Consider the following 42,521-nt stretch of genomic DNA (forward strand, 5'->3'; position numbering starts at 1 on the left):
GTTCCCGGCAACGGGAACCGCGCCTCTTGTCATTCCCTCCCCCGATCCGGTCGGGCGAGCAGGTCGCCACCGAGGCCCCGGTCCACCCGGGTTCCGAAATCGCGACCGAGTCCGTCGAGGACCCCGCGTAGCCATTCGGTGTCGGCGGCCGAGGCACGGCGCAGCCGCATACGCCGAGATTGCATGGGGACGATCCGGAGCTCGCTCAGCTCGTGCGTCCTGGCATCGAGGGTGACCAGGTACAGCGGTCTGAGGTCGTCGCGGAACCGTTCGTATCCGCCGATCCCCTCGTAGTCGTTGATCAGGTCGCCGCACCCGTACAGGATCGGCCTACCTCGGTAGATCTCGACGGGGCGCGGGTGGTGCGACGAATGTCCGTGGACGATGTCGACGCCGCCGTCGACCAGCCGGTGCGCGAACCGGGCCTGCGCTCCTGGCACCCCGAAACCCCAGTTCGATCCCCAATGGACGGAAGCCACCAGGAGGTCGCCCTCCCGGCGCGCCCGCAGCATCCGGTTGAGCACCGCGTCGGCGCTGCTGTTCGACAGGTCCGCGAGCAACGCCAGACCCGGGCGGCCGCTCGTCGCAGCGTCCCGGGGTGAGACGCCGGCGGACTCGGCGCCCATCGACCAGATCAGCGCGCGGCCCGCTGCGGCGTGAACCGCCGCCGGGGCCCACGCCTGCCGGGCCGTCCGGCCCGCGCCCGCGGGCCGGACACCCGCGCGCCGAAGCGTGCGCAGTGTTTCCTCGAGACCGCGGATGCCGAAGTCCAGGATGTGGTTGTTCGCCAGGACGCAGATATCGATGTCGGCGGCGGTGAGCACGCCGACATTCGACGGGTGCATCCGATAGTTGATCCCCTTGGGCGCATAGTCATCGGATGTGGTGACGGCGGTCTCCAGGTTGATCACCCGAAGGTCCGGCCGGGACTCCTCGAGGACCTTCAGCGTCTCCCCCCATGGCCAGTGCCAGTCGACAGGAGCGGCGATCGTGCCGTTCACGCGCTCGGCCAGCGAGACGTACTCGCGCGCGTCGCGCGCGCAACGCTCCCGCAGCGCCGGTGACCCTGGGTGGGGCAGGATCTGGTCCACTCCCCTGCCGGTCATCACGTCCCCGGCGAGGAACAGCGTGATCGTCTCGGCCATTCGTCGTCACCCTGGTCCACGGTAGTCACCCCTGACCACCGCGGAGGGCGGCTACCGGTCGACCACGGTCATGTCGAAGTGGTACATGGTCGCGCGGTAGACGTGGCTGCCGAACTCCACCACCCGGCCCTCGTCGTCGAAGGCGGTGCGGTTCATCGTCAACAACGGCGCCCTGATCTTCTCGCCGAGCAGGACGGCCTCGCCCCGGTCGGCGGCCTTGGCCCCGATCCGTTGTCGCGCGAGGCGGATGTGCACCCCCCTGGTGCGCAGCGACTGGTACAGCCCGTGCGTCTCCAGTTCCTCGGGGCCTGGTGCGAGGGCCGCGGGCAGATGGTTGGTCATCAGCGCGAGCGGCTCGCCGTTGCTCAGCCGCAGCCGGCGGATGGTCGTGACCTCCTCCTGGCCGAGCAGGTTCAGCTCCCGCGCGACGTCCTCGGTCGGCGCGCCGACCCGGTACTCGAGCAGCGTGGTGGTCGGGTTCTGGCCTGCCTTGGCGAGGTCGTCGAAGAGGCTGGTCAGCTCGATGGGCCGGTGTACCGGGCCCTGCACCACCTGGGTTCCGACGCCGCGCTTGCGCACCAGCAGTCCCTTGTCGACCAGTTCCGCGATGGCGCGCCTGGCGGTGGGCCGGGACAGGTTCAGCCGCTTCGCGAGATCGAGCTCGTTCTCGAACCGGTCCCCCGGCCCCAGGTCACCGCCGAGAATGGCGCCCTCGATCGCCTGTGCCAGCTGGAAGTACAGCGGCACCGGACTCGACCGGTCGAGTTCAACGGCAAGCGGTGCAGCCACTCTCGGCTCCGATCATCGACGGCGACCGCGCCCGTGCGGCCACCGAAAGGCAGGCTGAGGCGAAGATTAACACCAGTCGACCTAAAGTTAGAATGTTAGGACAAATGGTTGACATTTCCCCGCGGAGTGGCGCAGAGTTTGCATCAGAGATCAGTCTCCATCAACGTCGGGAGTCCCTCTTGGCAAACACGGGAAATCGACTGTTCGACGTGCTCGCCATCGGGCGATGCGGCGTCGATCTCTACCCGATGCAGACCGGTGTCGGCCTCGAGGACGCTCAGCTCTTCGGCAAGTTCCTGGGTGGCAGCGCGGCAAACGTGGCCGTCGCGGCGGCCCGGCTCGGCCTCCGCAGCGCCCTGATCTCCGGCGTCGGCAGCGATCCGTTCGGCGCGTTCGTGCGCGCGGAACTCGCCCGCCTCGGCGTCGACAACCGGTACGTCCGCACGGATCAGGAGTACCCGACACCGATCACGTTCTGCGAGATCTTCCCTCCCGACCGGTTCCCGCTCTACTTCTACCGCCGCCCCACCGCACCGGACCTGCAGTTGCGCGCGGACGAGATCGACACCGCGGCCGTCCGGTCCGCCGCGCTGTACTGGTCCACCCTGACCGGTCTGTCCGAACAGCCAAGCCGCGATGCTCATTTCGCCGCGTGGCGGGCGCGCGGCCGCGCTCGGCACACGGTGCTCGACCTCGACTACCGGGCGATGTTCTGGGACTCCCCCGCGGCCGCCACCGCCGTGGCGCAGCAGGCTCTGCAACATGTCAGCGTGGCGGTGGGAAATCTCGAGGAGTGCGAGATCGCGGTCGGCGAGCGCGATCCACACCTGGCGGCCGACGCGTTGCTCGACCTCGGCGTCGAACTCGCGGTCGTCAAGCGCGGGCCTGCAGGCGTGCTCGCCAGAACGCGGGACGAGACGGTGACAGTCCCGCCCGTCACGGTCGAGGTGGTCAACGGGCTCGGCGCGGGTGACGGCTTCGGCGGCAGCCTCTGCCGCGGCCTGCTCGCAGGCTGGCCGCTGGAGAAGACGATTCGTCATGCCAACGCGGCGGGCGCCATCGTCGCCTCGCGCCTGGAATGCTCCACCGCGATGCCGACCTCGGACGAGGTCGCGACCCTCGCCGAGCAGTCTGCCGTGGGGGCCGTCGATGCCTGACGCGAACCACCTCCCCGCGGGCACCGCAGCCGACGGCCCGTTCGCGCTGGCCATCACGCCGACGTCGGCGGGCTGGAGCGCGTCGAGCCTGTGGATCCTCGAGCTGCCGCCGGGCGGGCGGGTCGACCTCGACTCCGGCGACGACGAGATCATCGTGCTGCCGCTGTCCGGGTCCGCCTCGGTGGGGTGCGAGGGCCGCGAGATCGCCCTTGCCGGTCGGCGATCGGTGTTCGACGGGCCGAGCGATTTCGGCTACGTCGGGCGGGGACGTGCGTACGCCGTGGGCAGCGTGGACGGCGGTCGTTTCGCCCTGTGCGGCGCCCGGGCGGCGACCGAACTCCCGTTCCGCCACGTCGCGGCCGCCGCGGTCCCGATCGAGCTGCGCGGCGCCGGGCACTGCAGTCGTCAGGTCCACAACTTCGCGATGGCCGATACCTTCGCCGCCGATTCGATCCTCGCCTGCGAGGTGATCACCCCGGCGGGCAACTGGTCCTCGTACCCCAGCCACAAGCACGACGAGGAGACCGCAGACGAGTCCGCGCTCGAGGAGATCTACTACTTCGAGTTCGGCGAGACCGGCGGTCGGTCGGTGGATCTCGACCGGCGCGGATTCGGGTTCCACCGGGTGTACGGCACCCCCGAGCGACCGATCGACGTACTGGCCGAGGTACGCACCGGGGACGCCGTGCTGGTGCCGCACGGCTACCACGGGCCGTCCGTGGCCGCGCCCGGCTACGACATGTACTACCTGAACGTGATGTCCGGGACCGGCACCGGGCGGTCCTGGCGGATCGTCGACGATCCCGCCCACGCCTGGATCAGGCGGTCCTGGCTACGCCAGGATGTCGACCCGCGGCTGCCCCTCCCCAGGACCACAGGAGCGTGAGCGTGGCACAGCGACAGGGCGTACCGGACACCGAAGCGACGGTGCGACTCTCCGTCGCACAGGCCGCCGTGCGGTTCCTGGCGAACCAGTTCACCGAGCGCGACGGCGACCGCGCCCGGCTGTTCGCGGGCTTTCTCGGGATCTTCGGTCACGGCAACGTCGCCGGCTTCGGGCAGGCGCTGCTGGAGGCCGAGCTCGAGAACCCGGACCTGATGCCGTACGTGCTCGGGCGCAACGAACAGGCGATGGTGCACACCGCCGCCGCCTACGCCCGGGCGCGCGGCCGGCTGCAGACCTGGGCGGTGACGACGAGCGTCGGACCGGGTGCGACGAACATGATCACCGGCGCCGCGCTCGCCACCATCAACCACCTGCCGGTGCTGCTGCTGCCCGCCGACACCTTTGCCACCCGGGTCGGCGCGCCGGTCCTGCAGGAGCTGGAGCTGCCCGCGAGCGGCGACGTCACGGTGAACGACGCCTTCCGGCCGGTGTCGCGGTACTTCGACCGGGTGTGGCGGCCCGAGCAACTGCCCGCGGCCCTGCTCGGCGCAATGCGGGTCCTCACCGATCCGGTCGAGACCGGCGCGGTGACCGTGGCGATCCCGCAGGACGTGCAGACCCAGGCGCACGACTGGCCCGAATCGCTTTTCGCGGAGCGGGTCTGGCACGTCGGTCGCCCGTTGCCGCAGCCCGCCGCGCTGGCGCGCGCGGTCGAGGTGATCCGTGCGGGACGCCGACCGCTGATCGTCGCCGGTGGCGGCGTCCTCTACTCGGACGCGTCCGAGTCACTGGCCCGGTTCGCCGAGCTCACCGGGGTCCCGGTGGCGGTGACCCAGTCCGGCAAGGGTGCGCTGGCGTCGGAGCACCCGCAGTCCGTCGGTGCGGTCGGCGTCACCGGGACCACCGCCGCGAACGAGCTCGCCGCCGCGGCCGACGTGGTGATCGGGATCGGCACCCGGTACACCGACTTCACCACCGCCTCCCGGTCCGCGTTCGCTGATCCGGGCGTGCGGTTCGTCAACATCAACGTCGCCTCCGCGGACACCGCCAAGCTGTCCGGGGTGAGCGTGATCGCGGACGCAAGGGAGGCGCTCGATGCCCTCACCGCGGAACTGCACGATCACCGGGTGCCGCAGGAATACCGGATGCGGGCAAGCGAATTGGTGACGATCTGGGATGCCGCCGTCGATGCGGCCTGCCGATCCACGGGCGCGGGCCTCACCCAGACCGAGGTGATCGGGCTGGTGAACACGCTCTCGGACCCCATGGACGTGGTCGTGTGCGCGGCGGGCTCGCTCCCGGGTGACCTGCACAAGCTGTGGCGGGTGCGCGACCGCGCCGGCTATCACGTGGAGTACGGCTATTCCTGCATGGGCTACGAGGTGGCGGGCGGTCTCGGCGTCGCGATGGCCAGCCCCGGGCGCGATGTGTTCGTGATGGTCGGCGACGGTTCGTATCTGATGATGGCCACCGAACTGGTGACGGCGGTCCAGGAAGGGATCAAGGTGATCGTCGTACTGGTCGACAACCACGGGTTCGCCTCGATCGGATCGCTCTCGGAATCGGTTGGCTCGCAGCGCTTCGGCACCCGATACCGGTACCGGTCGCCGGACGGCCGACTCGGCGGCGGCCCGCTGCCGGTCGACCTCGCCGCGAACGCCGCCAGTCTCGGCGTCGACGTCATCTCGGCCCGCACCGCGAGCGAGTTCACCGATGCCGTCAAGAGCGCAAAGGCGAGCGCGCACAGCACGGTGCTGTACGTCGAGACAGACCCGCTGGCCTCCGGGCCGGACAGCGGGTCCTGGTGGGATGTACCGGTTTCCGAGGTCTCGACCCTGCCGTCGGCCCGTCAGGCCCGCGAGGGGTACGAATCCCGCAAGCGGGCCCAACGGCACCACCTGCGCCCATCCGAGAGCTGAGATAGCCGCACCGAGCGGTTGGAGAGGAGCCACGATGAGCGTGATCCGCGTCGGATCGGCGCCCGTCTCCTGGGGTGTGTGGTTCGGCACGGACCCGCGACAGGTGCCGTACGGGCGGTTCCTCGACGAGGTGTCCGCGGCCGGCTACCGGTGGATCGAGCTGGGCCCCTTCGGGTATCTGCCCACCGACCCGCAGCGCCTCCGCGACGAGCTGGGCGCCCGCGACCTAGGGCTGTCCGCAGGCACCGTCTTCGAGCGACTGCACCAACCGGGTTCCTGGGATTCGGTGTGGGAGGCGGTCCGCCGGGTGGCCGCGCTGACCGCAGGAGCGGGTGGCCGCCAGGTGGTGGTGATACCCGAGATGTGGCGCGACCCCGCGACCGGGACCGTGCGCGAGGACAGCCGCCTCACCCCGGAGCAGTGGCGCGCCAAGACGTCCGGGGTCGACCGGCTCGGCCGGGCGATGTTCGAGGAGTTCGGGGTGGCGCTGCGCTACCACCCCCATGCCGACAGTCACGTCGGCAGGCAGGACGAGGTGGTCCGGTTTCTCGAGGACACCGATCCGGGGTTCGTGAACCTGTGCCTGGACACCGGACACATCAGCTATTGCGGCGGCGACAACCTCGCCATCATCGGCGACTACCCGGACCGCATCGGCTACCTGCATCTCAAGCAGGTCGATCCGGCCATCGTCGCCAAGGCCGACGAGCAGGACCTGACGTTCGGCGAGGCCGTCATGCTCGGGGTGATGGTCGAACCGCCGCGCGGCGTCCCCGAACTGCCCCCGCTGCTCGCCGCGGTGGAGAAGCTGGGCGTGGACCTGTTCGCGATCGTCGAGCAAGATCTGTATCCGTGCGCGGGCGACGTGCCGCTACCCATCGCCGCACGCACCCAGAAGTACCTGTCGGGATGCGGTGTCCCGGCTCTCCGGTTCGGCTGATCAGGAGGAGCACACCATGTCTGGTACCGAGGACCTGCGGGTGGCCGTGCTGGGCGTCGGCGTCATGGGGGCCGATCACGTGGACCGGATCAACAGGCGGATCAGCGGGGCGCGGGTCACGGTGATCAGCGACGCCTCCGCGGAACGGGCCGCGGAGGTCGGGGCGAACGCACCGGATGCGCAGTTGGTGACCGATCCGATCGAGGCCATCGCCGTCGAGGACGTGGACGCGGTCCTGCTCGCCACGCCGAGTGCCGTGCATGCCGAGCAGGCACTCGCCTGCGTGAACGCGGGCAAGCCGGTGCTGTGCGAGAAGCCGTTGGCCACCGATGCCGAGGGTGCACTCGAGATCGCCAGGCGGGAAGCGGAACTCGGTCGGCGGCTCGTGCAGGTCGGGTTCATGCGCCGGTTCGACCACGAGCACCAGCGGCTCAAGTCCCTGATCGATACGGGCGAGCTCGGCCAGCCCCTCGTGATGCACTGCGTCCATCGGAACCCGGCGGTGCCGCCGCAGTGTGACAGCGCGGCGGTGATCTGGAACTCGGTGGTGCACGAGATCGACGCGACGCGATACCTGTTGGGCGAGGAGATCATGGCGATCACGGTGCTACGGCCGACTCCGAGCTCCCATGCCGCGGAAGGACTTCAGGATCCGCAGCTGGTGATCCTCGAGACCGAGACCGGCCGGATGGTGGACATCGAAGCCTTCGTCACGAGCGGCGTCGGCTACGAGGTGCGGACCGAGGTCGTCGGCGAGCGTGGCAGCGCCATGATCGGCCTCGATGTCGGGCTGGTGCGGCGAACCGACCCCGGCAGGTGGGGCGGCCAGATCACGCCCGGATTCCGAGAGCGGTTCGGGCAGGCCTACGACAGCGAGGTCCAGCATTGGGTGGACGCCGTGCGGGCGGGCGGCGGATCCGGCGACTGCGTCGACGGCCCTGGCTCCTGGGACGGGTATGCCGCCGCCGCGGTGTGCACGGCAGGGATCCGATCGCTGGAGACCTGGGACCGGATCGAGGTGGACATGGTGCCCCGCTCGACCGTCGGCGACCTGTGAGGATCGTCGCGAGATCAGCCGCGAAGCGCGCTGATCTGCAGCCGAACGTAATCGATGACCGGCTCGGGCAGCCGTTCGGCAACGGCGTGTACGAACGGCCTGCGTTCGTCGTCGGGTAGGTCGCGCAGCTGGGCGCCGAGCACCACGGTGCCGATGAACGCTTCCAGTTGCTCGCCGCGCTCGAGGCTCGCCGGATCTTCGACCAGGCGGACGTCGATGTCGGTGAATCCCGCGTCCCGTAAGCGATCGGTCGTTTCGGCGGCACCGGCGAAGTTCCAGATCTCGCTGCCGTCGGCGCCGCTCACTGCTCGCAGAGCAGTGCGGAACGCCGCGAGGTTGCCTGCGCCTCCCGCCTCGGCGACGAACCTCCCACCTGGCCGCAGCACGGCGGCGACATTGCGAAATACCGCGGCGTGGTCCGGCAGCCAGTGCAGGGTGGCCACGCTCAGCGCCGCATCCGCCGGTCGTGGCAGGACCATCGGTTCGCGGACGTCCGCATGAAGGACGTCGATCCTGTCCAGCTGTGATGCCAGCCGGGTGTGCAGCTCGCGCAACATCTGCGCGGAGCCGTCCACGGCGATGACCCGGCCCCCCGGGAGCAATCCGAGCAGCCGTTCGGCGTCCCGCCCCGTCCCACAGCCGAGATCGAGCACGGTCTCGCTGCCACCCAGCTCCAGCCGCGCGATCGCGGCCGCGCCCCACCGCTTGTGCGGCAGCGGCAGCGCGTCGTACGTTCGGGCGTCCCACTCCAGCAACTCCACAACAGCCCCTCCCTGTTGCCTACATCCCAACACAGTCGAGTCCATTATCTAAGACACGATAACCATATGTTGGGATGATCAGGCGGTCTCGCTTCCCGACCCCAGCCGGGGAAAGGGCTCGGTGGAGAACACGACCTCCACCGCCACCTCGAAGTACGCCGCTATCCGCAACGCCAGGTGCAGGCTGGGGCTGTACTCGCCGCGTTCGAGGTAGCCCACGGTCTGATAGTGGACCCCCAGCGCCTCGGCCAGTTCCCGACGCGAGATGCCCCGCTCGGCGCGGAGCATCGCGATGCGGTTGTAGATGACCTCAGAAGGCACGCTGCATCGCCTTGTCCCGCCGCTCCGCCATGCTCGATCCCGATTCGTGCCGCGCCATGCGTCGCAACACTACCGGCGCGATCAACAGGCCTGCGACGGCCCAAACGCCAAGCACCGCCGCGGTCTCGAGGTGCCGCCAGGACTGGCCGATCTCGATTGCGACCGCCTCGTCGGGCAGCAGCGCCGAGCGCATGCCGAGCCCGAGCCAGTACATCGGGAAGGACTGGCCGACGGCCTGCAGCCAGCCGGGCAACGCCGTGATCGGGTAGAAGATGCCCGAGATGGCGATCAATCCCATCAGCGGCATCGTCAGCAGAAAGGCCGTCCGCGTGTCGAGCACGCTGCCCAGGATCGCGCCGAATGGCAGCACGGCCAGCAGCCCAAGTGCCACCACCCACACGAAGGTCGCGACCGCGCCCGGCCCGGACAGCGAGGAGCCCCCGATGATCACCATGCCCACCCCGAGCACGACAACCACCTGCACGATCACCGATCCGGCTGCGGCCACGATCTTGCCGACGATGTAGCCGACCATGCCCTTCGGCACCGCCTTGGCGCGCAACAGCGTGCCGTCCTCACGGTCCAGAACCAGCACGTTGAGCAGCGCGTACATGCCGTTGAACGCGATGATGCTGCCGAGCAGACCCGGCACGGCCAGCTCGGCGACGGACAGCCCGCTGTCGCCGTACATCCGGCCACGCAGCAAGAACAAGACGGCGAGCGAGATTGCGGGCGTGAGGAACTGGCCGATCAGGTCGGGGCCGTTGGTGTACAGCTGCCGCAGTTCGATTCCGCCGCGGGCGAGACCGGCACGGATGGCAGTGGTGTTCATCGGGCGACCTCCGCAAGGGTGTGGACGGACTCGGTCACTTCGCCGGACTCGGCGCGCCGGACCAGGGTCAAATAGGTGTCTTCCAGCGAGGCGCGGCGCACCTCGAGGTCGCCGATGGCCTCGCCGTGCTGCTTGAACAGCTCGTGCACGAACTTGGTCGACTCGGTGGTCGTGTGAACGAAGCGCTGGTCGTCGACGGTCCAGCTCACCTGGGCTTCCCCGGCGATCGATCGGGACAGCTCGTCGGGCGAGCCGTCGGCGATGATCCGGCCGCCCGCCAGGATCAGGATCCGGTCGGCCAGGATCTCGGCTTCGTCGAGGTCGTGCGTGGTCAGCAGCACGGTGGTGTCCTCGAGGTCGGCCAGCCGGTGCACCAGATCGTGGAAGTCGCGGCGCGCCGCCGGGTCGAAGCCCGCGGTCGGCTCGTCCATGAACAGCAGCTCGGGTCTGCCGACGACGCCGATCGCCACGTCCAGCCTGCGCCGTTGACCACCGGACAGCGTGGAGATCTTGGCGTCGGCCTGCTCGGTGAGGCCGACCAGCTCGATGAGTTCGTCGGTGTCCCACGGGCGTTGGACCCGGTCGGTGGAATAGGGGCGGTAGTACGCGCCGAGATGGGCGAGCAGTTCACGCACCCTCCACTTGGCGTGATCGCGCCAGGACTGCAGCACGACGCCGATCCGAGCGCGCCACTGTTCGTCGCCCTGTTCGGGGTCGACACCCAGGACCACGACGCGGCCCGCCGAGCGCCCACGGAAGCCCTCCAGGATCTCGATGGTGGTGGTCTTGCCCGCCCCGTTGGGTCCGAGCATGACGAGCACCTCGCCGCGCCGTGCCTGGAATGTCACGTCACGCAGAACTTCGTTCGTGTCGTACTGCATTCGCAGCGTGTCGACATCGAGAACAACCCCATTGTCCGAAGCCATGAACCCTCCCTGTCATCAACTTTCGATGATTTGTAGCATATCTACTACATTCCAAGGCAGCAATACTCCAACACCACGGTGTCGAATGCGTTTAGGAGGCTTCGTCCCGGAGCGACCGCTCCCTCGCCTCCTTCGCGCGGTCGACGAAGGCGGTGAAGGCCGGGATCTGCGCGGCAGGCACCGTGAACGGCAACACCTGGAACGGCACGCTCACCCCCGTGGTCTTGAGCTGCACCTTCCAGTCCGCTCCCCTGGGGACGACGTGCACCTCCAGCAGCTCCGCGTGCACGAAGAAGATCCCCGGAGCGAATCTGGGTGTCGCGATGGTGACGATGTCGTTGTCGAGCGTCAGCAGAATGTCCCCGTCGATGCGCACCCGGTGCCGGTTCGTGGTCATGACGCTCATTCGAGCACGACCACGGCAGGCAGGGCCGGTCTCGACCCGATTCGGTCACGGGCCGGTGTGGAAACTTGGAGCCCGAGCACCGGGTCGAATACCCTGCATCCTCGATGAACGCGCCCGCACGAGCCCTGACCGCACTGGCCGCCGTCGCCTCGATCGCCCTGGTCGGCGCGCCGGCGATCGCGCAGCCCTTCCCCGCGCCGCCGGACTCGAGCACAACCACAACCACGCCGTTCACCACCCCGAACACCGACAACTGCCCGCAGCGCAATTCCCCGCCGCAGGCCATCGACCTCTCCGAGGTGCCCGCGCCCGGGCAGACCGCGCCCGCCGCGCTGCCCGTCCCCTCCCGTCCGGTCGGCGGTGCTCGCCTCGGCGAGTGCGGCGCCATCGCCCCCGACGGAGCACCCGGCCTGCCCGCCGAGATCTCCGCGACCGGATGGGTGCTCGCCGACCTCGACACGGGCGCCGTGATCGCGGCCAAGGACCCACACGGTCGCTACCGCCCCGCGAGCACCATCAAGGTGCTCCTCGCGATCCTCGCCCTGCGTGAACTCGACCTCGACACCACCGTCACCGCCAACGCCGACGACGCGAACGCCGAGGGCAGCGCGGTCGGCCTCGGCAAGGACGGCCGGTACACCAACCGCCAGCTCATGCAGGGACTGGTGATGGCGTCGGGCAACGATGCCGCGCACGCGCTCGCCGCGCAGCTCGGTGGCGACGAGCGCACCGTCGAGAAGATGAACGAGCTGGCCCGCTCGCTCGGCGCCCTCGACACCCGCACCGCCACCCCGTCCGGCCTGGACGGGCCCGGAATGTCCACCTCCGCCTACGATCTCGCGGTCATCTTCCGTGAGGCCATGCGGGACAAGACCTTCGCCGATTTCATCCATACCGAGTCGGTACCGTTCCCGGGCTTCCCGAAGGACCCCACCGACCCGGAGGACAAGGACCACCCCGGATTCACCCTCGCCAACGACAACAAGCTGCTCTACAACTACGACGGCGCACTCGGTGGCAAGACCGGGTACACCGACGACGCCCGGCAGACCTTCGTCGGTGCCGCCGAGCGCAACGGCCGAACGCTCGTGGTCACCCTGATGGCGGCTGACGTCAAACCGATTCGCCCGTGGGAACAGGCCGCCCGGATCCTCGACTACGGCTTCGCGCTCCCGGCATCGGAATCGGTCGGCACCCTTGCCGACTCGGCCGAGGCGCCGACGGCGGCACCGGTGACCCTGGCCGCACCCCCCGCCGGGCCGACCGGAGGTCCGATCGCCGCGGCGCCGCCCGCGGACTCCGCTCCAGGGGTGTCGAGAACCGCTGTCGCGGTGGTCGGTTCGGCGATCGTCGGCATGCTGCTCGTGGCGGCCGCGCGGCTCCGACGCCGCCGCTGACCGGCAGGCAACCGAACGTCAGTCGCGGTGCCGACGCCTGCGCATCAATCCGCCGAGTCCGACCGCGGCCGCCGCGCCCACCCCGACCAGGGCGAGCGCCTCGGACATCGTCGGCCCCCTCGCCGGCGCCTCCTTCACCTCGATGATCGCCGGATCCGGCGGCGGCACAAACGCCTTCACCTCGTTCTCGTGTGCGGTCGCCGCCCATGCGGTGGAGAAGAGCACCAACCGCGCGGTGAAGTAGATGAACACCAGGAGGCCGATGATCGGGCCGAAGGTGGAGCCCGCCGGCCCGTTGGTGACCGCCCTCAGGTAGATCACGCCCAGCCGCTTGAAGACCTCGAACCCCACTGCCGCGAACAGCGCCGCCTTCGCCGCGCTGCGGAGGGTGATCGGCTCGCGGGGCAACCGGGCGATGACCCAGACGAACAGTGCCCACGTCGCCACCACCGCGAGCAGGCTCGACAGGAGCCGCACCAGGGTCCCCACCCAGCCGATGTCGTCGATGCCGAGCCATTCCAGCACCCGCCCGGTGGTGCTGCCCTCACCGATCATGGACAGACCAACCGAAACGATCAGGGCGAGTACGAGACCCACCAGCTTCGCGAGATCCTTCAGCTTGGTCCGCAGGAACCCCGATGTGGGATGACGCTGGTCCCACATCGCGCTGAGCGCCTCGCGCAGGTTCGCCATCCAACCAAGGCCCGAGTACGCGGCGACGATCAGACCGATGACACCCACCGTGGTGCGCGCGGCGATCGCGGCATCGATCAGCTGGTTGATCTGATCGCCCAGGTTGCCCGGCATCGCCTTGCTGACGGCGTCGTGGATCGACGTGAGCAGCTCGGGATGTCCGACCAGGATGAAACCGGTGGCCGCGAAGGCAACCATCAGCAGCGGGAACAGCGCGAACACGCTGAAATAGGTGATCCCGGCCGCGAAGTAGTCGCCCTTCTGCGCCTGGTACCGCCCGCCCGCACGGATCAGGTGATCAAGCCACGGCCGCGCCGCACGGAGACGCTCGAGAAGCGCTTTGACGTCCGGCACCGCGGATCACCCCTTGTATGGCAGGAACCCCACCTTGTCATAGACCGTCGCCAGAGTCCGCTCGGACACCTCGCGCGCCCGCTGCGCGCCCGCCTCGAGGATGCGGTCCAGCTCGGCCGGGTCGGCCATGTACGCGTCGACCTTCGCGCGCAGCGGAGTCACGAACTCCACGAGCACCTCGGCCGTATCGGACTTCAGATCGCCGTAGCCCTTGCCCTCGTAGCCCTTTTCCAGGTCCTCGACGCTCGTGCCGGACAGCGCGGACTGAATGGTCAGCAGGTTGCTCACGCCCGGCTTGTTCTCCCTGTCGAAGCGGATCTCGCGCTCGTTGTCGGTGACGGCCGACTTGATCTTCTTCGCCGACACCTTCGGGTCGTCGAGCAGGTTGATCAGCCCGGCGGCCGACGCCGCCGACTTGCTCATCTTCGACGTGGGGTCCTGCAGGTCGTAGATCTTGGAGGTGCCCTTGATCATCTGCGCCTCGGGGATCACGAAGGCCTTGCCGAACCGGGTGTTGAACCGCTGCGCCAGGTCACGCGCCATCTCCAGGTGCTGGCGCTGGTCCTCGCCCACCGGGACCCGCTGCGGGCGGTACAGCAGGATGTCGGCGGCCATCAGCACCGGATACGTGAACAGACCCACCGTCGCGGACTCGGTGCCCTGCTTGGCGGACTTGTCCTTGAACTGCGTCATCCGGCTGGCCTCGCCGAAGCCGGTGATGCAGTTCAGCACCCACGCGAGCTGCGCGTGCTCGGGCACCTGGCTCTGCACGAACAGCGTCGACCGCTCCGGGTCGATGCCGACCGCGAGCAGCTGGGCGACCGCGATCTTCGTGCGGCGCCGCAGCTCCTTGGGCTCCTGCGGCACCGTGATCGCGTGCAGGTCGGGGATGAAGTAGAAGGCGTCGAACTCGTCCTGCAGGGGCACCCACTGCTGCAGTGCCCCGAGAAAGTTGCCGAGGTGGAACGAGTCGGCGGTGGGCTGGATGCCCGAGAGCACCCGCTGCCGGGCGGCGGTGCCTGGCGCGGCGGGGGCGGTGTTCACCGGGGCGATGTCCGATGACGGTGCGGACGGCGACGATGCGGAACTCGACATGGCCCCGATCCTTTCATGCCCGGTCGCCCACCTGGAATTCGATCAGGGCTCCACCCACGCGAGCTCCCCGCCCGCCGACGTCCAGCGGCGGGCCAACGCGCTCGCCGACGGTCGATCCGCCTGCAGGATCACCCGCAGCAGACCGTCGGCCCTGTCCCTCGCGCCGTCCTCGAGGGCATCGACGAACCAGCCCAACTCCCCTGGCTCGTCGGCGAGCAGGTCCCCCGCGTCGCGGACCAGCAGCACCAGTCCTGGCGACTCGCCCAACCAGTCGTCGGCATCGCGCAGGCACTCGTCGAACGCGTCCTTGTTGGCACCGAAGTAGTACGGGAACTGCAGGGCCGCGGCGAACTCGTCGAACAGGGCGTCCGTCGTCCGCATCTTCGCGGCGCGCACCACCCGCACCGTGTAGCCACGCTCGGACAGCGCGTAGGCGAGGGTGTCGCCGACCGGCGCGGATCCGGTCAGCATGCCTGCCACGGGACCGGTCCCGCCGGTGATGAATCCGTCCACCGTTGTCATCAGCGCATCCTCACAAACGTCGTGTAGTGATCACCGGTGTACCAGGCCGAGCCGTCACTACCGGTGACGATGCGCTGCGCGTCCCTCGGTTTTCCGCGCTGCTTCGGGTTCACGTCCCACTCGCGATAACTGACGGCGCGGCCCGACGCGTCCGCGGTGGGCAGTTGCCGCTCCCTGTTGCCGAAGCGGTCACCGCCCTTGGTTCCCGGCGCCCCCGCCGAGTCCGGCCAGGTGCCCTCGTCGATCGCCCGCAGGGTCGCGACGGCGGCCGCGGGCACCCCGGGCGGCGCGGACGAGCCGGGTTTGTCCTCGCCGGTTGTCAGCAGCAGTGCCGCCACGATCGCGACGAGCACCAGTACCGCCGCCGCGATCACCCCGCGGGATCTAGTGGACATTGACCCGCTCCCTCAGCCGGACCATCGACGCGGGCGCCCACCAATTGGCCTCGCCCATCAGCTTCACCAGTGCGGGCACCAGCAACATCCGGACCACGGTGGCGTCGATGATCAGCGCGACGATCATCCCGACCCCGATGAACCGCATCACGGACAGGTCGGAGAGGGTGAAGGCGCCGGTCACCAGGATCAACAGGGTCGCGGCCGCGGTCACCACTCGCCCCGTCTTGGCCGCGCCGATGCGCACGGCCTCCTCGGTGGTCGCGCCGTCCCGCCGTGCCTCGACCATCCGCGAGATCAGGAAAACCTCGTAGTCGGTGGAGAGGCCGAAGACCATGGCGATGATCAGCACGACCATCCCCGAGATCAGCGGCCCAGGGGTGACGTTGAGCAGGCCCGTCAGGTGCCCGTCGTAGAAGATCCAGGTGAGAATGCCGAAGGTCGCGCCAAGGCTCAACGCGGCCATCAGCACCGCCTTGATCGGCAGCACGATCGACCCGAACGCGAAGAACATCAGCACCAGCGTCGCGATCACCATCACCGCGATCATCACCGGCAGATAGTGCAGGACCGAGTTCACGCTGTCGACCGACAACGCGGTGATCCCGCCCAGCAGCAGCTCGGTGCCCGCGGGCGCCTCGATCCCGTCGAGCCTGCGAACGGTGTCGACCGCGGCGACCGACCGGTCCGGGTCGTCCAGCACCGCGCGGACCGCGACCATCCCGTCGGCGGTACCCAGGGTGATCGCCTGCTGGACGCCGTCGGTCGCGCCGACCGCCCCGATCACCTCGGTGACCGCCGCGTCACCGGGTGGCGCGCCGTTCTCGCCGCGGATCACGACGGTGGCGCCACTGCTCGCGATCGGGAACTGCGCGGTGAGCTGCTCCACCGTCGTGCGCGTCTCGTTGCCCGGTGGCAGCGCGGTGTGGTCCACATCGCCGAAACGAGTCCCCAACAGCGGCAGCGTCAACAGCAACAGCACGGTCACGATGGTGACGGCGATGACGACCGGCCTGCGCATCACGGCGGTCGCGAGCGCGCCCCAGAAGCGTTGCGCGCGAGCCTCACCCCGCTCGAATGCCCCGCGACGCCAGGTCAGCGCGTCGATCCGCGGGCCAAGGATGGCGAGCAGCGCGGGCAGCGCCGTCAACGAGAGCACCGCGGCCAGCGCGACCGCGGCCATCGCGCCGAACCCGAGCGACTTGAGCATCTGCTGCGGGAAGACCAGGGTGCCCGCGAACGCACACAGCAGCAGCACCGCGGAGAACGCGACGGTGCGGCCCGCGGAGGCCATCGTCCTGGTGACCGCCTCGTCGGTGCCCGCCCCTGCCGCCAGCTCCTCGCGGTAGCGGCTGACGATGAAGAGTCCGTAGTCGATCGCCATGCCGAGCCCGAGCAGCGAGGCGATGTTCACCGAGAACACGCTGACCTCGAGGAACATCGACAGCAAGCGCAGCGCGGCCAGCGCACCGAACATCGAGAGCGCGCCGATCGCGACCGGGATCGCCGCGCCGACCAGCCCGCCGAAGACCAGCACCAGCACCAGCAGGGTGACCGGCAGCGAGACCATCTCCGCGACCACCAGGTCGCGCTTGGACTCCTTGTTGACCTCGTCCGCGATCGCACTGAAACCGGACAGCTCGGTCGACACCCCCGGCACGGACAGCTGCGGTTCGAGTTCCGTGAACGACTCGATCCGCTCGCTCTCGCTGCCCGCCACGAAAACCACTGCCAGCGCCGTGGATCCGTCGCCGCTGCGCAGCAACGACCGGATCGGGCCGGTCGCGCTCCAGTAGTCCTCGATCGGCTCCGCGAGCAGGCCCCGATCGACCTGCGCGAGGCGGGCCGACACCGCGGGGCCGATGTCGTCGACGGTCTTGCCGTCGGGGGCACGGTAGATCGCGATGATGTCCGGGCTGCGGATCCCGAAATGGTCGGCCAGCAGCTCGTCGACGAGCGCCGCCTCGCTGGACGGGTCGATGTCACCGCCCTGGCTGAGCCGGTCCAGCACGCCGGATCCCCACAGGCCCCCGAGGAGCATGGCGCCGACCACGACCGTCAGCACGGCCCAACGGCGCCCCAGCACGAACGATGTCCACCGCGTCACGGTGGAAGACTAGCGGTATCCGACTACGGAATCCGACTAGCGATACTGGACGGTGACCGGCGCGTGGTCCGACCACCGCAGGTCGTAGGACGGGGCCCGCTCCACGACGGCCTGCTTCGCCCGCCCGGCGAGCACGGGCGTCGAGACCTGGTAGTCGATCCGCCAGCCCGAGTCGTTGTCGAACGCCTTGCCGCGGTAGGACCACCAGGTATAGGGCCCCTCCAGGTCCGGGTGCAGCCTGCGCATCACGTCCACCCAGCCGAGCTCGCCGAACACCGAACCCATCCACTCGCGTTCGTTCGGCAGGAAGCCGGAGTTCTTCTTGTTTCCCTTGTGGTTCTTCAGGTCCGACTCGGTGTGCGCGATGTTCCAGTCCCCGCACACCACCACGTGCCGGTCCGCCTCCTCGGCCGCCGCTGCCGTCGCCGCCAGATACGGTCCGAAGGATCCGAGGAACCGTTCCTTCTCCGCCTGCCGCTCGGTCTCCACCTCCCCGGACGGGAGGTACAGGCTGGCCACCGTGAGGTCGTCGAAGTCCGCCTCGATGTACCGCCCGGCCTCGACGAACTCCTCGTCCCCGTGCCCGATCCGCACCGCGTCCGCAGGCCTGCGCGACAGGATCGCCACCCCGTTGCGGCCCTTGGCCGACGGCTGCGCGGAGGCGAGATGCCAGCCTGCCTCGAGCGCGACGGCCAGGGTCGCGGTCAGCTGCTTGTCGTCGGCGCGGGTCTCCTGCAGGCAGATGACATCCGCCTCGGTGGCCTCGATCCACTCCAGCAGGCCCTTCTTGGCTGCGGCGCGGATCCCGTTGACGTTGACGGTGGTGATGATGTGCGGCACGGGTAGGAACCGTAGCCCAACGGGCCGACAGCGCCGCTATCGCAGCGGGGCTGCCAGCACCTCGAGACCGCCCTGCTCGTCCACCCAGTCCTTGAAGGCGGCGAGCCCCTTGTCCCTGTCCACCACCGGCCGGTAGCCGAGGTCGCGCCGCGCGGCGCCGGTGTCGAAGGTCGCGCTGCGCGTCATCAGCGCGATCACGTACCGCGACAGCGGCGGCGACCAGCGCTTCGCGACGTACGGCACCCGCCAGATCGCCTCCGCGACCGCCACAACCGCGGCCAGCACCTGCGGGTTGGGTCGGCGGCTGGGAGGGGCGAACCCGAACATCCGTGACACAACACCGACGAACTCCCACACGTTGGTGGTCTCGGCGTCGGCGACGTAGTACGGCTTGCCCCCGACCTGAGCCGAGCTCGCGGCCCGCACGCACGCGTCGACGATGTTGTCGACGTGGCAGAGCGAGGCGTACACGTCCTTGCCGCCGGAGATGTCCGGCAGGGAGCCCTCGGACGCCTTCGCGAGCAGTCGGACGATCGGACCGGACCGGTCGCCCGCACCCCAGATCGCCCGCGGCCGCAGGGCACAGGTGATCAGGTCGGGGCCGTTCGCCTCCAGCACGAGCCGCTCGGCGGCGGCCTTGGTCTCCGAATACAGGTTGAGGTACCTGCTCGGGTACGGGACCGACTCGTCGACGTCGATCTGATCGCCGCCGTCGTACTCCATCAACGCGCTCGGGCTGGAGATGAACACGAAGCGCGACACCCCGTTGCGGCGGGACGCCTCCAGCAGGTCGGCGGTCGCCTGCACGTTCTCGTTCCAGAACTGCTCGCGGACACCGCGTTCGTCCACCCTGGCGGCGCTGTGGAACACCACATCCACCCCCCGCGTCGCCTCGACCAGGGAGTCACGGTCGGTGAGGTCGCCGTAGACGAGGGTCAACGTCGAGGTGTCGCCGAGATCGGTGAGGTTGCTGCTGCGGCGCACCAGGACGGAGACGTCCATCTCGCCGTCTGCGACCAGTCGGCGGGCGAGCGCGCCACCGAGGAACCCGCTCGCACCGGTCACCAGTGCCCTCACTGGGTCCGCCACCAGGTCGCACCGAGGAGCATCGTCATCGCGGCGATCTTCACATCGGAATGCCCCCGTGCGCGGCCTTCCTTCAGTGCGACAGGGATCTGCGCGGCGTGCGCGCCGACACTGAGCACCACGTCGATCCACCACAGCGCCCGCGCGACGCGGTTGCCGGAGGGCCGGATGATCCCGGCCACCAGGTAGATCCATCCCAATACCGGGATGGCACGCAGCAGCATGACCTTCGTACTCATCGTTCCGCCTTCACCAATTGCGATGCCGCCCAGACCGTCAGTTTCTCGCGCCCGATCTTCGCGTTGTGCCGGATGTCGACCGGGAAGCCGGGATGGAAGAGAAAGTCGTGGATCCGGTCGGTGGTATGGCTCTGCGCTCCGAGCTCGCGCAGTTCCTCCTCGATCCGGGCCCGTTCGCTCTTGCGAACCCCCGGCATCAGCTCGACACAGAGCACCGGTCGGGTGTCGCTCTCACCGCGGACACCGACCAGCGCGGTCCGGAACACCTCGGGGACCGTGTTGAAGATCTGCTCGCACTGGACGGTGAACAGCGGTCCGTCCCCGGTGCGGACCCGCTGACTCTTGCGCCCGCAGAACCAGATCCGGCCACCGTCGTCGATCCAGCCCAGGTCACCCGTCCGGTGCCAGGTCCGGTCGCCGTCCCTGATCTTGCCGAGCGCGTTCGCCGCCTCCGGCCAGGCATAGCTGGTGCTCACGTTCGGCCCGGCCACCACGATCTCGCCGATCCCACCCGCGGCCGTCTCGTCGGACCTGGTGGGGATCGGATCGTCGGTGATGCCGACGACCCTCGCCTCGAGGCCGAGCGCCGGCCGCCCGATGCACGTTCCCGCGCCTGCGTGGGCCCGGGCGACGAACTCGCCGAGCAGCTCGCGCGACTCGATCGCGGACATCGGCAGCGCCTCCGTCGACCCGTACCCGGCGGTCACCTCGGCATCGGCGGGCAGGATCGCGCGAAGTGCCGCGATGGCGTGGTCCGGTACCGGTGCACCGCCGGAGTAGATGGACCGCACGGACGGCAGCCGCACGTCGTGTGACTGTGCGTACCGCACCAGCGGAATCAGCACGGCAGGCGACGCGAACATCGTCCGGATGTCGAACCGGTGGATCGCGTCGACCACGTGCGCGGGATCCGTCGAGCCCACCTCCCCCGGCACGATCGGCGGCAGCACGCAACGGGAGCCGAGCATCAGGTCGAGCACCCCGAAGATCGGCAGCGTGATCAGTGACGTCTCGGGCGGCACCCGCTTGCGGGCGTCGTCGACCTGGTCCAGCATCGCGGCGAGGTTGCCGTGGGTGAGATTGACGGCCTTGGCTGGGCCGGTGCTGCCCGTGGTGAAGGCGATCATCATCACCTCGTCGGCAGGCGCCTCCTGGCTCGGGGCCACCGGCCGGTCCGGCGTCCGGCCCCAGGCCCGAAGGGAATGGCCGCCCCAGAGCTTTCGCCCGACGGTGACCTTGACCCCAACCGTCGCGAACGACGAACGGAACACCAACCGCAGCAGGTGCGCCTTCGAGATGCCGATGAACGCCTGCGGGGAAACGGATTTCAGGCAGGTGAGCATCGGGCGCAGCCCCATGCCCGGGTCGATCACGACGGGCACCGCCGCCACCTTCAGCAAGCCGATCATGGTGGCGTAGAACTCGGGTCCCGGGGTGACCAGCAGCAGGGTTCGCACCCCGCGCCGGATCCCGATCTCCTCGAACCGCTGGGCGAGCAGGTCGGACCAGTCGTCGAGCTCCCGGTAGGTCAGTCGCCCGTACGTCGGGATACCGGCCTCGCCCTTGCCGTCCGGGTAGATGACCGCCTCCAGATCCGGATGCGCCCGCGCGATCACCCGGATCCGTTCCACCGATCCACAGTGCGCCGAGGGACGGGCGGGCACCGCAGTCGTGGTCGTCGCCCTGCTCACGCCGTCGGTGCCAGCCGGTACACGGTGGCGGCCGCGCTGGGACCGGCGCCCGCGGCCACGAACAGCACGGTGTCGTAACCCGCCAGGATCGCCTCGTCCACCTGGTGATACGCCGCCGTCAGCGCGGCAGTATGCGCGTCACCCTCGACCACACCGCTGCCGAGCACCGCCTCCTGCGCGATGCCGAGCTGCGCAGCCAGCGCGGCTGGGAACCCCGCGGTCGGCCGCGAGCTGATCAGTGCGGTCCGCGACAGGTCCAGCCCGCCCTCGTGCGCTCCGATCGCCTTACCCGCCGCGACACCAGCCACCTCGAGCAGACGCTCCTCGAATCCGTCCTCGCGTTCCACGGTGACCAGTGAGCGGCCGTGGACACCCATCTCGGTCATGTTGGCGAACCCCCTCGTCGCCGGGGTGCCCTCCAGCTCCGCGACGTGCACGGGGCCGAATCCCGATGGGGTGTCGGTCTTCTCGAGCAACATCGCCGCGCCCGCCGTGACGAACGGGAAGTCCGCGGCGGGCCTGCGTCGCTGGAGCGAGGGGTGGGTGTCGCCGGAGACGACGAGCACGTACTGCGCACTGTCGGTTTCGAGCAATGCGGTGGCCACCTGCACCGCGTTGAGCACGCCACAGGCCCCGTTCATCAGGTCGAACGAGAACGACCTGTTCGAACCCTCCGGATACTCGAGGCCGATGCCCGCCTCACGCTGGATCAGCGCCGCGATCGCCGGCTCGAACAGATTCGAGTCGCGGTAGACGCCGGTGTTGATGAGCACGTCCACCTGCTCGGGCTCGATGCCGGCACTGCTCATGGCGCCGCGCGCCGCGCGAGCGGAATGCTCGATGGCGCTCGTCGTCGCCGTGGCCACGCTCATCCCGGTGGACTTGATCGAGATACCCATGTTGCTCAGACCTCCAGGGACGTGATCGTGGCGGACACGTAGCCGGTGACGATGCCGGATGCCGCAGGAACCATCAGGATCTTCGATCCCTTCGGGACTGCCTTGTCCTTCAGATGGTCGTGCAGCACGATGAAATGCGAAGTGCTGGAGGTGTTGCCGTATTTCTCCACCACGTTGAGCGCGGGCGGCATCGGAGTGCCGAACTCCTTCTCGCCGAGCGCGTTCATGTACACCACGGCCGAGGCGCCGAACTGGTGATGGATGACGAAGTCGAACTCCTCGTCGGCGAAGGTCTGGCCGCGGGCCGCCAGGAACTCCCGCTGCGCGTTCGTCCACAGCAGGAACCGTGATTCGTTGTGCATCTTGCGGTTGTCGGTGTACAGCGCGATGCCAGACGACTGGTCACTCGGCATACCCATGCACAGGTCGGAGTACTCCGATGCCGTCATCAGCTCGATGTAGTCGATCTTGTCGGCGTCGTCGACGGATCGGTCCATGATCACGGCAGCGCCCGAATCACCTACGGACAGCGAGGCGAACTGCAGGTCGTACTTCTCCGAGATCTCGCGTACCGCGGTCTCCGAGATCGGCGTGATGTGCTCACCGCTCACGACCATCCCGTTGCGGACCGCACCGGAGCGGATCATCCGGTCGAGCACGTAGACGCCACTGAGCATCCCCGCGCAGGCGTTGGACAGATCGAAATGGATGGCGCCCTTGACGCCGAGCTCCTTGCCGAGCATCGACGCGAAGGACGGCTCCAGGTACATGAAGTCCCTGTCCTTGCTCCGCGAGATCGAGGTCGAGATGATCACGTCGAGATCGCCCGCCTCGTAACTCGAGCGGGACAGCGCATCCCGGGCAGCGTTGCAGGCCAGCGTGAACGAATCCTCGTAGTTGTCCGCGCTGGAGTCGTACACCCGGCGGTCCACCACCCCGGTGATCGCCTGCAGATCGAAGCTCGGCGGCGCGGCGAGCTTGGCGAGCAGGTCCTTCGTGCTGAGCACCGCGGACGGGAGGTACGCGCCTATCGATTCGAACCTCGACTGGGTCATCTTGGATCCTCTTGGGGGTCGGTAGATCTGGCTGGTGGTTCGGCGTTCTCTTGGTCGAGCTTCACATCAGTGCGGCGGCCTCGAGATCCGGCAGGGCCCCGCCTGCCGCCGCGGCCACGATCGCCGGGTAGCGAGGAGCAAAGACCCCGAGCGCGGTTGCCCGCTCGAAGTTCGCGTTACCGCGATGACCCGGCAGGTCGCGAATGCTCGCCGCACCGTAGTAGCCGCCTGCGACGACGGCTGCGGGCGCGGACGGTTCCGGTCCGGTCATCACGGCGTGCAGGCTCCGCTCGAACAACTCGTGGCAGGCGCGCAATCCGTTCATCATGACATCCTGGAAGCGATCGTCGGGTGCGATCGCGAACCGCTGGACGTCGACCACGACTCCGGTGTCGATGCCCGAGTCGACCCGGTGCAGCGTCGCCGCATACTCGTCGCAGCCCTGGAGAATCGCGTGCACGATCGCGGCGGCGGGCAGACCGCGGAACTCCGGCAAGGGGCCGTTGTGGATGTTGTAGATCCGCAGGTCCGAGTTCACGAGCGCGGGTCCGAAGATCATCGGGTTGTTGATCGACCACACCACCGAGTCGGTGCAGGTGGCGACGAGCATCGCGGCCTCGGCGTCGATGTCCGTGGTCTCCAGGTGTGCGAGACCCTCGAGCCCAGCAGGCGCGGGATCGCCGGGCCCGGTGCACACCAGGTCAACCGTGAAATCCGAGGCGGACGCGAATCGCGCAGCGCGCCAGAGCAATGCACCGCTTCCCACCAGGATCACCCGAGCTCACCCGCCCGCTTCGCATGGCCGGCGGCGGTACACACCCTGCCGAGGGTGAGCTGGTGCACCAACTCCTCGAGCTCGGCGACGAACGCCGCTTCACCTGCGCGTCCGACCACCGTGCGCGAGACCTGCGAGAACATCTCCACCGACGCCAGCGAGTCCCCGCCTAGGGCGAAGAAATCCGAATCCGCGCGCAGGGTGCTCACGTCGACCATCAGGACCTTCGCCCAGATCGCGGCGATCTCGTCCTCGATCCGCCGGTCGGACCCGGCCGACCCGGGGCCCCTCGCGGTGTCGATCGCCTGCTCCTGGCTCACCGTGTCGGCGACGCTCAGTCCCGCACTGTCGAGCTTCCCGTTGGCGGTCAGGGGAATCTCGTCCACGATGTGGATCTCGGCCGGGATCATGTACGCGGGCACCTTCTGCGCCAGGAAGTCCCGGAGTTGCTGTGCAAACTGGTCGCTCCTCGGGCTCCGCTCCTGCCCATGCTGCGCACCCGTCTCGGCACCTTCAACCACGTACGCGGCCAGGACGTTGTCGCCGCGCTCCGCGCGCCGGACTGCCGCCACCGCGGCCCTGCCGACCAGGGGATGCTGCTCGATGGCGGCCTGGACCTCACCGGGCTCCACGCGATTGCCCCTGATCTTCACCTGACTGTCGACACGACCGGCGAACTCGAGCACACCACCGGGAAGTCGGCGGGCGAGGTCACCGGTCCGGTAGCACCGCTCGCCCGTCGAGAGGGTGACGAAGCGTTCGGCGGTGACGTCCGGCCGGTTCAGGTATCCGCGCGCCACCTGGGGGCCGCCGAAGTACAGCTCACCGATCTCGCCGTCGGGCACCGGCAGGCGATCCGGGCCGAGCAGATGAACCGTGGTGTCCGCGGCAGGCCCGCCGATCGGCACCGGCTGGGGTTCGGCCGACGGCTCGTCGTCGAGCACAAGGGCGGTACACACGATCGACATCTCCGCGGGTCCGTAGCTGTTGAGCAGCCGGCAGTCCGGGCCGAACAGTTCGCGGGCACGCGCGGCCAGCGGCCCGTGCAGCGCTTCGCCTCCGATGCTGACCGCCCGCATCCCCACGGGCCGCAGGTCCAGCCGGACCATCACCTCGAGCAGACTCGGCGTCGCCATCATCGTGTTCACCGTGGAACCGTCGAGCATCTCGGACAAGACCAGGTGATTGATCTCGTCCGGAACCATCACCACCGCACCGCCGCTGAGCAGCGGGAGCAGCAGCGCCGCGCACGCCATGTCCGCCGCCTGCGTGTGATAGTGCGCGTAGCGGGTCTCGGGCCCGAGCCGGTACCAGTCGGTCGCCGAGCGCATCAGGTTCACGATGCCCCGGTGTTCGACCTGGACGCCCTTGGGCCGTCCCGTCGAACCCGAGGTGTAGGTGACGTAGACCAGGTCGTCGGCAGTGGCGAGATCCGGCAACTTGTCGGCGCCGGCATGCGGCAGGTCGTCGACCACCAGGACGTCGGTTTCGCCGAACGCGGCTCGCCCCTTCGACGCGCGCTCGGTCACGCAGTGGCGCACACCGGAATCCGCGAGGATTCCGAGAATCCGCTCGTCCGGGTGCTTGGGGTCGAGCGCGAGAAAAGCGGCGCCCGCCTTGAGGATTCCCAGATGTCCCACCACGGCGTCGAGCGACCGCCGCGCCAGCACTGCGACGACGTCGCCGTGCTGCACGCCCCGACCGCGCAGTTCCGCGGCCACCACGTCGGCACGAGCGTCGAGTTCCGCATAGCTGAGCTGACCGTTCGGGCCGATCGCGGCAGGCGCGTCCGGCGCGCTCTTGACCAGATCGTCGAAGATGCTCGTCACCGTTCGCCCCGGCCGGTCGGCCTGCGCCCCCATCGGCCCCGGCTGCACCTGCGCTCCGAGTGCCGTGGCGATATCGTCCAGCAGTCGCTCGAGTCGGGACGCGATCCCCGCACCGTTGCGGCAGGAGACCACGAGTTCGGTTCGCCCGCGGGCCTCGAGCACCGCGATCGAGAGCGGCACCATGCCCGTGTGGACCGGCAGGCCCCACACGTCCGTGGCGGCGAATCCGGGGAAGCTCAATTCGTCGAGATCGACTGTCCCCGTGTGCGAGACGATCGCCGATACCAGGTTTCCACCGGTACGGGCGCCGATGGACATGCCCGCGCGCAGGATGGACCGCGCCATCCACACCGGCATCTGCTGCAGCCCACCGTTGTTCATCTCACCGAGCTCTCGGGACTCCACCATCCCGCGCAGCAGTTGGGCGTGGATGCGCGACCACCCGTCCCCCGGCGTCGCGTCGAGGAACAGCGGCAGTGCCAGGTTGGCCGTCGACCGCAGGCCTTTGTCGTGCCGACGCAGATCGACGGGGATCATGATCCGGGTCTTGCCCCCGACCGCCGCCGTGATCAGCTCGGCGATCCGGGCGACCACCGCGGGCGAGGTCCCCTCCACGGTGCGCCTGCGCCAGAGGAAGTCCGACTCGCCGGGGGCCGGGCGGGCCCGCCCGAACGGCGAACGCGCGGTGGGGATCAGCGCGGTCGGCTTGCCGTCGATCCCGAGCGACTGGACGAGGCTGTGGTCGGCGATCGCGTCCCGCGCCCCGACCGTCCGTTCACCGCGCAGCAGGCGGAACACCTCGGACGCCCACAGATGCAGACCTTTACCGTCCATCACCCCATGAAAAGCCCTGAACACCAATGTGTTCCGAGCGTCTCCTAGCAGCAGGACCTCACAGGTCGGTCCGTGTTCGGGGTCGAGCGGACGACTCAGCATCGGATGGTCGTCGAGCTGGGCGTCCACCAACGAGTGTTCCGTGGCCACCACCACAGGGGGCGCGATGCCGCTGTCCACCCAGCGCTCGCCACGCCGCACGAGCCGGGCACCGGGGCAGGCTTCGGACGCGCCTGCCACCGCGACCGCGAGGTCCCGCTCGTCGACCGAGCCCGTCCCCTGGATCACCAACTGGATGGCGAAGGGCGGGGCCAGCGTCTGCATCGCCAGATACAGACGCTCGGTGGGTGAGATCGGTCGTTCGAAAAGGGGCACAACGGAAGACAACGTCGCTCCTAGCCAGGGGGGTGCCGGAATAGTAACGGTTCGGCGGTGACTCTGCATGGGGGTTGGCCGAGTCGGCTCCCGACAAACAAAAAGTGGGACCCGCCCCGACCTGGGGCTGGTCCCACTTCCCGCTTTGTGCAGCCTCCGCTATCGGCTGGCCTTCTGCATGTTCTCGTCGAGCGCACCGAGGAATTCCTCGGTGGTGAGGTAGCCCTGGTCGCCGCCGACGAGGGACGCGAGGTCCTTGGTCATCTGACCGCCCTCGACGGTCTTGATGACGACGTCCTCGAGCTGCTGCGCGAACGCGATCACCTCGGGGGTGTTGTCCAGCTTGCCGCGGTGCTCGAGACCCCGGGTCCACGCGAAGATGGACGCGATGGGGTTCGTCGAGGTGGGCTTGCCCTGCTGGTGCTGGCGGAAGTGCCGGGTGACGGTGCCGTGCGCGGCCTCCGCCTCACAGGTCTTTCCGTCCGGCGTCAGCAGCACCGACGTCATCAGGCCGAGCGAGCCGAAGCCCTGGGCGACGGTGTCCGACTGGACGTCGCCGTCGTAGTTCTTGCAGGCCCAGACGTAGCCGCCCTCCCACTTGAGCGCGGAAGCGACCATGTCGTCGATGAGGCGGTGCTCGTAGGTCAGGCCCGCCGCGTCGAACTCGGACTTGAACTCGGTCTCGTAGACGCTCTGGAAGATGTCCTTGAACGCGCCGTCGTAGGCCTTGAGGATGGTGTTCTTCGTGGAGAGGTACACCGGGTAGTTCTGCTGCAGGCCGTAGTTGAGCGAGGCCCGCGCGAAGTCCTCGATGGACTTGGTGAAGTTGTACTGCCCCTGGACGACGCCGCCGCCGTCGGGGAAGTTCACCAGCTCGTGCTCGATCGGCTCGCTGCCGTCCTCGGGCGTGTAGGTGATCATCACCTTGCCGGGACCGGGCACCTTGAAGTCGGTGGCGCGGTACTGGTCGCCGAACGCGTGACGGCCGATGATGATCGGCTTGGTCCAGCCCGGAACCAGTCGCGGAACGTTCGAGATGATGATCGGCGCGCGGAAGATCGTGCCGCCGAGGATGTTGCGGATGGTCCCGTTGGGGGAACGCCACATCTTCTTGAGGCCGAACTCCTCGACGCGAGCCTCGTCCGGCGTGATCGTCGCGCACTTGACGCCGACGCCGTGCTTCTTGATCGCGTTCGCGGCATCGATCGTGACCTGGTCATCGGTCTTGTCGCGGTACTCGATACCGAGGTCGTAGTACTCGAGATTCACATCCAGGTACGGATGGATCAGTTTGTCCTTGATGAACTGCCAGATAATGCGGGTCATCTCATCGCCGTCGAGTTCGACGACGGTGCCTTCAACCTTGATCTTGGACATGTGGTATTCGCGTCCTCCTAGGAAGTTTCCCCTGGTCACACGGCTCGGGCCCCGCTTTGTGAGCGAGACCACGAACGACTCAATCAGTAATCTATACAACACGCACGAACCGGGTCGATCCGCACCAAACAAGACGAGCGTACTGCTAACCGACTCGGGCGCAACCGCTGGCCCGGCATGGGCGAACCTACCGATCGGTAGCTTTGCGCAGCTCAAACGCGGATTCGGGCCGTGACCTCGGCGCCGATTCCGCCGAACTCTGGCCAACCCGGTTCCGACGGAGTGTGATGAGTGGGCGGACGTCATCGAGGGGAGATCGAGATGACCGAACGTGCCGACGCCGGTCCGCGACCGGTCCGCGCCCCGCGCGGCAACACCCTGTCCTGCCGGGGGTGGCAGCAGGAGGGCGCCCTCCGGATGCTGATGAACAACCTGGACCCGGAAGTCGCCGAGCGCCCCGACGACCTCGTCGTCTACGGCGGCACCGGCCGCGCCGCCCGCAACTGGGCGGCGTACGACGCGATCGTGCGGACGCTGCGGACGCTGGCCGACGACGAGACGCTGCTCGTGCAGTCCGGCAAGCCGGTCGGGGTGCTGCGCACCAACGAATGGGCGCCGAGGGTCCTGATCGCCAACTCCAACCTGGTCGGCGACTGGGCGAACTGGGAGGAGTTCCGCCGACTCGAGGCGCTCGGCCTGATCATGTACGGCCAGATGACCGCAGGCTCCTGGATCTACATCGGCAGCCAGGGCATCCTGCAGGGCACCTACGAGACGTTCGGCGCTGTCGCCCGCAAGAGGTTCGGGGGCTCGCTGGCGGGCACGATCACCCTGACCGCGGGACTGGGCGGCATGGGCGGGGCGCAACCGCTGGCGGTGACCATGAACGGCGGCGTCGCGATCTGTGTCGAGTGCGACCCGGACCGGATCAATCGCCGCATCGCGCATCACTACCTCGACGCGAAGACCGAGAGCGTCGAGTCGGCGCTGGAGATGGCCGTCCTCGCCCGTCACGAGGGCCGCCCGCTGTCGATCGGGCTGCTCGGCAACGCGGCCGAGGTGGTACCGCGACTGCTCGCGATGAACGCGCCGATCAACGTCGTCACCGATCAGACCTCCGCCCACGACCCGCTGAGCTATCTGCCGATCGGGATGGCCGTCGAGGACTGGCACCGGATGGCCGAGAAGGACCCCGACTGGTTCACCACCGAGGCCCGCGAGTCGATGGCCGCGCACGTCGAGGCCATGGTCGGGTTCATGGACGCGGGCGCCGAGGTCTTCGACTACGGCAACTCGATCCGCGACGAGGCCCGGCGCGGCGGCTGCGACCGGGCGTTCGATTTCCCCGGCTTCGTGCCCGCGTACATCCGCCCCCTGTTCGAGGAGGGCCGTGGCCCCTTCCGCTGGGCCGCGCTGTCCGGTGACCCCGCCGACATCGCGGCGACCGATCGGGCCGTCGTCGACCTGTTCCCTGACGACGAACACCTGCGCCGCTGGATCACGCTGGCGGGCGAGAAGGTCCGGTTCGAGGGACTGCCCGCGCGCATCTGCTGGCTCGGCTACGGCGAACGCCACCGGGCCGGGCTGAGGTTCAACGAGATGGTCGCGTCCGGCGAGGTGTCCGCGCCGCTGGCCATCGGCCGCGACCACCTCGACGCCGGCTCGGTGGCGTCCCCGTACCGGGAAACCGAATCGATGGCCGACGGATCGGATGCCATCGCCGACTGGCCGCTGCTCAACGCGCTGGTCAACACGGCATCCGGTGCGTCATGGGTGTCCATCCACCAGGGCGGCGGCGTCGGCATGGGCCGGTCCGTCCACGCCGGCCAGGTGTGCATCGCCGACGGCACCGAACTGGCAGCACGCAAGCTCGAGCGGGTGCTCACCAACGACCCGGCCACCGGCGTCATCCGGCACGTCGACGCCGGCTACCACCGCGCGGCCGAGGCGGCGGCCGCACGCGGCCTGCGCATCCCGATGTGGGAGGGCTAGCACCGTGGGGATCAGCCCCTGGGTGGTCATCGACAACATCGGCACCCTGGTCACCAACGACCAGGAGGCCGGCGAGGGCAGGCTCGGGCTCATTCGCGGCGCCGCCATGGTGCTGGGTGACGGCGTCATCCAGTGGGTTGGCACGCATGCCCGCATCCCAGAGGGCAGCGCGGACGCCACCGTCGACCTCGACGGCCGGGCGGCGCTGCCCGGGTTCGTCGACTGCCACTCGCATCTCGTCTTCGGCGGCGAACGGGCCGAGGAGTTCGCGGCCAGGATGGCGGGCACCGCCTACGCCGCGGGCGGCATCCGCACCACCGTCGCGGCGACCCGCCGCGCGACGGACTCCGAGCTGAGCGCGAACGCCGCGCGACTGGTGGCCGAGTCCGTCCGCTCGGGCACCACGACGATCGAATGCAAGTCGGGATACGGGCAGTCGGTCGTCGACGAACTGCGGAGCCTCGAGGTGGCCGCGGAGGTCACGCCCGAGACGACGCTGCTGGCCGCGCACCTGACCCCGCCCGAGTTCGACGGCGACACCGATGCGTACGTGCGGATGGTGTGTGCGGAGATGATCCCGGCGTGCGCGCCGAACGCCAGGTGGATCGACGTGTTCTGCGAGACGGGGGCATTCGACGAGTACCAGTCGCGAGCGGTACTCGAGGCGGGCATCGCCGCCGGCCTCACGGCGCGGGTGCACGGCAACCAGCTCGGCCCCGGTCCTGGGGTCCGGCTCGCCGTCGAGCTGGGTGCCGCCTCGGTCGATCACGTCAATTTCGTGACCGGCGAGGACGTCGAGGCGCTGGCGTCGGGAGAGACGGTCGCGACGCTGCTGCCCTGCGCCGACTTCTCCACCCGCAACCGGTATCCCGATGCCAGGACCCTGCTCGATGCCGGTGTCACCGTTGCACTCGCCGCTGACTGCAACCCCGGCACGAGCTACACGACGAGCATTCCGTTGTGCATCGCACTGGCGGTCCGCGAGATGCACATGAGCCCGGACGAGGCCGTCTGGGCCGCGACGGCCGGCGGCGCTGTGGCGCTGCGGCGCAACGACATCGGGCGCATCCGGGTAGGGGCCAGGGCCGACCTGATCGCGCTGGACGCGCCCTCGCACCTGCACCTGGCGTACCGGCCGGGTGTGCCGCTGGTTCACGAGGTGTGGAAGGACGGGTATCGACGATGACGAAGGTGGACCTCATGCCCGGGTCCTGGTCGGGACGCGACGACGGTTCCGGGCCCGCGCACCTGCGCTGGCATTCGGCGATGTCCGCTTTCCACGCCGACATCGAGCCAGGGGCAACGGTTCTGGTGGGCTTCCGCAGCGACGAGGGCGTACGGCGGAACAAGGGACGACCGGGGGCGGCGAGGGGTCCGACCGCCCTGCGCCACGCGCTCGCGTCGATGGCACTCGCCACGCCGATCCGGGTTTTCGACGCGGGCGATGTGGCGGTCGCAGTCGGTCATCTCGAGGACGGCCAACGGCGACTCGGTGACGTGGTGACCGGGCTGCTCGACGCCGGCCATTTCGTTGCGGTGCTCGGCGGCGGGCACGAGGTGGCCTACGGGAGCTATCTCGGACTGTCGAATTCCGCGGCGGCCACGTCGGGCGCGCGACTCGGGGTGCTGAACCTGGACGCGCACTTCGATCTTCGCGACGATCCCGCGCCGAGCTCCGGGACACCCTTCCTGCAGATGGCCGACGCCGAGACGGAACGGGGGCGCCTGCTGAACTACGCGGTGCTGGGCATCGCGCAGCCGAGCAACACCGCGGCGCTGTTCGCGCGCGCCGTATCACTCGGCGTGCGATACCTCCTCGACGACGACTGCGGCGCGGCGAACCTGCCCGCGGTCGAGTCGTTCGTCGACGAGTTCCTCAGGACGGCGGACCTGGTGCACCTGACCATCGACCTCGACGTCCTGCCCGCATCCGTCGCACCCGGCGTCAGCGCCCCCGCGGCGTTCGGGGTACCGCTCGAGGTGGTCCAGCGGGTGTGCGACATCGTCGCGCGCAGTGGCAAACTCGCGCTGCTCGACGTCGCGGAACTCAATCCGAAGCTCGACTTCGACAACCGGACCGCACGAACCGCGGCGCGGCTGATCCACCGAGTCGTCACCTGGCGGGCGCCGCCCGCCGAGGCCTAGTCGACTTCGGGTTTCCGCTCGGACCACTTGGCCATCCAGCTCGCGTTCTCCGCCGAGATCGCGCCCTCACAGTCGTCGACGAAGGCATTCCACGCGGCCGGGTCGGTGGGCGATCCGCTTGTCCGCCACTCGTTCACGCGCCTGCCCAGCCGACCCGCACAGGCGGAGTAGCTCATCGCGAGGTAGTCGTATCTACTGCCGGCCCGGTGTGCCGCAACCGCTCCCCCGAGCGTCGTCAGCACGGCCACCCACGGTGCGACGCCGGATGACGGCGGGCCGCCGGCCGAGGTGCCTGCGTCGCCGGCGAGAACCGTGACGACGGCGGCGACGCTCGCGGTCGCCACGCTCAACCCGAGCGCCAACCGTCGCAGGCGCCTGGCCCGCCCCGCGTACTCGCGAGCCCGAGGTCGGTAGTACTCGGTGATCTGGCCCTGCACCCGATCCCGGACGTAGTCCCTCGGTGCCATGGGTCCGGGAACCACCGCGTTGCCGACCTCCGCTTTGTCATCGTCGATCTCGGCGACGTGGGCCAAGAGGTCCTCGACGGCCTCCTCGATCTCCGCGACCTCCGCTGCCAGTCGCGCGGGCGCGTCCGTGCCGTCGAAGGGAGCCGCCCCTGCCCGAAACCTCAGTACCAGTTGCTTGATGCCCTCCGAGGCGGCCCTGGCCCTGGTCCAGCGACGGACCGCGTCGGGCGTGAGCAGGAAGGCCGTCACGACGGTCGCGACGGCCAGGCAAACCGCGCCGAAAGCCGCCACAGGAACCCTGGCCACGCCGGCCGTCCCCAGGAAGGTCGCGGTCAGCGTCGCTGCGATCGCGCCCCCGGCGCCGAGATAGAGCACGGCCGCGCGGGCGACGTCGATACGCCGCTTGAAATGGTCGGCCACGCGGGACCAGCGAACGCGTGTCGCCCAGATCGAGGCGACCAGATCTTCCTCATCGCTCGTCGCGCGCTCGCTCGGCAGGGCACGGGAAACAGCCATGACGACCACCTCGTTCACAACGACAGTCGGGTTCGCCCGCGTACCCATCCTGTGCCCCCTGCGCCGCGCGGTCACGAGTAGTCGGCTACCCGATACCGGTCGACTCAGGCCAGCTGCCCGATCACGGTCTCGGCGCTGCGGAGCAGCGCACCCGAGGCCGCCAGCTCGACCGCGGCCCCGATCTCGGGCGCGAGGAACCGGTCGGGGCCGGGGCCCCCGACGTGGACCCGGATCGCGTCGCGCACGGCAGCGGTCGCCGGTGCCGGCTCGAGCGGGGCCCGCAGGTCCAGGCCGCGGGCGGCGGTCAGCGCCTCGATGGCGAGCACCCGGGTGAGCCCGTCGATCGACCGTCGGAGCTTGCGCGCGGCCGACCATCCCATCGACACGTGGTCCTCCTGCATCGCCGAGGACGGGATCGAATCCACGCTCGCCGGTGCCGCCAGCCGCTTGAGCTCGGAGACGATCGCGGCCTGGGTGTACTGCGCGATCATGTGCCCGCTGTCCACGCCGGGGTCGCCTGCCAGGAACGGCGGCAGCCCGTGACTGCGCGCGGTGTCGAGGAACCGATCGGTTCGGCGCTCGCTCATGCTCGCGAGGTCGGCGACGACGATCGCGAGGAAGTCGAGCACGTAAGCCACCGGCGCCCCGTGGAAGTTTCCGTTGGACTCGACCCGGCCGTCGAGGGTCACCACCGGGTTGTCGATGGCGCTCGCGAGCTCACACGCCGCGACCCATTCGGCGTGGGCAAGGGTGTCCCGGGCGGCGCCTGCGACCTGCGGCGCGCACCGCAGCGAGTAGGCGTCCTGGACCACCGTGCAGTCCGGGGTGGCGTGGCTGGCGACGATCTCCGAGCCCGCCAGCAGCCGGACCATGTTCGCCGCCGCGGTGGCCTGCCCGGGATACGGGCGCAACGCGTTCAGGTCCGCGGCGAACACCTTGTCCGTGCCGAGCAGCCCCTCGACGCTCATCGCCGCGGTGACGTCGGCCAGCGGCAACAACCGGTGCAGGTCATCGCAGGCGAGCACCAGCATGCCGAGCATCCCGTCGGTGCCGTTGATGAGCGCGAGGCCCTCCTTCTCCTCGAGGACCAACGGGTGGATCCCGGCCGCGGCCAGTGCGCCTGCGGCGGGCAGGTGCTCCCCGGCGGCGTCCCGGACCAGGCCCTCCCCCGTCACCGCGAGCGCGACGTGGGCGAGCGGCGCCAGGTCACCCGAGCAGCCGAGGCTGCCGAACTCGGGAACCACGGGCGTGATCCCCGCCGACAGCAGCGCGGCGTAGGTGTGCGCCACCTCCGGCCGTGCCCCGGTGCGACCGGTCGCCAGCGTGGCCAGGCGCAGCAGCATCATCGCGCGCACCACTTCGCGCTCGACCTCAGGACCGCTCCCCGCGGCGTGCGAACGGATGAGGCTGCGCTGCAGCTGGGCGCGCAGCTCCGGCGGGATGTGCCGGGTGGCGAGCGCACCGAAACCGGTGGACACGCCGTACACCGGACCGAAGTCCCGCGCGAGTGCCTCGATGTGCGCCCTGGTTGCCGCCATGGCCGACACCGCCTGATCGGACAGCAGCACCGGGGCGCCGGAACGGGCGACGTGCAGCACCTGGCCGGGCGTCAGCGGGGCGACGCCGACCACGACCGGTTCGGGATTGTCCACCGCGGGCTCCTCCGTCGGGAAGCGAGCTGCTGCTCACATCCTCCCGCCGAATCGGTCGCGGCGCGGGGAAATCACCGTCAGGACGCCTGATGCACCAGTTCCGGCTCCGATTCCGGCGGCGGACGGACGAAGCGGAAGTAGGCGAGGGTGAGCAGGATCAGCCACACGGCCCCGACCACCAGTGCCACCCTGGTGTCCGCGTAGAAGGCGAGGACTGCGATCACGAAGACCAGGAAGGCGATCGCCAACATCTGCCCGTAGGGCCAGAACGGCACCGGGAACTTCAGCTCCGCCGCCTCCGCCGGATCCATCCGCTGCCGGGAGCGGTAGTGCGAGAGCAGGATCATCAGCCAGACGAAGATCGTGGCGAAGGTGGCGATGGAGGCGATCACGAGAAAGACGGACTCCGGGATCGCGTAGTTCAACAGCACCCCGACCAGCAGGGCCACGACCATGATGACCACCGTCATCCACGGCACGCCGTTGCGCGAGACCCGCCGCATGATCGCGGGCGCCTGCCCGCGTTGCGCCATGCCGAACATCATCCGGCCCGCACCGAAGATGTCGCTGTTGATCGCCGACAGGGCCGCGGTGATGACCACGATGTTCAGCACCGTCGCCGCCGGTCCGATGCCGAGGCCCTGGAAGATCTGCACGAAGGGACTGCCCTCGGATCCGATGCTCTGCCACGGGTTGATCGCCATGATCACGGCCAGGGTCAGCACATAGAACAGGATGATGCGCACCGGGACGGTGTTGATCGCGCGGGGAATCGTGCGCTCCGGGTCCTCGGCCTCGCCCGCCGTGACACCGATGATCTCGGTGCCACCGAAGGCGAACATCACGATCGCGAAACAGCCGACGAAGCCGCCGAACCCGGTGGCGAAGAACCCGCCGTCGGACCACAGGTTGCTCACTCCGGTGCCGGTGTCGTGGACCCCGAACCCGAAGATCAGGATCGCGACGCCCGCGGCGATCATCGCCACGATGGCCGCCACCTTGACCAGCGTGAACCAGAACTCGAGCTCGCCGAACACCTTGACGCTGAGGAGATTGATCGCGCCGATGAAGAAGACGATCGCCAGGACCCAGATCCACCGCGGCACGTCGGGGAACCAGAACCCCATGTAGACGCCGAACGCGGTCACGTCCGCGAGGCACACCACGATCATCTCGAACGTGTACGTCCACCCCGTCATGAACCCGGCCAGCGGCCCGAGGTGCTTGCTCGCGTACTCGCCGAACGAGCCCGAGACGGGATTGCTCACGGCCATCTCGCCGAGCGCCCGCAGCACGAGGTACACCGCCAGGCCGCCGATCAGGTAGGCCAGCAGCACGGACGGACCGGCCTGCTCGATCGCCGCGGCGGAGCCGTAGAAGAGGCCCGTGCCGATGGCGGAGCCGAGCGCGATGAATCGGATGTGCCGGGCGGTGAGACCTCGGGTCAGCGCCGTGGCGGCGGCTTTCACTATCGGTCTCCCTGCGAGCTACTCGAAACTCGGGCGATGCCCGGACTTGATGATTGCGACCCGCAGCCTAGCCCTGTAATGCAGGTCACCCGCTGTCGCCGGGTCCATGGCGGCGCCTCCGCCACACCGAAACGCCGCCCTCGCTTTCGACCGCTCGACCCGAGCCGCTAATATCGAGGGCGGTCATGAGTGCCAGCATCAAGCCCCGGCTAGCTGGTCGGCAACCCTCCATCCGCGGTGGGGTGCCCCGGGTGATGACCGGGTTGTCCGAGAAACAGTTCGGATGACAAGCGCGGGTCCGTCGGGACGGACCCACAAACCGGGCCACGACCCACCGGAGGTTCACCATGTGTTGTTGTCGCAGATAGGACCCAGTCTTGCCCCCTGGCGCCTGAGCTGCGCCGATCTCCCCCAATTTCTTGGAGTAGACAACACATGAGCGAGAACACCCCCGTCACCGACCCGACCGCTGCCTGGAGCTTCGAGACCAAGCAGATCCACGCGGGCCAGACGTCCGATGCGACGACCAACGCCCGCGCGCTGCCGATCTACCAGACAACGTCGTACACGTTCAACAACACCGATCACGCGGCGGCGCTGTTCGGGCTGGCCGAGCCGGGCAACATCTACACCCGGATCATGAACCCGACCCAGGACGCGGTCGAGCAGCGGATCGCCTCGCTCGAGGGAGGCGTGGCGGCGCTCCTGCTGGCCTCGGGGCAGGCCGCCGAGACGTTCGCCATCCTCAACCTGGCCGAGGCGGGCGACCACATCGTCTCCAGCCCGCGCCTGTACGGCGGCACCTACAACCTCTTCCACTACACGCTGCCCAAGCTCGGCATCACGGTCAGCTTCGTGGAGGACCCCGACAACCTCGAGCAGTGGCGCGCGGCCATCCAGCCGAACACCAAGGCCTTCTTCGGCGAGACCATCTCCAACCCGAAGAACGACGTCTTCGACATCCCCGGCGTCTCGGCGGTGGCGCACGAGAACGGCATCCCGCTGATCGTGGACAACACGGTCGCCACCCCGTACCTGATCCGGCCGCTCGAGCACGGCGCGGACATCGTGGTGCACTCGGCGACCAAGTACCTCGGCGGGCACGGCACGGCGATCGCCGGCGTCATCGTCGACGGCGGCAATTTCGACTGGACCCAGGGCAGGCACACGAACTTCACCACGCCCGATCCCAGCTACCACGGTGCGGTGTTCGCCGACCTCGGCGCGCCCGCGTTCGCACTCAAGGCCCGCGTGCAACTCCTGCGCGACGTGGGCGCAGCGGTCTCGCCGTTCAACGCCTTCCTCATCAGCCAAGGCCTGGAGACGCTGAGCCTGCGCATCGAGCGGCACGTCGAGAACGCGCAGCGGGTCGCCGAGTTCCTGCAGGCCCGCCCCGAGGTCACCTCGGTCGCATACGCCGGACTGCCCTCGTCGCCCTGGTACGAGCGCGGCCAGAAGCTCGCCCCGAAGGGTGCGGGCGCGATCGTGGCGTTCGAGCTGGCCGGTGGGGTCGACGCGGGCAAGAACTTCGTCAACGCCCTCACCCTGCACAGCCACGTCGCCAACATCGGCGACGTGCGTTCGCTCGTCATCCACCCCGCCTCCACGACGCACTCGCAGCTGACCCCCGAGGAGCAGCTGGCATCGGGCGTGACCCCGGGCCTGGTGCGGCTCGCGGTCGGCATCGAGGGCATCGACGACATCCTGGCCGATCTCGAGGCCGGTCTCGCGGCGGCGGCATCTTGACAGTGCGCTCCGAGTCAGACGCCCGTTCGGCGCGGCCTCCGCGGGGAGCTCTACCGGCCCTCGCGGGGTTCCCGCCGCCGAACGGGCGGCTGACGGGCATCGGCATCGGCCCGCTGGAGCTGGAGAGCGGTGTCGTCCTGCCCGATGTCACCCTCGCCGTGCAGGCGTGGGGTGAGCCGAACGCCGACCTCGACAACATCGTGCTCGTCGAGCACGCGCTGACCGGCGACTCACACGTCTCCGGTCCCGTCGACGACGAGCACCCGTCGCCGGGCTGGTGGAACGGCATGATCGGCCCCGGCGCCCCCATCGACACCAACGAATGGTGCGTACTGGCCACCAACGTCCTCGGCGGCTGCCGGGGCACCACCGGACCCGCCTCGCTCGACCCGGACGGCCGGGCGTGGGGATCACGCTTTCCGGAGATCTCCATACGCGACCAGGTCCAGGCGGAACTCGCGCTGGCCGACCTGCTCGGCATCGACCGATTCGCGGCTGTGGTCGGCGGCTCGATGGGCGGCATGCGGACCCTGGAATGGACCGTCGGCCACCCGGGCCGCGTCCGGTCCGCCCTGATCCTGGCGGTCGGGGCACGGGCGACCGCGGACCAGATCGGTACCCAGACCACCCAGATCGCCGCGATCACCGCCGACCCCGACTGGCAGGGCGGCGACTATCACGGCACGGGACGGGTGCCACGCACCGGACTCGGGATCGCCCGACGGATCGCGCACCTGACCTACCGCACCGAGGACGAACTCGACACCCGGTTCGGCAACGCCACCCAACCGGGCGAGGACACCTGGCACGGCGGCCGGTACGCGGTGGAGAGCTACCTCGAACACCAGGCCGACAAGCTGGTCGCCCGCTTCGACCCGGGCACCTACGTGCTGCTCACCGAGGCGATGAACCGTCACGACGTCGGCCGCGGCCGCGGTGGCATCGAGGCCGCCCTGGCCTCGACGCCGGTCCCGGTGATCGTCGGCGGCGTGGACTCCGACCGTCTCTACCCACTGCGGCAGCAGGAGGAACTCGCCGAGCATCTGCCCGGGTGCGACGGCCTGCGCGTGGTGAACTCCCGATACGGGCACGACGGCTTCCTCACCGAGGCCGATTGGGTCACCAAGCTGCTCGGTGAGACCATGGCGCTGGCCAGGGCCGGCCGTGCCTCCGCCGAGTAGGGCGATTCTCAACAGCGCCGAACCTATTTTCATTATCACCGTTTTTGTGAGCGCGGTGTCGCTACCATCTGCGCCGTGCGCTCGACTGTGATCCACCCCGTTTCGACCCCGCTCCCGCTACCGGCTCACCTGACGACGGTCGTACCGACATCGGACACCCGGCCGCTCGACGTCTTTCCCCCGACGGACGGTGCCCTGGTCACGATAGGCATCGGCTCGCTCCGACTCGAGGGCGGCGACGTGCTGCCGGACGTCACCGTCGCCCTACAGTGCTGGGGCACCCCGAGCCCGACACTCGACAACATCGTGCTCGTCGAGCACGCACTGACCGGCGACTCACACGTCACCGGCCCCACCGACGACGAGCACCCGTCGCCCGGCTGGTGGAACGGCATGGTCGGCCCCGGCGCCCCCATCGACACCGACGAATGGTGCGTGCTCGCCACCAACGTCCTCGGCGGCTGCCGCGGCACCACCGGACCGAGCTCACTCGCACCCGACGGAAAGCCGTGGGGATCACGCTTCCCCCTGATCTCCGTGCGCGACCAGGTCGCGGCGGAGGTCGCCGTGGCCGACGCGCTCGGCATCAGGCAGTTCGCCTCCGTCGTCGGCGGCTCGATGGGCGGCATGCGGGCCCTCGAATGGACGGTCGGCCACCCCGACCGCGTCGGCTCGGCCCTGATCCTGGCGGTCGGCGCCTGCGCAACGGCCGACCAGATAGGTACTCAGACAACGCAGATCGCCGCGATCGCCGCCGACCCCAACTGGCAGGGCGGCGACTACCACGGCACCGGCCGGACCCCGGATGCCGGGCTGAGCATCGCCCGGCGAATCGCGCACCTGACCTATCGCGCCGAGTCGGGTCTCGACGAGAACTTCGGGAATGCACCGCAGCGGGGCGAGGATCCGCGGCGCGGAGGCCGGTACGCCGTGCAGAGTTACCTCGAGTACCAGGCCGACAAGCTGGTCGCCCGCTTCGACGCGGGCACCTACGTGGTCCTCACCGAGGCCATCAACCGGCACGACGTCGGCCGCGGCCGCGGCGGGGTCGCGGCCGCATTGGCGTCGACTCCGGTCCCCGTGATCGTCGGTGGCGTCGACTCGGACAGGTTGTTCCCGCTGCGCCAACTCCAGGAGGTGGCGCAGCACCTGCCGGGCTGCGACGGCCTGCGACTGGTGCGCTCCGCGGACGGCCACGACGGCTTCCTCACCGAGGCCGAATGGGTCACCAAGCTACTCCGCGAGACGCTGGAGTTGGCCCGAATCGACCGCATCGGGGACGCCGCCGGGCAACGGGGGTCACGGCAGCGAAAAGTTTCCGGATTGCCCTCATCCTGGACGCTTGATCGATAACATTTCCGCCGTGTCAACTCCAACGATCAACCTCAGCACCCCCGTCGAGCAGCTCCCGACCGACGCCACCGTGATGGCGGTCATCGCTGAGCCGGTCACCCGCAGCGTCGTCGCGTTTCCGCCGACGGACGGGTGTCTGACCGAGATCAGCATCGGCACGCTCCAGCTGGAGGGCGGTGGCGTTCTGCCGGACGTCACCGTCGCCCTGCAGTGCTGGGGCACCCCGAGCCCGACACTCGACAACATCGTGCTCGTCGAGCACGCACTGACCGGCGACTCACACGTCACCGGCCCCGCCGACGACGAGCACCCGTCGCCGGGCTGGTGGAACGGCATGGTCGGACCCGGTGCCCCCATCGACACCGACGAATGGTGCGTACTCGCCACCAACGTGCTCGGCGGCTGCCGCGGCACCACCGGACCGAGCTCGCTCGCACCCGACGGAAAGCCGTGGGGATCACGCTTCCCCCTGATCTCCGTGCGCGACCAGGTCGCGGCGGAGGTCGCCGTGGCCGACGCGCTCGGCATCAGGCAGTTCGCCTCCGTCGTCGGCGGTTCGATGGGCGGCATGCGCGTCCTCGAATGGACTGTCGGCCACCCCGACCGCGTCGGCTCGGCCCTTGCGCTGGCGATCGGCCCGCGCGCGACCGCGGACCAGATCGGCGGCCAGACCACCCAGATCGACGCCATCACCACGGACCCGAACTGGCAGGGCGGCGACTACCACGGCACCGGCAAGAGCCCGGACTCCGGGCTGAGCATCGCCCGCCGGTTCGCGCACCTGTCGTACCGCGGCGAGGCCGCCCTCGACCTGCAGTTCGAGAACGCGACCCAGCACGGCGAGGACATCTGGCGCGGCGGCCGGTTCGCGGTGCAGAGCTACCTCGAGTACTGCGCGGACAAGCTGGTGACGACCTTCGACGCCGGCTCCTATGTGGTGCTCAGCGAGGCCGTCAGCCGGTACGACGTCGGCCGCGGCCGCGGCGGGATCGCGGCAGCGCTCGGCTCGTGCCAGGTCCCGGTGGTCGTCGGTGCGATCGACTCGGACCGGATCATGCCGCTGCGCCAACTCCAGCAGATGGCGGAGCTGCTGCCGGGCTGTGCCGGCCTGCGGGTGGCGCGGTCCGACGCCGGGCACGACGGCTTCCTCACCGAGGTCTCCTGGGTCACCTCGCTGGTCGACGAGACCTTGACGCTGGCCAGGGCCTGGAGGTGCTCGGTCGCGTCCGCGCGCTCGAGCGCCGCGCGACCGCGCGTCCACAGGTAGAACGCCGCCGCGAGCAGCAGCACGCCGAACG

Annotated in this window: 37 protein-coding genes and 1 riboswitch; of the genes, 13 read left to right on the forward strand and 24 right to left on the reverse strand. The window is 69.4% G+C overall.

All coding sequences use genetic code 11. The features are described from left to right. Nucleotides 1-29 precede the first annotated feature (29 nt). Together ACWFRB_RS20135 and ACWFRB_RS20140 are read right to left on the reverse strand one after the other, a co-directional pair. Nucleotides 30-1,145 (reverse strand): CapA family protein, encoded by a 1,116-nt coding sequence (locus ACWFRB_RS20135; RefSeq protein ID WP_452643037.1) that lies wholly within the window; start codon nt 1,143-1,145, stop codon nt 30-32. Between the two features lie 51 nt (nt 1,146-1,196). Next, a complete protein-coding gene (locus ACWFRB_RS20140; RefSeq protein WP_452643038.1) occupies nt 1,197-1,934 on the reverse strand; it encodes a GntR family transcriptional regulator in 738 nt (245 codons plus the stop codon). Between the two features lie 179 nt (nt 1,935-2,113). Here ACWFRB_RS20140 and iolC point away from each other — a divergent pair, with 179 nt between their 5' ends. The 5 genes from iolC to ACWFRB_RS20165 are packed head-to-tail and all read left to right on the forward strand — an operon-like array spanning nt 2,114 to nt 7,893. Beyond that, nucleotides 2,114-3,091: a 5-dehydro-2-deoxygluconokinase gene (iolC, locus tag ACWFRB_RS20145; RefSeq protein ID WP_452643039.1), complete on the forward strand. Its 978-nt coding sequence runs from the start codon at nt 2,114-2,116 to the stop codon at nt 3,089-3,091. Continuing rightward, complete coding sequence (gene iolB, locus ACWFRB_RS20150; protein ID WP_452643040.1) at nt 3,084-3,977, forward strand: 5-deoxy-glucuronate isomerase; 894 nt, start codon at nt 3,084-3,086, stop codon at nt 3,975-3,977. Before iolC ends, iolB begins: the two co-directional genes overlap by 8 nt. Before the next feature lie 2 nt (nt 3,978-3,979). Then, complete coding sequence (iolD, locus tag ACWFRB_RS20155) at nt 3,980-5,896, forward strand: 3D-(3,5/4)-trihydroxycyclohexane-1,2-dione acylhydrolase (decyclizing) (RefSeq protein WP_452643041.1); 1,917 nt, start codon at nt 3,980-3,982, stop codon at nt 5,894-5,896. Nucleotides 5,897-5,930: 34 nt separating this feature from the next. Continuing rightward, nucleotides 5,931-6,836 carry a sugar phosphate isomerase/epimerase family protein gene (locus tag ACWFRB_RS20160; protein WP_452643042.1) on the forward strand — a complete coding sequence of 302 codons (906 nt, stop codon included), beginning with the start codon at nt 5,931-5,933 and terminating at the stop codon, nt 6,834-6,836. 16 nt (nt 6,837-6,852) lie between these two features. Next, on the forward strand, nt 6,853-7,893 hold the full coding sequence (locus ACWFRB_RS20165) for a Gfo/Idh/MocA family protein (RefSeq protein WP_452643043.1): 1,041 nt from the start codon (nt 6,853-6,855) through the stop codon (nt 7,891-7,893). Between the two features lie 14 nt (nt 7,894-7,907). Here ACWFRB_RS20165 and ACWFRB_RS20170 read toward each other — a convergent pair whose 3' ends face one another. From ACWFRB_RS20170 to ACWFRB_RS20190, 5 genes are all read right to left on the reverse strand, one after another. Then, nucleotides 7,908-8,654 (reverse strand): class I SAM-dependent methyltransferase, encoded by a 747-nt coding sequence (locus ACWFRB_RS20170; protein ID WP_452643044.1) that lies wholly within the window; start codon nt 8,652-8,654, stop codon nt 7,908-7,910. Between the two features lie 78 nt (nt 8,655-8,732). After that, entirely contained in the window at nt 8,733-8,975 is a 243-nt protein-coding gene (locus ACWFRB_RS20175) for a helix-turn-helix transcriptional regulator (RefSeq protein ID WP_136906897.1), read from the reverse strand. Further along, nucleotides 8,965-9,807, reverse strand: coding sequence for an ABC transporter permease (locus ACWFRB_RS20180; protein ID WP_452643045.1), 843 nt, complete (start codon nt 9,805-9,807; stop codon nt 8,965-8,967). The genes ACWFRB_RS20175 and ACWFRB_RS20180 overlap by 11 nt, the downstream gene beginning before the upstream one ends. Then, on the reverse strand, nt 9,804-10,733 hold the full coding sequence (locus ACWFRB_RS20185; protein ID WP_452643046.1) for an ABC transporter ATP-binding protein: 930 nt from the start codon (nt 10,731-10,733) through the stop codon (nt 9,804-9,806). The genes ACWFRB_RS20180 and ACWFRB_RS20185 overlap by 4 nt, the downstream gene beginning before the upstream one ends. Nucleotides 10,734-10,824: 91 nt before the next feature. Beyond that, on the reverse strand, nt 10,825-11,130 hold the full coding sequence (locus ACWFRB_RS20190) for a hypothetical protein (RefSeq protein WP_452643047.1): 306 nt from the start codon (nt 11,128-11,130) through the stop codon (nt 10,825-10,827). Nucleotides 11,131-11,243: 113 nt separating this feature from the next. Here ACWFRB_RS20190 and ACWFRB_RS20195 point away from each other — a divergent pair, with 113 nt between their 5' ends. Further along, nucleotides 11,244-12,536: a D-alanyl-D-alanine carboxypeptidase family protein gene (locus tag ACWFRB_RS20195; RefSeq protein WP_452643048.1), complete on the forward strand. Its 1,293-nt coding sequence runs from the start codon at nt 11,244-11,246 to the stop codon at nt 12,534-12,536. Between the two features lie 18 nt (nt 12,537-12,554). On the opposite strand, the gene yhjD is transcribed toward ACWFRB_RS20195, so the two are convergent. The 14 genes from yhjD to ACWFRB_RS20265 all read right to left on the reverse strand — a co-directional run bounded on the left by yhjD (nt 12,555) and on the right by ACWFRB_RS20265 (nt 28,702). Next, a complete protein-coding gene (gene yhjD, locus ACWFRB_RS20200; RefSeq protein WP_452643049.1) occupies nt 12,555-13,583 on the reverse strand; it encodes an inner membrane protein YhjD in 1,029 nt (342 codons plus the stop codon). Nucleotides 13,584-13,589: 6 nt separating this feature from the next. Further along, entirely contained in the window at nt 13,590-14,678 is a 1,089-nt protein-coding gene (trpS, locus tag ACWFRB_RS20205) for a tryptophan--tRNA ligase (RefSeq protein WP_452643050.1), read from the reverse strand. 42 nt (nt 14,679-14,720) lie between these two features. Next, the gene (locus tag ACWFRB_RS20210) at nt 14,721-15,200 is read right to left on the reverse strand and encodes a barstar family protein (protein ID WP_452643051.1); all 480 of its coding nucleotides are present in this window, start codon (nt 15,198-15,200) and stop codon (nt 14,721-14,723) included. Continuing rightward, nucleotides 15,200-15,595, reverse strand: coding sequence for a ribonuclease domain-containing protein (locus ACWFRB_RS20215; RefSeq protein ID WP_452643052.1), 396 nt, complete (start codon nt 15,593-15,595; stop codon nt 15,200-15,202). The genes ACWFRB_RS20210 and ACWFRB_RS20215 overlap by 1 nt, the downstream gene beginning before the upstream one ends. Next, nucleotides 15,585-17,702 (reverse strand): MMPL family transporter, encoded by a 2,118-nt coding sequence (locus ACWFRB_RS20220; protein ID WP_452643053.1) that lies wholly within the window; start codon nt 17,700-17,702, stop codon nt 15,585-15,587. Before ACWFRB_RS20220 ends, ACWFRB_RS20215 begins: the two co-directional genes overlap by 11 nt. Before the next feature lie 36 nt (nt 17,703-17,738). Then, entirely contained in the window at nt 17,739-18,542 is an 804-nt protein-coding gene (locus ACWFRB_RS20225) for an exodeoxyribonuclease III (protein ID WP_452643054.1), read from the reverse strand. A 36-nt stretch (nt 18,543-18,578) separates the two neighbouring features. Further along, the gene (locus tag ACWFRB_RS20230) at nt 18,579-19,631 is read right to left on the reverse strand and encodes an NAD-dependent epimerase/dehydratase family protein (protein WP_452643055.1); all 1,053 of its coding nucleotides are present in this window, start codon (nt 19,629-19,631) and stop codon (nt 18,579-18,581) included. Continuing rightward, nucleotides 19,616-19,867: a hypothetical protein gene (locus ACWFRB_RS20235; RefSeq protein ID WP_452643056.1), complete on the reverse strand. Its 252-nt coding sequence runs from the start codon at nt 19,865-19,867 to the stop codon at nt 19,616-19,618. Before ACWFRB_RS20235 ends, ACWFRB_RS20230 begins: the two co-directional genes overlap by 16 nt. Next, nucleotides 19,864-21,558 (reverse strand): fatty acid CoA ligase family protein, encoded by a 1,695-nt coding sequence (locus tag ACWFRB_RS20240; protein ID WP_452643057.1) that lies wholly within the window; start codon nt 21,556-21,558, stop codon nt 19,864-19,866. Before ACWFRB_RS20240 ends, ACWFRB_RS20235 begins: the two co-directional genes overlap by 4 nt. Continuing rightward, nucleotides 21,555-22,457 (reverse strand): hypothetical protein, encoded by a 903-nt coding sequence (locus ACWFRB_RS20245; RefSeq protein ID WP_452643058.1) that lies wholly within the window; start codon nt 22,455-22,457, stop codon nt 21,555-21,557. Before ACWFRB_RS20245 ends, ACWFRB_RS20240 begins: the two co-directional genes overlap by 4 nt. Before the next feature lie 5 nt (nt 22,458-22,462). Continuing rightward, nucleotides 22,463-23,512, reverse strand: a complete 1,050-nt coding sequence (locus ACWFRB_RS20250) for a 3-oxoacyl-ACP synthase III family protein (RefSeq protein WP_452643059.1) — start codon at nt 23,510-23,512, stop codon at nt 22,463-22,465. A gap of 61 nt (nt 23,513-23,573) precedes the next feature. Next, a complete protein-coding gene (locus ACWFRB_RS20255; RefSeq protein ID WP_452643060.1) occupies nt 23,574-24,278 on the reverse strand; it encodes a formyltransferase family protein in 705 nt (234 codons plus the stop codon). A gap of 5 nt (nt 24,279-24,283) precedes the next feature. Next, nucleotides 24,284-27,337, reverse strand: a complete 3,054-nt coding sequence (locus ACWFRB_RS20260; RefSeq protein ID WP_452643061.1) for a non-ribosomal peptide synthetase — start codon at nt 27,335-27,337, stop codon at nt 24,284-24,286. 147 nt (nt 27,338-27,484) lie between these two features. Further along, nucleotides 27,485-28,702 carry an NADP-dependent isocitrate dehydrogenase gene (locus tag ACWFRB_RS20265; RefSeq protein ID WP_452643062.1) on the reverse strand — a complete coding sequence of 406 codons (1,218 nt, stop codon included), beginning with the start codon at nt 28,700-28,702 and terminating at the stop codon, nt 27,485-27,487. Between the two features lie 321 nt (nt 28,703-29,023). Between ACWFRB_RS20265 and hutU the strand changes: the two genes are divergently transcribed. The 3 genes from hutU to hutG are packed head-to-tail and all read left to right on the forward strand — an operon-like array spanning nt 29,024 to nt 32,839. Beyond that, nucleotides 29,024-30,694, forward strand: a complete 1,671-nt coding sequence (hutU, locus tag ACWFRB_RS20270) for a urocanate hydratase (RefSeq protein WP_452643063.1) — start codon at nt 29,024-29,026, stop codon at nt 30,692-30,694. Nucleotides 30,695-30,704: 10 nt separating this feature from the next. Then, nucleotides 30,705-31,880, forward strand: a complete 1,176-nt coding sequence (gene hutI, locus ACWFRB_RS20275; protein ID WP_452643070.1) for an imidazolonepropionase — start codon at nt 30,705-30,707, stop codon at nt 31,878-31,880. Then, on the forward strand, nt 31,877-32,839 hold the full coding sequence (hutG, locus tag ACWFRB_RS20280) for a formimidoylglutamase (protein ID WP_452643064.1): 963 nt from the start codon (nt 31,877-31,879) through the stop codon (nt 32,837-32,839). Before hutI ends, hutG begins: the two co-directional genes overlap by 4 nt. Here the strand turns inward: hutG and ACWFRB_RS20285 are convergent. From ACWFRB_RS20285 to ACWFRB_RS20295, 3 genes are all read right to left on the reverse strand, one after another. Beyond that, a complete protein-coding gene (locus tag ACWFRB_RS20285) occupies nt 32,836-33,822 on the reverse strand; it encodes a DUF4231 domain-containing protein (protein ID WP_452643065.1) in 987 nt (328 codons plus the stop codon). The two genes, hutG and ACWFRB_RS20285, sit on opposite strands and share 4 nt — an antisense overlap. Nucleotides 33,823-33,926: 104 nt before the next feature. Beyond that, entirely contained in the window at nt 33,927-35,474 is a 1,548-nt protein-coding gene (gene hutH / locus ACWFRB_RS20290; protein ID WP_452643066.1) for a histidine ammonia-lyase, read from the reverse strand. Between the two features lie 77 nt (nt 35,475-35,551). Further along, nucleotides 35,552-36,943: an amino acid permease gene (locus tag ACWFRB_RS20295; protein ID WP_452643067.1), complete on the reverse strand. Its 1,392-nt coding sequence runs from the start codon at nt 36,941-36,943 to the stop codon at nt 35,552-35,554. Nucleotides 36,944-37,124: 181 nt separating this feature from the next. Continuing rightward, nucleotides 37,125-37,242, forward strand: a riboswitch (SAM riboswitch). 136 nt (nt 37,243-37,378) lie between these two features. Here ACWFRB_RS20295 and ACWFRB_RS20300 point away from each other — a divergent pair. From ACWFRB_RS20300 to metX (ACWFRB_RS20315), 4 genes are all read left to right on the forward strand, one after another. After that, complete coding sequence (locus ACWFRB_RS20300) at nt 37,379-38,689, forward strand: bifunctional o-acetylhomoserine/o-acetylserine sulfhydrylase (protein WP_452643068.1); 1,311 nt, start codon at nt 37,379-37,381, stop codon at nt 38,687-38,689. A gap of 2 nt (nt 38,690-38,691) precedes the next feature. Next, nucleotides 38,692-39,870, forward strand: coding sequence for a homoserine O-acetyltransferase MetX (gene metX, locus ACWFRB_RS20305; protein WP_452643069.1), 1,179 nt, complete (start codon nt 38,692-38,694; stop codon nt 39,868-39,870). Between the two features lie 129 nt (nt 39,871-39,999). Next, nucleotides 40,000-41,223, forward strand: a complete 1,224-nt coding sequence (gene metX / locus ACWFRB_RS20310) for a homoserine O-acetyltransferase MetX (protein ID WP_452643071.1) — start codon at nt 40,000-40,002, stop codon at nt 41,221-41,223. 73 nt (nt 41,224-41,296) lie between these two features. Next, nucleotides 41,297-42,490: a homoserine O-acetyltransferase MetX gene (metX, locus tag ACWFRB_RS20315; protein WP_452643072.1), complete on the forward strand. Its 1,194-nt coding sequence runs from the start codon at nt 41,297-41,299 to the stop codon at nt 42,488-42,490. The last annotated feature ends 31 nt before the right edge of the window (nt 42,491-42,521 follow it).

This window comes from Rhodococcus sp. NPDC055112 (genome assembly GCF_053607505.1).

Bases quoted from the DNA above. Each gene is read 5' to 3' on its own strand.
- ACWFRB_RS20135 (WP_452643037.1), bottom strand. From the start codon at position 1,145: ATGGCCGAGACGATCACGCTGTTCCTCGCCGGGGACGTGATGACCGGC.
- iolB (WP_452643040.1), top strand. From the start codon at position 3,084: ATGCCTGACGCGAACCACCTCCCCGCGGGCACCGCAGCCGACGGCCCG.
- ACWFRB_RS20160 (WP_452643042.1), top strand. From the start codon at position 5,931: ATGAGCGTGATCCGCGTCGGATCGGCGCCCGTCTCCTGGGGTGTGTGG.
- ACWFRB_RS20165 (WP_452643043.1), top strand. From the start codon at position 6,853: ATGTCTGGTACCGAGGACCTGCGGGTGGCCGTGCTGGGCGTCGGCGTC.
- ACWFRB_RS20180 (WP_452643045.1), bottom strand. From the start codon at position 9,807: ATGAACACCACTGCCATCCGTGCCGGTCTCGCCCGCGGCGGAATCGAA.
- ACWFRB_RS20185 (WP_452643046.1), bottom strand. From the start codon at position 10,733: ATGGCTTCGGACAATGGGGTTGTTCTCGATGTCGACACGCTGCGAATG.
- ACWFRB_RS20190 (WP_452643047.1), bottom strand. From the start codon at position 11,130: ATGACCACGAACCGGCACCGGGTGCGCATCGACGGGGACATTCTGCTG.
- ACWFRB_RS20195 (WP_452643048.1), top strand. From the start codon at position 11,244: ATGAACGCGCCCGCACGAGCCCTGACCGCACTGGCCGCCGTCGCCTCG.
- trpS (WP_452643050.1), bottom strand. From the start codon at position 14,678: ATGTCGAGTTCCGCATCGTCGCCGTCCGCACCGTCATCGGACATCGCC.
- ACWFRB_RS20210 (WP_452643051.1), bottom strand. From the start codon at position 15,200: ATGACAACGGTGGACGGATTCATCACCGGCGGGACCGGTCCCGTGGCA.
- ACWFRB_RS20215 (WP_452643052.1), bottom strand. From the start codon at position 15,595: ATGTCCACTAGATCCCGCGGGGTGATCGCGGCGGCGGTACTGGTGCTC.
- ACWFRB_RS20235 (WP_452643056.1), bottom strand. From the start codon at position 19,867: ATGAGTACGAAGGTCATGCTGCTGCGTGCCATCCCGGTATTGGGATGG.
- ACWFRB_RS20245 (WP_452643058.1), bottom strand. From the start codon at position 22,457: ATGGGTATCTCGATCAAGTCCACCGGGATGAGCGTGGCCACGGCGACG.
- ACWFRB_RS20250 (WP_452643059.1), bottom strand. From the start codon at position 23,512: ATGACCCAGTCGAGGTTCGAATCGATAGGCGCGTACCTCCCGTCCGCG.
- ACWFRB_RS20265 (WP_452643062.1), bottom strand. From the start codon at position 28,702: ATGTCCAAGATCAAGGTTGAAGGCACCGTCGTCGAACTCGACGGCGAT.
- hutU (WP_452643063.1), top strand. From the start codon at position 29,024: ATGACCGAACGTGCCGACGCCGGTCCGCGACCGGTCCGCGCCCCGCGC.
- hutG (WP_452643064.1), top strand. From the start codon at position 31,877: ATGACGAAGGTGGACCTCATGCCCGGGTCCTGGTCGGGACGCGACGAC.
- ACWFRB_RS20285 (WP_452643065.1), bottom strand. From the start codon at position 33,822: ATGGCTGTTTCCCGTGCCCTGCCGAGCGAGCGCGCGACGAGCGATGAG.
- ACWFRB_RS20300 (WP_452643068.1), top strand. From the start codon at position 37,379: ATGAGCGAGAACACCCCCGTCACCGACCCGACCGCTGCCTGGAGCTTC.
- metX (WP_452643072.1), top strand. From the start codon at position 41,297: ATGGCGGTCATCGCTGAGCCGGTCACCCGCAGCGTCGTCGCGTTTCCG.